Annotated in this window: 37 protein-coding genes (1 of these 37 running past the window's edge); 20 read left to right on the forward strand and 17 right to left on the reverse strand. The window is 73.5% G+C overall.

The genetic code is table 11. The features are described from left to right. Nucleotides 1–329, forward strand: the final stretch of a protein-coding gene (locus ABD352_RS07635; RefSeq protein WP_344611514.1) for a VanZ family protein. It extends 334 nt beyond the left edge of the window; 329 of the gene's 663 nt are visible here — the last part of the coding sequence; the start codon falls outside the window, past its left edge; its stop codon occupies nucleotides 327–329. Here the strand turns inward: ABD352_RS07635 and ABD352_RS07640 are convergent. Then, nucleotides 322–1,569, reverse strand: a complete 1,248-nt coding sequence (locus ABD352_RS07640; RefSeq protein ID WP_344611515.1) for an MFS transporter — start codon at nucleotides 1,567–1,569, stop codon at nucleotides 322–324. The genes ABD352_RS07635 and ABD352_RS07640 overlap by 8 nt on opposite strands. A gap of 215 nt (nucleotides 1,570–1,784) precedes the next feature. On the opposite strand from ABD352_RS07640, the gene ABD352_RS07645 reads away from it, so the two are divergent. The 6 genes from ABD352_RS07645 (at nucleotide 1,785) to ABD352_RS07670 (ending at nucleotide 7,500) form a co-directional block, all read left to right on the forward strand. Further along, complete coding sequence (locus tag ABD352_RS07645; protein WP_344611516.1) at nucleotides 1,785–2,366, forward strand: TetR/AcrR family transcriptional regulator; 582 nt, start codon at nucleotides 1,785–1,787, stop codon at nucleotides 2,364–2,366. An 84-nt stretch (nucleotides 2,367–2,450) separates the two neighbouring features. Then, a complete protein-coding gene (locus tag ABD352_RS07650; protein WP_344611517.1) occupies nucleotides 2,451–3,206 on the forward strand; it encodes a DeoR/GlpR family DNA-binding transcription regulator in 756 nt (251 codons plus the stop codon). A gap of 5 nt (nucleotides 3,207–3,211) precedes the next feature. Then, the gene (locus tag ABD352_RS07655; protein ID WP_344611518.1) at nucleotides 3,212–3,865 is read left to right on the forward strand and encodes an HAD family hydrolase; all 654 of its coding nucleotides are present in this window, start codon (nucleotides 3,212–3,214) and stop codon (nucleotides 3,863–3,865) included. Then, nucleotides 3,847–4,788, forward strand: a complete 942-nt coding sequence (locus ABD352_RS07660; protein WP_344611519.1) for an LLM class flavin-dependent oxidoreductase — start codon at nucleotides 3,847–3,849, stop codon at nucleotides 4,786–4,788. Before ABD352_RS07655 ends, ABD352_RS07660 begins: the two co-directional genes overlap by 19 nt. 200 nt (nucleotides 4,789–4,988) lie before the next feature. After that, nucleotides 4,989–6,398 (forward strand): glycosyl hydrolase, encoded by a 1,410-nt coding sequence (locus ABD352_RS07665; RefSeq protein WP_344611520.1) that lies wholly within the window; start codon nucleotides 4,989–4,991, stop codon nucleotides 6,396–6,398. A 70-nt stretch (nucleotides 6,399–6,468) separates the two neighbouring features. Further along, entirely contained in the window at nucleotides 6,469–7,500 is a 1,032-nt protein-coding gene (locus tag ABD352_RS07670; RefSeq protein WP_344611521.1) for a LacI family DNA-binding transcriptional regulator, read from the forward strand. A gap of 63 nt (nucleotides 7,501–7,563) precedes the next feature. Here ABD352_RS07670 and ABD352_RS07675 read toward each other — a convergent pair whose 3' ends face one another. After that, entirely contained in the window at nucleotides 7,564–10,911 is a 3,348-nt protein-coding gene (locus ABD352_RS07675) for an NACHT domain-containing protein (protein WP_344611522.1), read from the reverse strand. 171 nt (nucleotides 10,912–11,082) lie between these two features. Next, nucleotides 11,083–11,331: a hypothetical protein gene (locus ABD352_RS07680; RefSeq protein WP_344611523.1), complete on the reverse strand. Its 249-nt coding sequence runs from the start codon at nucleotides 11,329–11,331 to the stop codon at nucleotides 11,083–11,085. Nucleotides 11,332–11,338: 7 nt separating this feature from the next. Here ABD352_RS07680 and ABD352_RS07685 point away from each other — a divergent pair, with 7 nt between their 5' ends. Further along, nucleotides 11,339–11,698: an SDR family NAD(P)-dependent oxidoreductase gene (locus ABD352_RS07685; protein ID WP_344611548.1), complete on the forward strand. Its 360-nt coding sequence runs from the start codon at nucleotides 11,339–11,341 to the stop codon at nucleotides 11,696–11,698. Nucleotides 11,699–11,705: 7 nt separating this feature from the next. Here the strand turns inward: ABD352_RS07685 and ABD352_RS07690 are convergent, their stop codons facing one another. Continuing rightward, on the reverse strand, nucleotides 11,706–12,407 hold the full coding sequence (locus tag ABD352_RS07690) for a TetR/AcrR family transcriptional regulator (RefSeq protein WP_344611524.1): 702 nt from the start codon (nucleotides 12,405–12,407) through the stop codon (nucleotides 11,706–11,708). 92 nt (nucleotides 12,408–12,499) lie between these two features. Between ABD352_RS07690 and ABD352_RS07695 the strand changes: the two genes are divergently transcribed. The 3 genes from ABD352_RS07695 (at nucleotide 12,500) to ABD352_RS07705 (ending at nucleotide 16,050) form a co-directional block, all read left to right on the forward strand. Continuing rightward, a complete protein-coding gene (locus ABD352_RS07695) occupies nucleotides 12,500–13,339 on the forward strand; it encodes an SDR family oxidoreductase (RefSeq protein ID WP_344611525.1) in 840 nt (279 codons plus the stop codon). A gap of 58 nt (nucleotides 13,340–13,397) precedes the next feature. After that, complete coding sequence (locus tag ABD352_RS07700) at nucleotides 13,398–14,711, forward strand: ApeA N-terminal domain 1-containing protein (RefSeq protein ID WP_344611526.1); 1,314 nt, start codon at nucleotides 13,398–13,400, stop codon at nucleotides 14,709–14,711. A gap of 133 nt (nucleotides 14,712–14,844) precedes the next feature. Beyond that, nucleotides 14,845–16,050, forward strand: a complete 1,206-nt coding sequence (locus ABD352_RS07705) for an MFS transporter (protein ID WP_344611527.1) — start codon at nucleotides 14,845–14,847, stop codon at nucleotides 16,048–16,050. On the opposite strand, the gene ABD352_RS07710 is transcribed toward ABD352_RS07705, so the two are convergent. The 6 genes from ABD352_RS07710 to ABD352_RS07735 form a co-directional block, all read right to left on the reverse strand. Next, nucleotides 16,027–17,256, reverse strand: a complete 1,230-nt coding sequence (locus tag ABD352_RS07710; RefSeq protein ID WP_344611528.1) for an RNA polymerase sigma factor — start codon at nucleotides 17,254–17,256, stop codon at nucleotides 16,027–16,029. The genes ABD352_RS07705 and ABD352_RS07710 overlap by 24 nt on opposite strands. Then, on the reverse strand, nucleotides 17,253–17,582 hold the full coding sequence (locus ABD352_RS07715) for a YciI family protein (RefSeq protein WP_344611529.1): 330 nt from the start codon (nucleotides 17,580–17,582) through the stop codon (nucleotides 17,253–17,255). Before ABD352_RS07715 ends, ABD352_RS07710 begins: the two co-directional genes overlap by 4 nt. Continuing rightward, the gene (locus ABD352_RS07720; protein ID WP_344611530.1) at nucleotides 17,530–18,909 is read right to left on the reverse strand and encodes an MFS transporter; all 1,380 of its coding nucleotides are present in this window, start codon (nucleotides 18,907–18,909) and stop codon (nucleotides 17,530–17,532) included. The genes ABD352_RS07715 and ABD352_RS07720 overlap by 53 nt, the downstream gene beginning before the upstream one ends. A 50-nt stretch (nucleotides 18,910–18,959) precedes the next feature. Next, entirely contained in the window at nucleotides 18,960–23,351 is a 4,392-nt protein-coding gene (locus tag ABD352_RS07725) for a cation-translocating P-type ATPase (RefSeq protein ID WP_344611531.1), read from the reverse strand. Then, on the reverse strand, nucleotides 23,348–23,689 hold the full coding sequence (locus ABD352_RS07730; protein WP_344611532.1) for a hypothetical protein: 342 nt from the start codon (nucleotides 23,687–23,689) through the stop codon (nucleotides 23,348–23,350). The genes ABD352_RS07725 and ABD352_RS07730 overlap by 4 nt, the downstream gene beginning before the upstream one ends. A 607-nt stretch (nucleotides 23,690–24,296) precedes the next feature. Further along, nucleotides 24,297–24,869, reverse strand: a complete 573-nt coding sequence (locus ABD352_RS07735; RefSeq protein ID WP_344611533.1) for a PadR family transcriptional regulator — start codon at nucleotides 24,867–24,869, stop codon at nucleotides 24,297–24,299. A gap of 91 nt (nucleotides 24,870–24,960) precedes the next feature. On the opposite strand from ABD352_RS07735, the gene ABD352_RS07740 reads away from it, so the two are divergent. After that, nucleotides 24,961–25,710, forward strand: coding sequence for a DUF5995 family protein (locus ABD352_RS07740; RefSeq protein ID WP_344611534.1), 750 nt, complete (start codon nucleotides 24,961–24,963; stop codon nucleotides 25,708–25,710). A gap of 102 nt (nucleotides 25,711–25,812) precedes the next feature. Next, nucleotides 25,813–26,685: an RNA polymerase sigma-70 factor gene (locus ABD352_RS07745; RefSeq protein ID WP_344611535.1), complete on the forward strand. Its 873-nt coding sequence runs from the start codon at nucleotides 25,813–25,815 to the stop codon at nucleotides 26,683–26,685. Nucleotides 26,686–26,703: 18 nt separating this feature from the next. Here the strand turns inward: ABD352_RS07745 and ABD352_RS07750 are convergent, their stop codons facing one another. The 4 genes from ABD352_RS07750 to ABD352_RS07765 form a co-directional block, all read right to left on the reverse strand. Next, entirely contained in the window at nucleotides 26,704–27,438 is a 735-nt protein-coding gene (locus ABD352_RS07750) for an SDR family oxidoreductase (RefSeq protein WP_344611536.1), read from the reverse strand. Between the two features lie 110 nt (nucleotides 27,439–27,548). Then, complete coding sequence (locus ABD352_RS07755; protein WP_344611537.1) at nucleotides 27,549–29,756, reverse strand: xanthine dehydrogenase family protein molybdopterin-binding subunit; 2,208 nt, start codon at nucleotides 29,754–29,756, stop codon at nucleotides 27,549–27,551. Then, nucleotides 29,753–30,754 carry an FAD binding domain-containing protein gene (locus ABD352_RS07760; protein WP_344611538.1) on the reverse strand — a complete coding sequence of 334 codons (1,002 nt, stop codon included), beginning with the start codon at nucleotides 30,752–30,754 and terminating at the stop codon, nucleotides 29,753–29,755. Before ABD352_RS07760 ends, ABD352_RS07755 begins: the two co-directional genes overlap by 4 nt. Then, a complete protein-coding gene (locus ABD352_RS07765; protein WP_344611539.1) occupies nucleotides 30,751–31,206 on the reverse strand; it encodes a (2Fe-2S)-binding protein in 456 nt (151 codons plus the stop codon). The genes ABD352_RS07760 and ABD352_RS07765 overlap by 4 nt, the downstream gene beginning before the upstream one ends. A gap of 263 nt (nucleotides 31,207–31,469) precedes the next feature. Here ABD352_RS07765 and ABD352_RS07770 point away from each other — a divergent pair, with 263 nt between their 5' ends. The 4 genes from ABD352_RS07770 to ABD352_RS07785 all read left to right on the forward strand — a co-directional run bounded on the left by ABD352_RS07770 (nucleotide 31,470) and on the right by ABD352_RS07785 (nucleotide 38,501). Continuing rightward, nucleotides 31,470–33,413 carry a hypothetical protein gene (locus ABD352_RS07770; protein ID WP_344611540.1) on the forward strand — a complete coding sequence of 648 codons (1,944 nt, stop codon included), beginning with the start codon at nucleotides 31,470–31,472 and terminating at the stop codon, nucleotides 33,411–33,413. Between the two features lie 77 nt (nucleotides 33,414–33,490). After that, entirely contained in the window at nucleotides 33,491–33,934 is a 444-nt protein-coding gene (locus ABD352_RS07775) for a CBS domain-containing protein (protein WP_344611541.1), read from the forward strand. A gap of 49 nt (nucleotides 33,935–33,983) precedes the next feature. Beyond that, nucleotides 33,984–37,688: an FHA domain-containing protein gene (locus ABD352_RS07780; RefSeq protein WP_344611542.1), complete on the forward strand. Its 3,705-nt coding sequence runs from the start codon at nucleotides 33,984–33,986 to the stop codon at nucleotides 37,686–37,688. A 108-nt stretch (nucleotides 37,689–37,796) separates the two neighbouring features. Next, nucleotides 37,797–38,501 (forward strand): hypothetical protein, encoded by a 705-nt coding sequence (locus ABD352_RS07785; RefSeq protein ID WP_344611543.1) that lies wholly within the window; start codon nucleotides 37,797–37,799, stop codon nucleotides 38,499–38,501. A 48-nt stretch (nucleotides 38,502–38,549) separates the two neighbouring features. Here the strand turns inward: ABD352_RS07785 and ABD352_RS07790 are convergent, their stop codons facing one another. After that, nucleotides 38,550–39,773: an NAD(P)-binding domain-containing protein gene (locus ABD352_RS07790; protein WP_344611549.1), complete on the reverse strand. Its 1,224-nt coding sequence runs from the start codon at nucleotides 39,771–39,773 to the stop codon at nucleotides 38,550–38,552. Between the two features lie 27 nt (nucleotides 39,774–39,800). Continuing rightward, a complete protein-coding gene (locus tag ABD352_RS07795; RefSeq protein ID WP_344611544.1) occupies nucleotides 39,801–40,346 on the reverse strand; it encodes an OsmC family protein in 546 nt (181 codons plus the stop codon). An 88-nt stretch (nucleotides 40,347–40,434) separates the two neighbouring features. Between ABD352_RS07795 and metX the strand changes: the two genes are divergently transcribed. The 3 genes from metX to ABD352_RS07810 all read left to right on the forward strand — a co-directional run bounded on the left by metX (nucleotide 40,435) and on the right by ABD352_RS07810 (nucleotide 43,483). After that, entirely contained in the window at nucleotides 40,435–41,628 is a 1,194-nt protein-coding gene (gene metX / locus ABD352_RS07800) for a homoserine O-acetyltransferase MetX (protein ID WP_344611545.1), read from the forward strand. A 12-nt stretch (nucleotides 41,629–41,640) separates the two neighbouring features. Beyond that, entirely contained in the window at nucleotides 41,641–42,939 is a 1,299-nt protein-coding gene (locus ABD352_RS07805) for an O-acetylhomoserine aminocarboxypropyltransferase/cysteine synthase family protein (protein WP_344611546.1), read from the forward strand. 70 nt (nucleotides 42,940–43,009) lie between these two features. Further along, entirely contained in the window at nucleotides 43,010–43,483 is a 474-nt protein-coding gene (locus tag ABD352_RS07810; protein WP_344611547.1) for a CoA-binding protein, read from the forward strand. A gap of 6 nt (nucleotides 43,484–43,489) precedes the next feature. On the opposite strand, the gene ABD352_RS07815 is transcribed toward ABD352_RS07810, so the two are convergent. Beyond that, on the reverse strand, nucleotides 43,490–44,655 hold a 1,166-nt coding region (locus tag ABD352_RS07815; RefSeq protein ID WP_486303851.1), incomplete at its 5' end, for a tetratricopeptide repeat protein.

Raw genomic sequence — 44,655 nt, forward strand, 5'->3', positions numbered from 1 at the left:
TGATGCCGGGTCCCGGGGCCGGCATCGTTCCCGGCCGGGTGAGCCTGGTACCGCTGCGCGACCTGGTCACGATGGGGCCGCTCGGGATCTTCGGCAACCTGCTGATCTTCGCGGCGCTGGGCTTCTTCGCCCCGATGCGGTTCGCGGCGCTGGCGTCGGTGCCGCGGATCCTGGCGCTCGGGGCGGGCTGCTCGATCCTGGTCGAGACCGCGCAGTACGTCCTGCGGCTGGACCGGGTGTCCTCCGTGGACGACGTGCTGGTCAACGCCGTCGGCGCCGCGCTGGCCGCACTGGCGTCCCGCCCCTGGTGGCGGCGGTCGGCTACGTAGTGCGGTCGGCCGCCGGCTTGCCGCCCTCCGCGGGTGCCGGGTGTGTCGCGGGGAGCGGGCGGACGCTGGTGGCGATGAGCGCCGCCACGGCGAGCAGCACCGCGACGACGGCCAGGGCCCGCAGCACGGTGACGTGGTGGCCGAGGAAGCCGATGGCGGGCGGGCCGCCGAGGAACGCGCAGTAGCCGATCGAGGCGATGACGCTCACGCGCGCGGCGGCCCGGCGCGGTTCGTCGCCGCCGGCGCTCATGCCGACCGGGAAGCCCAGGGAGGCGCCGAGGCCCCACAGCAGCGTGCCGGCGAAGGCGTAGGCCGGTGCGGGCCCGAACACGAACAGGGCCACCCCGGCGATGCCGATCAGGGCGAGGATGCGCACGACCGCGGTGCGGCCGTAGCGGTCCAGCAGCCGGGGGCCGAACCAGCGACCGATGGTCATGGCGGTCAGGAACATCGCGTAGGCGATCGTGCCGAGCGCGGCCGGGACGTGGTGGCCGTCGATCGCGGCGACGTTGATCCAGTCGTTGCCAACACCTTCGGCGAAGGCGAAGGCGAGGACGAACAGGCCGATGAGCAGGGTGCGGGGCTCGCGCCAGGCGGCCAGCGCCCCGCCGCGCGGCGACGGCTCGCCGGCCGCCGGTTCGTCCGCGTCGTGGTCGACGACGAACCGCCGGGCGTACCGGACGACGGCGAGGACCACGAGCACGGCCACGACGGTGAGGTGCACCGCGACGGACACGTGCAGCGCCACCATCACCGCGCCGACCAGCGCGCCGGCCACCGTGCCGAGGCTGAACCCGGCGTGGAAGCGGGACATGATCGACCGGCCGAGGTGCCGCTCCACGACCGTGCCCTGCACGTTCATCGCCACGTCCCAGGCGCCGTTGGCGAAGCCGAGCAGCACCAACCCCGCCACCACCGGTGCGACGCCGACCAGCGAGCCGAGCGCGGCGACGACCAGGCCGACGCCGAGCAGGACCGCCATGATGCCGACCGTGCGGGCCGAGCCGATCCGGGTGACCAGCGGGCCGGACAGCGGGAGCGCCACCAGCGAACCGGCCGCGATCGCGAGCAGGACCAGGCCGAGCGAGGCCGAGTCGAGGCCGAGCCGGTCGCGCACCTGCGGAATGCGGCAGGCCCAGCTGGCGAACGCGAAGCCCGAGCCGATGAAGGCCACGTAGGTCGCGGTGGTGGCATCGCGGACCGTTGCCCGGGTGAGCGGCGCGACGGTGGTCGAGGTCATGCGGGGTCCTCCAAGCCGAACGGGGCGGACCGACCGGAAGACACCCAGGTCCCGCCTGTGTACGACCGTACATACGCTGTGTACGACTGTACATAGCGGCTAGCGGGGGATTCCAGCGCGAACGCGGGCAGGATGCGTACGATCGTACACACGACCATTGGCGCGGACGGCCGCTCGATGCGGGAGCGGGCGCCGGAGCTTGCGGAGGTGACGGCATGAGCGCGACCAGCACAACGCAACCGGCCGCGGCACGGCGACCGCGGCGGCTGGACCCCGGGCGGCGGGACCGGATCATCGACGCCGCCCTCACCGTCATCGCCGAGCGGGGCGTGGCCGGGGCGTCCCACCGCGTGATCGCCCGCGCGGCCGACGTTCCGCTGGGATCGATGACCTACCACTTCGCCTCGTTCGACGAGGTGCTGGTCGAGGCGTTCACCCGGCACGCGGACGCCGTGGCCGACCTCTTCGACGAGCGCCTGGGCGCCGCCCGCGACCACGACGAGGCCGTCGAGGCCGTCGTGAGCCTGATCTGGGACCACCTGATCAGCGGAGGCTCGGACCGCGACCTCATCCTCACCGTCGAGCTGTACGGCGCGGCCGCGCGCAACCACGCCCTGAAGGCCGTCACCCAGGCGTGGATGGCCCGCAGCCGACGTGCCCTGGAGCAGCACTTCGACGCCACGACCGCCCGCGAGCTCGACGCGTTCATCGAGGGCCTGGCCCTGCACAGCACCCTGTCCACCGATCCGATGACCAAGGAGCAGGTCCGCGCGGCCATCCACCGGCACCTGCACTGAAATCTGAACACACTTCCAGACACTCCGAACAGAATTTGTGTTCGGAGTGTTGCCTTAGTCGGTCCTGCCGTGTTCAATAGCGGCATGACGATCAGCGACCGCCACCGGCGGATCCTCGACGCCGTCCAGCAGGCCGGCCAGGTCGGCGTCACGCGGCTGGCGGAGCTGACCGGCACGTCCGAGATGACCGTGCGCCGGGACCTGGAGCAGCTGGCCGACCAGGGGATGCTGGAGCGCTACCGCGGCGGCGCCCGCAGCCTCGTCTTGCGTGGCGAGGAGCCGCCCTTCGCCGTGCGCTCCCACGAGGGCCAGGACGCCAAGCGCCGCATCGCCGAGGCGGTCGCCGGCCTGATCGCCGACGGCGAGGCCGTCGTCCTCGACAGCGGCACCACCTGCCTGGAGGTGGCCCGCCTGCTCGCGCCGCGCCGGCTCACGGTTATGCCGCTGTCCATGCACGCGGCCAACGCCCTGGCCGGCGCCCCGCAGCTGCGGCTGCTGCTGCCCGGCGGCGAGCCCCGCCCCGACGAGCTCGCGCTGACCGGCCCCCTCGCCGAGGCGTCCCTGGCGGCGCTGCGTTTCGACACCGCGATCCTCGGCTGCTGCGGGCTGACCGCGGGCGGGATGACCGCCTACGACCTCGCCGACGCCGCGATCAAACGCGCGATCATCGCCGCCGCCCACCGCGTCATCGTGGCCGCGGAACCGGCCAAGTTCTCCCGCACGGCGCTGGCGTTCGTGGCGCCCGTCTCCGCGTTCAGCATGGTGGTCACCACCGACGACGCGGACGACGAGCACACCAACGCCCTCACCGCCGCCGGCACCATCGTCCACAAGGTCTGACCGACATGCCCGACGCCGTCCTGTTCGATCTGTTCGGGGTCATCGCCCGGCACCAGTCCCCGTCGGGCCAGCGCGCGCTGGCCGCGATCGCCGAGGCCCCCGGCGATGCGTTGTGGGACGCCTACTGGCGGCTGCGCCCCCCGTACGACCTGGGCCAGGTCGCCGGCGCCGAGTACTGGCGAAGGGTCGCGGCCGCATTGGGCACCGCGTTCGACGAGGACCGCGTCGCCGCCCTCATCGCCGCGGACATCGCCAGCTGGAGCGCCGTCGACGACGACATGGTCGCCCTGGTCGAACGGACCGCCGCGGCGGGCGTGCGCCTGGCGCTGCTGTCGAACATCCCCGAGGAGCTCGCCGCGCACTACGAGCAGCACCACGGCCGGTGGCTGCGGCACTTCGGCCTCGTCGCCTTCTCCTGCCGCATCGGCCGGGCCAAGCCGGACGCCGGCGCGTACCTCTGGTGCTGCCGCGAGCTGGGCCTGTCCCCCGACCGCGTGCTGTTCATCGACGACCGCGCCGAGAACGTGCACGCCGCCGAACGCCTCGGCCTGCACACCCACCTGTTCACCGGCGCCGCCGCGGCCGACCAGGCGATCGGCGCCGCCGACATCCGTCCCGACCGATCTGGGAGACTCTCGTCATGGCCCGTATCGGGGTGATGCTGCCGCGGGACCTTCCCGCGGACCAGGTGCTGACCTATGCGCGCAGCGCCGAGCGGCTCGGCTTCGACGAGCTGTGGGTCGTGGAGGACCTGGGCTTCCGGGGCGGCGTGGCCCAGGCCGGCGCCGTCCTGGCGGCCACGTCGCGCGTCGTGGTGGGGATCGGGATCATGCCGGCCGGGGCGCGCAACGCCGCGTTCGCCGCGATGGAGCTCGCGACGCTCGCCCAGCTGTTCCCCGGCCGGCTGATCGCGGGCATCGGGCACGGGATGCCGGACTGGATGCGGCAGGTCGGCGCGCGGCCGGCCAGCCCGCTCACGTTGCTGCGCGAGCACGCGGTCGCCGTCCGCACGCTGCTGCGCGGCGAGCCGGGACCGGCCGCGGGGCGGTATGTCGACGTCGAGGGCGTGGTCATCGGCGAACGGCCGCACGTGGTGCCGCCGGTCGTGCTCGGCGTGCGCGGCCCGAAGTCGATCGCGATCGCCGGGCAGGTTGCGGACGGGGTGCTGCTGGCCGAGCCCGCCGCGCCGCCCTACATCGCGGACTCGGTCGAGCGCCTCGCGTCGGCGTCGCCGGAGGTCATCACCTACGACGCCGCGGTCGTCGGCGACGACGGGCGGGCGGCCCGCGACCTGGTGCGGCCCGGCCTGGCCTGGATCGGCGAGCCGGACTGGGCGCCGCACCTGGCCGCGCTGCCCTTCGCGGCCGACCTGGCGCGGCATCGCCAGGCGTCGCCGAGCCGCGAGGAGTTCGCCGCGACGATGCCCGACGAGTGGGTGCGGGAGCTGTCGCTGGCCGGGACGCCCGACGAGACGCGGGCCCGGATCGCGGCCCGGCACGCCGCGGGCGCGACGAGCGTCGTGATGGTCCCGGCGGAACCCGACCCCCTCGGCGCGCTGCCGCGGCTGGCACAGGTGGTGTAGCCCGGCTTCCAGGGACGTACCACTGGCGAGGGCAGAGATCGGGCGGCTGCCGCGTCGATCGTCGCATGTCTCTTTCCGAGGGTTGACAAGGGTCGTACCGAACCGAGTAAGTTGCACAAAAGCCAGGACCGATCGCGGTCGATGGCTGCGCTTACTGGCACGTTGCAGTACCACCCCGCCCAGCCCAGGAAGGGGCACCCGTGAGAAGTTGGACCCGGGCGACGATCGCCGCCACGGCGTCGCTCGCCGCCGTCGCCGGCGGACTGGCCGCCACCGCCACCGAGGCCGCCGCGTTCGGCGCCGCCACCCCCGCCGCCGTCGTCAACTACCTGCACACGATCAGCGGCAACCACATCGTCAGCGGCGTGCACAACAAGGAGCCGCTGAGCAACCCCTCCGCCTACACCGCCCAGGCACACACCATCACCGGCAAGTGGCCGGGCCTGTGGGGCGGCGAGCTCGGCTTCCGCGCCGACGACATCGCCAACCGCCAGACGATGACCAACCAGGCCAAGACCGAGTGGACCAACGGCTCGCTGGTCGCGCTGACCTGGCACATGTGCCGCCCCGACGTCTCCACCTGCGAGTTCGACGGCGGCGTCAACGGCAGCAAGCTCTCCGACGCCGAGTGGAGCTCGCTCATCACCAGCGGCGGCTCGCTCAACAACGCGTACAAGGCCAAGCTCGACACCGCGGTGCCGTACCTGCAGCAGCTCAAGGACGCCGGCGTGCCGGTGCTGTTCCGCCCGCTGCACGAGATGAGCGACGGCTGGGCGTGGTGGGGCGGGCGCTCCGGCGGCAACGGCAGCGCGAAGCTGTTCCAGATCACCCACGACTACCTGCTGTCGAAGGGCCTGACCAACCTCATCTGGGTCTGGAACGTCAAGGACAACGGCAGCTCGAGCTCGGTCGCGGGCTTCTACCCCGGCGACGCGTACGTCGACGTCGTCACCCTCGACCCCTGGAACCACGGCTACCCGCCGTCGGACTGGTACTCCGCCATCGTCAGCGTCTCGCACGGCAAGCCGATCGCGCTGGCCGAGGTCGGCAACATCCCGTCCGCCGCCCAGCTGTCGGGTCAGCCGCTCTGGTCCTACTTCATGATCTGGTCCGAGTACCTGACCTCGTGCAACTGCAACTCCGCCATCCAGGCGACGTTCAACAACTCCCGCACCCTGAGCCAGGGCCAGTTCACCATCGCCGGCGGCGGGGGCGGCGGCGGCTCCCGCACGGGCGCCATCACGGGCATCGGCGGCAAGTGCGTCGACGTCGCCGGATCCAACACCGCCAACGGTACGGCGGTGCAGCTGTACGACTGCAACGGCAGCAGCGCCCAGCAGTGGACCGTCGGCACCGACGGCACGATCCGGGCCCTCGGCAAGTGCCTCGACGTGACCGGCCAGGGCACCGCGAACGGCACGGTGCTGCAGGTCTGGGACTGCAACGGGTCCGGCGCCCAGCAGTGGACCGCCCTGCCGGACGGCCGCCTGCGCAACCCCCAGTCCGGCCGCGTGATGGACGACCCCGCCGGCTCCACCGCCAACGGCACCCGCCTGCAGATCTGGGACGCCAACGGCAACGCCTGGCAGGTCTGGCACCTGCCCGCCTGATACCGGGCCGGGCCCGTTGTTGTGCCAGGATCGCAGGACTGGCACAACAACGGTCTCGGGTTGGACGGGGATGGCGGCCGCAGGCAACGCACGAAAGGCCACGATCAAGGACGTCGCCAAGCGGGCCGGCGTCTCGACCGCGGCGGTCACCATCGCCGTGCACGACCGGCCCGGCGTCTCCCCCGCCACCCGCTCGAAGATCCTGCAGGCCGCCGCGGACCTGGGCTGGAGCCCCAACCAGGCCGCGAGGTCCCTGTCGAGCCAGGCCCTGCACACGGTGGGTCTGGCCATCGCCCGCCCCGCCCGGATGCTGGGCCTGGAGCCGTTCTACATGGAGTTCATCTCCGGCATCGAGAGCGTGCTGAGCCAGGAGTCCTGCTCCCTGCTGCTGCGCCTGGTCGAGCCCGACCACGAGGTCGCGGTGCACCGCGAGTGGTGGCAGGGCAACCGCGTCAACGGCAGCATCCTGGTCGACCTGCGCCTCGACGACCCGCGGATCCCGGCGCTGTCCGCCATCGGCCTGCCCGCCGTGGTGGTCGGCCACCCGTCGCTGGCCGGCCCGTTCACCGCGGTGTGGACCGACGACGCCGCCGCGGTCGACGAGGCCGTGCGCTACCTGGCCGCCCTGGGCCACCGCCGCATCGCGCGCGTGAGCGGCCCCGCCGACCTGGGCCACAGCGCCATCCGCACGGCCGCCTTCGCCGACATCACCGCGCAGCTGGGCGTGCGCTCCCGCACGGTGGTCGCCGACTTCTCCGCCGACCAGGGCGCAAGGGCCTGCCGCCAGCTGCTCTCCGCGGTCGACCGCCCGACCGCCATCATCTTCGACAACGACCTGATGGCCGTGACCGCGCTGGGCGTCGCGGCCGAGTTCGGCCTGTCGGTCCCGGCCGACCTGTCCCTACTGGCCTGGGACGACTCCCAGCTGTGCCAGCTGACCCGCCCGACCCTCTCCGCCATGCGCCACGACATCCACTCCTTCGGCGCCGACGTGACCCGCACCCTGTTCGACGTCATGCGCCGCAACGCCGCCCGGTCCCACGCCGCCGAACCCCCGACCCTGGTCCCCCGCGCCTCCACCGCACCCCCGCCGGCCGGATGACCGGAATTCTTGACATCCGCGATCCGGCAATTCCTGCCACCAGATGCAGGGCAAACATCCGCCTTACTTGAAACGCCTTGGGGCCCGAAGGTTCTTGCCTGTCGCAATCCGCGCGCCGTCGACACTGTGCCGGTCATCCCTGATGGCGAAGACCAGGCGGCCGATCAGTTGCGTCACGTCATTCGGTAGGTCGTCCACCAGCGCTGCACTCCGGGGGTCAGCACGCCGAAGTGATATGAGCAGGGACCTCCAGCCGGCACCGCCCTGACGTTTGACGACACCATCGGCAGGCGGCACACACCTTGCAATGAGTAGCGCCAGAGCAGGATCCTTGTAGAAGCTCGGGTCTTCGAGCCGCGGAACACGCTCAATGACCTCCGGGAAACGACACGCATTGAGAAACACAATCGTCGAGTCGAGTTCGTCGATTAATCCCAGATCGACGACGATGCGGAACAGCACCGACAGAAGGTCCGTGTTGGGCTGCCGGTCAGCAACCAGACGCTCGATAGTGCCACCGATCTTCCGGCCGGTAGGCTCGTCAATTCCGGCCCCGAAGTTGTCGATCCCCGGAAGACCGTTGTAAGTTCCTAAAATAATCGAGTAAAGGGCCGCAAGGAGGGTGCTGACATTGTCACGCCCGTCATCTATCAACATCTCGTCGTTCAGCACAATGCCCAGCTTCAGCCTGGCCTGCCCATCAGCATCACCGGCCAGCCGGGCGTGCAAGTAGTCCGCCGTGATTGTCGTCGCCTCGATCGCCTTCCTCGCCCGCCCGCGAACCATAGATCCTTTGTCGGCGTTCAGGGACACCAAAGCGTCACCATCTCGGTGCAACAAGCTGATCATCGTATGCCATCCATCGGCATCGAGTCCGGCTTTCCACAGCGCCAGGAGCGCCTCCCACTCGGCGTCGAATTCCGCCGGATCACGGGAAAGCTCACGAAGGTGCAACGAACCGTTCAACTCGATCAAGGCCACGCGAACCGCGATGAGATTCGCCGAATAGACCGCAAGTTGACGGAGATGGTCGATACGCGTCGGTTGGTACGTCTGATACTTCCCCGCACCCGGGTGCCTCCGGTAGTTCTGTATGAGGAAATCGAGAGCGCGGACAACGTCCGAGCGCTCAGTTTCGTCCAGATCGGAGAAGAGCCCGGCCAGGAAGGACAGCGTCGAGCGCCGGACGGCCAATGGATGATGCGAGAGCAGTGCATACAACAGGTGGCCCTCGGGATCCCGGGGTCGCCTTCCCGAGAAGGCCTGGTCGGCGACGTCGCGAAGCTCCTCCAGCACGCGCTGCGCCACGAGGTACTCGCCGAACGTCGCATGCAGGAACTCGTAGGATCGCCGCGACCGCTTCCGGCTCCGCGACCCGCGACCGGGCTCGCCCGGACCCTCGCCGGCGCCGATCACGGTGGCTTCGGCGGTGTACACGAAGAAGAACTCGCCCAGCAGTCGCCTGCCCGGCTCCTCGACCCGCGGGTCCGTGCCGTCATACAGGGCGGAGAGATCTGCACTGAGCTCGTCCTCGGCCACGCTCTGCGACCCGCGGTTGAACATCGCGAGTGCCGCCACGCACAGTCTCTCGATCTTCTCCTCGATCAGCCCGTCCACCTCGGAGACCGGAACGTTCCCGCTCTTGAGCACTTCACGGCGGGCGAAGCTGTCGAAAATTCGTTGATACAGCTCCGTGCTGGAAACGCCGGCGTCAAGGGGAGCCGCGTCCGGGTCCGCGGAATAGATGGCAAGGATCAGCAGCAGCAGCGGCTGGCAGGCCAGTTCCGGTTGCGTCAGCGCCACGTCGGTCGAGAGCGGCCGGACGGCGCCGGACGCGATGGGCGCGGCGTTGGTTTCGTTCCAGATGCCGAGCCAGCGACCGATCTGCTCGTCGTCGAAATCATCGAGCTTCAGCACCAGCGAGCCGCTCGGGATGTCGACACGATCGGCCACCACAGTCCTGGACGTCACGATCACCATGACCGGGCGGTCCTGCTCGGCCTCGATCCGCTGGAACGCCATCACCTCCTGCATGAAGCCGCTGCGATCGGTGTTCGACGCCTGGAGCAGCTCATCGAGACCATCCAGGATGACAACCCTGGTGGTCCCGAGGCTGCTGTCGGCGAGCTGTGACCACTCCACCCGCCTGTTCGTCGACTGATCGAGGGCCTGCTGGATCTGTTCGAGGATCGGCGCGTTCGCGCTGACCGTCCGCAACGGCACCAGCACGACGGTGTAGTCCGCCGCCGGCAGCCGGGCCGCCAGCACCTTCATCAACATCGACTTGCCCGCGCCAGGGTGCCCCAGCAACATCAGCGGAACTCGCGTCGAGTCGTCGGAGAGGGCGTAGGACGAAAACCACAGGTCCAGATCGTCCCTCCTGGGCCGCGAGCGCCACCAGGTTTCATCGGCCACGCGGGACGCAGCCGTCACGCATGTCGCCCGATATGACGGGGCGACGAACGCGGCGCCGACGGTCGGCCAGCAGACGGCACTCAGGGGATCGGTCTCCTCCCGCCTGACGATCTCCCGCTCCAGCCTGGCGTGGTTCGACCGCATCACGGCGCCCTGCGGCTCCGACTGCGGCTCGCCCCGGCCGGAGGCGAGCGACAGGATTGCCTCGATACGCCGAAGGTCGTCGCGTTGCAGGCTCAGGATCCGCTCGAGCTGTTCGCCGACCTCGTGCACCTCGTGCCTGGTGGCCGCCTGTTCGTCGAGCACTGTCCATACGGAGAACTCCGGCACGGAGGCGGCCAGGGCGACGTACTGCTCGCGGTAGCGCGCCACCGCGAGCGCAACGACGGTGTCGGGCAGCGAAGCACCTTGCCGCCAGGCCGACAATCCCTGGAGGAACACCTCGGTTCTGGCAGCGAGTTGCTCGATCCATGCTTCGACGTTGGCGATATTGCCTTCGAACCCGGTGACAGCGGATGGCGCAGGAATCCTGGCCTCGTACAGGTGCCGGACGAGACCGGCATGGGCGTCGCCCCACCCGCCCAGGGCCAGCGCGAGCCTCTCGTCCTCACGCAGGTCCAGTTGCTCGACCAGTTCCGCGCCGAGCAACTCCGCCAGAGCGTCGAAGAAGGCCGAAACGACCAAGGTGGTGTGGGCGGCCGTCACGAGCTCGCGCCGGCGGCGCGTCGGCACCGTGGCAATCCTGGTCCGCAACGCGTCCATCAGCTCGCGGAGCAGCGGCATCGCTTCGTTCTTCCGGTCGATCCAACCCCAGATCGGAGCCAGAGCGGCCAACGGCGCGACGGCGGCGGGGCCGACGGTGGCGATGCCGGCCGCCACACCGGAGGCAAGAATCGCTCCACCGAGCGCTCGCCCCAAGCGCGAGAAGATGTCTGGCTCCATCGCGCCCATGATCCGAAGGGCGCCTTCGAACGTCAGCGTCTGCTTCCGGCTCACGTTGCCGACCTTCCAAGGACCGTAGGGAGATGGCGCGGAAAGGATTTGCCCGGACGGTATTCGGCCGGGCAGCCAAGGACACCTCTAGCAGGTAGGCAGGACCGCCCACAAGTTCCAGATCGAGTCCCGCCGATCACCGACCGACAACGCGCGGCCGCAGCGCGCAAACGTTCAGACCAGGCGCTCGAGCCGGTCCAGCTGGTCCCGGATGGCGTGGATGACCGCCGGGGCGTCGCTCGCCGGCTCGGCGCCGCCGGGCGCGGCCGCCAGCATGGCCACCGCCGCCTCGGACATCTGGGCCGCGATGGGCTCGACGGGCCGGAACCGGGCGCGGTCGTGGGCGCGCTCCGTCACCAGCCGGTAGGCCAGCCGCCGCAGCGTCTCCGGCGGGTTCGCGCCGCCGTCGACGATCTCGCGCATCTCCCGGATCGAGTCGAGCTACGTCGTCAAGGTGAGCTCGCTGGCCGCGCGGATCAGCCCGCCGAACGGCTCGGTGTACGCGGCCACGAAGTCGGCCCTGGTGTCGCTGAGCAACGCCGCCCACGCCGAGCTGAGCCGCCACGGCGTGCACGTCACCGCCCTGCTGCCCGGTTTCGTGGACACCCCGGGCACCGCGTGGGCCGACCCGGCCGTGCGCGGCGCGATGCTGCCGGCCTCCGACCTCGCCGAGGCGGTCCGCTTCCTGATCCGCACGTCCGCGAGGTGCTACGTCCCGGAGCTCATGATGACCACCGCGGGCCCGAACGTGCTGCACTCGCTGATCGACTGGGACACCGCCGCGACCTGACGCCGCCTCATCGCGCCGCGCCGGCCCGGGACAGCCACTCCGACATCAGGCGGCGCTCGGCCTCGGACAGGGTCTCGAGGCGGGGCACGACGGTCTGGAAGGCGATCACGGCGGCGGTGGTGTCATCGGCCGGGAGCGGGGCGGCGTCGGTCAGGATCTCCCGCAGGACCGCGTCGAACATGGTGTCGGCCAAGGTGCGGTCGCGGTCGGCCGGGGGCATCGACACCAGGATCAGGACCGCGCCCGTGCCCGCGGCGCGGATCAGGTCGACGGCGCGCGGCACCGGCACGCGCAGCCGGCCGGCCGCGGCGACGCGGTGGACCCGGGAGCGCAGCACCTCCGCGCCGGCCGCCGTCGCCGGGAGCCGGGAGGCGCGGGCCGGGTCGGCGATCAGCGCGAACAGCGGACCGTTGGCCAGGCCGAAGTCGATGTGGAGGTCCCAGGCGGCCCGCAGGTCCTCGACCGGGTCGCCGCTGTCGTCGGCCCGCGCCTTGCCCGTCACGTATGCGCTGAACACGTGGGCGGCCACGGCGTCCAGTAGGGCGTCCTTGTCCTCGAAGAGCCGGTAGATGACCGGGGTCTGCAGGCCCGCGGCCTGGGCGACCGCCCGCGTGGTGACCGCGGCCGGACCCTCCTCGCGCAGCAGGCGCGCCGCCACCTCCACCACGTGCGCCCTGGTCACGTCCCGGGCCGCCCTAGCCTCCGCCATGTTGTCAACGATAACAGAACCTTGACATCCCTGTCGTTGACGGTGATACGGTCGAAAGCGAATCAGCGACAACAGATCAGCTGGGGGAAGTCATGATCATCATCACCGGTGCGACCGGGCAGCTCGGGTCGCGGGTCGTCGAGCAGCTCCTGCGGCGAGTCCCGGCCGAGCGGGTCGGCGTCAGCGTGCGGGACCCCGGGAAGGCCGGCGACCTCGGCGGCGCGCGGGTGCGGCGCGGCGACTTCGCCGACCCCGGGTCCCTCGCGGAGGCGTTCGAGGGCGCCTCGCAGGTGCTCGTCGTCTCCGCGGCGGTCACCGGGGAGGAGGCTCTCGCGCTGCACAGGACCGCGATCGAGGCGGCCACGAAGGCCGGGGCCCGGCGGGTGCTCTACACCAGCCACCAGGGCGCGGCCGACGACTCGGTGTTCGCCCCGATGCCGGACCACGCGGCCACCGAGCGCATCCTGTCGAAGACCGCGCCGTCGTACACCTCCTTGCGCAACGGCTTCTATGCCACCACGGTCCCGTGGCTGCTCGGCCGGGCCCTCGAGACCGGGGAGCTGCTCGCCCCGCAGGACGGCCCGGTCTCGTGGACGTCGCACGACGACCTGGCCGAGGCGACCGCGATCATCCTCGCCGACGAGGGCCGCTTCGACGGCCCGACGCCGCCGCTGACCGGGCCGGCCGCCCTGGACTTCGCCGACGTGGCGCGGGAGCTGAGCGAGATGACCGGGCGCAGCATCCGGCGGGTGGTGGTGGACGACGAGGAGTACGGCGCCGCCCTCAACCTGCCGGCCGAGCGCACGGCCATGATGCTCGGCATGTTCAGGGCCTCGCGGCGGGGCGAGTTCGCCACCGTGACCCCCGACCTGGCCCAGATCCTCGGCCGCCCGGCCACGCCGCTGCGGGACCTCCTCGCAAAACTCCTCTGAAAGCCGAGCGTGGTAGGCACTTGAGGAGAAGTTCGTTGCGGCACACAGGGCGGCAGGCGTGGGCACTGAGGCACGGCTCGATCTGGCACACGAATGGGCGGGCCACTGGTGGCTGCCGGAGGAGCCGGATCGCACGCTGGAAGGCACGCTGCGCTACGACCCGGACGACGGCCTGCGGCTGTCCCTGACCGGCGGGTTCGACGATCGCGTGCGGGTCCCGCTCGGCAACGGCTGGGTCGGCGTGATGAACGAGTCGAAGTCGTGGCCTGCGGTCCTGGGCCTCGCGGAGGGCACCGCGATCACACTGCTCGACTGCCACGCGACCAACACGGAGTGGCGCGGGATCGGCTTCGGCGAACCACACGAGCAGACGATCCGCTCGCCGGCCGCGTTCGTGGGCGTGCACCTGCACGACGACGGGCAGGAGGTCTTCACCGAGAGCCTCGTGTCGGTGGAGCACCTGGCGCTGTGGGCGGACGCGTCGGCCCGCCCCGACGACGAGCCGTCCGTGGTCGTGGACGGCACGTCGGTCACGCTGTCGCGCGACCACCCGGACGCCGTCGCCGTGCGGTTCCGGCCCGGCGGTCCCTTCCCGCTCGGCACCGCGCTCGAGCACGCCAAGGCGGTCCAGGACCTCGTGTCCCTGGCCACGCACAGGGCGTGCGCGCTGCTGTCCGTACGGCTCCGAACGACCCCGGAGCAGCCCGAGGCCGCCGCCTATTTCCAGCGCACCGTCAGGGGCGGCGCCGGGGCGGCCGACCTGCGCTCAGCCCTGTTCACGTGCCGCGACATCCCGTTCGAGGAGATCGTGGTCAAGTGGTGGCAGGTCCGGCAGCGGTTCACCGCCGCCGCCAACATGGTGCTCGGCCTGCGCTACGCCCCGGCGCACTACGTCGAGACCAGGCTGCTGACCGCGGTCGGCGCGGCCGAGGTCATGCACCGGGCGCTCGACCTCGACGAGAAGCACATGCCCAAGCATGAGTTCAACGAATTGCGGGACATGCTGCTGGAGCACGCGCCGCAGGAGCATCGCGCGTGGCTGAAGGAGAAGATCCGCAACGACGTGACGCTGCAGGAACGCCTCCTGGCCCTGGCGGACCTGCCGGACGCCGCCGCGATACAGCGCCTGGTGCCGGACGCCGAACTGTGGGCCAGGACGACCACCCGGGCCCGCAACGACCTGACCCACACCGGCCAGACGCCCCAGCAGTCCCTGGACGAGCTGATCGCCGTCGTGAGCGTGACGAGCGCCGTGGTGGTGCTGAACCTGCTCCAGCAGCTCGGCGTGCCCGGCGAGCGGCAGCGGAAGCTCGTCGAGGACCACCCCGAGTTCCAGCGGACGGCCGGCGAGGCCAAGGCCCACCTCACCTGAACCAGCGGACGGCCGACGGGGCCAGCGCCCACCTCACCTGAACTAGCGATCGAGCGCCGGCATTGAGGTCCGCCCGGCGGCCCGCTAAGGTCGCGAACAACTTTCACGTAAGCGCGTAAGGGACGTGGCGGCGATGTCGGAGCGGGCGTTTGCCGAACCCGTGCAGCGGGTCGGGGCGGGCTGGGTCGCGCTGCTCGTGCTGGCGCAGCTCGCCGTGTGGATGGGGTTCTTCACGCCGATCCAGGTGCTGCTGCCCAACCAGATCCAGGAGATCAGCCCGGCGGACAAGGAGAGCCTGCTCGGCGTCGTCACCGCGCTCGGCGCCGCCGCGGCCGTGATCGTCAACCCGCTCGCCGGGGCGCTGTCCGACCGCACGGCGGGCCGCTTCGGCCGGCGGCACGTCTGGACCTTCGGCGGCGCGATCCTGGCCGGGGCCTCCCTCGTGGCGCTGGCCGGCCGGCACACGATCCTGGGCGTCGCGATCGGCTGGGTGCTCGCGCAGGCCTGCCTCAACACCATGCTGGCCACGCTGACCGCGGCCGTGCCGGACCGGGTGCCGGTCGACCAGCGCGGCGCCGTGTCGGCCTGGGTCGGCATCCCGCAGGTGCTCGGCGTGGTCCTCGGCGTCGTGCTGGTCACGGCCATTGTCACCGGGACCGCGCCCGGCTACATCGCGCTGGCCGTGCTCGTGGTGCTGCTGCCGCTGCCGTTCGTGTTCGCCACGCCCGACGATCGCATCCGCGCCGAGGACCGGCCGCCCTTCAAGCTCACGAAGTTCAGCCCCGACTTCGCGTGGGCGTGGATCACGCGGTTCCTGGTGCAGCTCGGCAACGCGCTGGGCACGCTGTACCTGCTGTACTTCCTGCAGGACCGGGTCCGCGTGGCCGATCCGGACACCGGCGTGCTGGTGCTCATCCTGGTGTACACCCTGGCGCTCATGGCCACGACCGTCTTCGCCGGGCGGCGCTCGGATCGCACCGGCCGGCGGCGGGTGTTCGTGATCTGGTCCGGGGTCGTGATGGCGGTCGCGGCGCTGCTGCTCGCGTTCTGGCCGACGTGGCCGGTGGCCGTGGTGGCGGCGGCGGTGCTCGGCGCCGGGTACGGGGTGTACCAGGCGGTCGACGCCGCGCTCATCACGCAGGTGCTGCCGCGGGCCGCGGACCGGGCCAAGGACCTCGGCGTCATCAACATCGCCAACTCGGCCCCGCAGGTGCTCGGCCCGGCCCTCGCCGCCCCGATCGTCGTGTACCTCGGCGGGTACCCGGTGCTCTACGTCGCGACCGCGGTGGCGACGCTGCTCGGCAGCGTGTTCGTGCTACGCATCCGGTCGGTGCCGTGACAGCCGTCCGCGCAGGTACTCCCGCTCGGCCTCGTTCGCGGTGAGCGCCAGGGCGGCCCGGAACGCCTCGTCCGCCGCGGCGGCGCGGCCCAGGCGGTCGAGCAGGTCGGCCTTGACCGCCGGCAGGTAGTGGTACCCGGCCAGGCGCGGGTCGCCCTCGAGCCGCTCGACCTCGCGCAGGGCGGTCTCGGGCCCGTCGGCCATGGACAGGGCGACGGCGCGGTTGAGGTCGACGACCGGCGAGGGCCAGGCCGCGCGCAGCCCGTCGTAGAGCTCGACGATCTGCCGCCAGTCGGTCTCCGCGAACGACGGGGCCTCGGCGTGCAGGGCCGCGATCGCCGCCTGCAGCAGGTACCGCCCGGCCGGGCGGGCGCCGCGGTAGCGCAGGGCGCGCAGCACGAGGTCCCGGCCCTCCTCGATGAGCGCGCGGTCCCAGCGGGTGCGGTCCTGCTCGTCCAGGCGCAGCAGCCGCCCGTCGGGGCCGGTGCGCGTCTCCTTGCGCGCGTCGAGGAGCAGGACCAGCGCCAGCAGCCCGGCCGCCTCCGGCTCGTCGGGCATCAGCCGGTGCAGCATCCGGGCCAGGTGCACCGCCCGGCCGGTGAGGTCGGCGCGCAGCAGCCCGGGGCCGGACGCCGCCGTGTGGCCGCTCGCGTACAGCAGGTGCACGACCGACAGGACGGCGTCGAGCCGCTCGGGCAGTTCGCTCGCGCGCGGGACCCGGAACGGGATGCGCGCGGCCGCGATCTTCTTCTTGGCGCGGGTCACCCGGGCCGCCATGGTGGCCTCGGAGACGAGGAACGCCTTGGCGACGTCCGGGGTGGCCACCCCGCACACGAGCCGGAGCGTCAGGGCGACCTGCGCGTCCCGGGCCAGCGCCGGATGGCAGCACGTGAAGACGAGCCGCAGCCGGTCGTCCGGCAGATCGGAGACGTCCGGGTCATCCGGAGCGTCCGGCACGACCAGCAGCGGCAGCTTGGCCCGCAGCGTCTGCTCGCGACGCAGCGTGTCGAGGGCGCGCCGCTTGGCCACGGTGACCAGCCAGGCCGCGGGCTGGCTGGGCGGCCCGTCCCGGGGCCAGCCGGCCAGGGCCTGCGCGAAGGCCTCCTGCGCGCACTCCTCGGCCAGGTCCAGGTCCCGCGTGACCCGGACCGTGGCCGCGAGGACGTACGCCCAGTGGGCCCGATACGCGTCCTCGACGTCCGTCATGCGAACAGGGGCCGGATCTCGACGCCGCCCCGCCAGGTCGCCGGGTTGCGGCGGGCGATCTCCAGGGCGTGGTCGAGGTCGCGGGCCTCGAGGATGTAGAACCCGGCGACGACCTCCTTGGCCTCGATGAACGGCCCGTCGGTGACGGTGTCGCCGCGCACCGCCGTGGCGGTGGTGCTGGGCTGCAGCCCGTAGCCGGCGACGATCCGGCCGCCGAGCCGCTCGGCCTCCTCGGCGTGGGCGAGGTGTGCCTGCAGCTCCGCGGGCGGCAGGTCAGCCGGGTCCGCCGGGGCCGGCGTGAAGAGCAGGATCGCGTACTGGGTCATGTTCGGTACCTTTCCCCAACCGCGGCAGGCGCCGCAGGACGATGGCGAGCAGGACGGCGAGGCCGGTCAGCAGGGCGGCGCCCACCGCGGCGACGGTGTGCAGGCCGGTGACGGCGGCGAGGCTGCCCAGGAGGGCGACGCCGAGCGCGTACCCGAGGTCGCTGGAGGTCTGGTTCAGCCCCGCGGCGGCCCCGGCCCGCTCCGGCGGCGCCGAGCCGACGACGAGGCCGGTGCCGAGGGTGACGAGCGGCCCGGTGCCCAGGCAGCTGACGACGAAGCCGAGCACCAGCCGGTCGCCGGCGATGAGCAGCAGGCCGGCCGCGCTCAGCAGCACGCCGCCGGCGATGAGCGGGCCGGGCCGGACCCGCCGGGCCAGGCGCGGCGCCACCTGGAAGCCGAGCACGGAGGCGAGCATGCCGGGCGCGAGGGCGAGCCCGGCCCGCAGCGGCGACAGGCCGTCGGCGACCTGCAGGTGCTGGGCCATCTGCACCATGGTGCCGCCGGAGAGCAGGGCGTAGAGCAGCAGGCCGCCGAGCGTGGCCGCGAACGTGCGGTCGGCGAAGAGCGCCGGGTCGACGAGCGGCTCGGCGAGGCGGCGCTGCCGGCGCAGGAACAGCCACCCGCAGCCGAGCCCGGCCGCCAGCAGCAGCAGCGGCGGCAGTGCCCAGCCGTCCCGCGCAAGAGCCTTGATCGCCTGTACGGCGGGCAGCACCCCCGCCAGCGACAGCCCGACGCTGGGAAAGTCGAGCCGGCCGGCGGCCTGGTCGCGGTACTCCGGCAGCAGCCACGGGCCGAGCGCCAGCAGGAGCACCATCGCCGGAACCCCGATGAGGAACACCGCGCCCCACCAGAACCTGGCGAGCAGCAGCCCGCCGGCCACGGGCCCGATGACCGCCCCGACGGTGAAGCAGCCGGCCCACACCCCGATCGCGGCGGCCCGCTCCCGCGGGTCGCGGAACATGTGCGTGATCAGCCCGAGCGTGGAGGGGGCGAGGGCCGCGCCGGCGACGCCGAGCACGGCCCGGGCCGCGATGAGCATCCCCGGCCCGGTCGACCAGGCGGCGGCGAGCGACCCGGCGCCGAAGACGGCCGCCGCGGCGAGCAGCAGCCGGCGGCGCCCGATCCGGTCCCCCAGCCCGCCCATGGTGATCATGAACCCGGCCACCATGAACCCGTACACGTCGATGATCCACAGCTGCTCGACGCCGTCCGCGTGCAGCGCCCGCGCGATGCTCGGCAGCGCCAGGAGCGTGACGAACATGTCGAGCGAGACCAGCAGCGTCGGGAGGGCCAGCACCGCGAGCCCCGCCCACTTCCGTACCTTCACGTGAAGATGTCGAACGGCTTACGCGCGAAATCGACAGGGTGTGACCTGGATCACGCACCAAGCCAGCGGCCGAGCGCCGCGGCCAGTCCGCCCACACCCGTGTCGCGCCCATCCGCCTGGGACTCGTCCGAAAGAGACTCGTCCAAAAGCGGCACCGGCAACCGCAGTGTCCCGAGCGCCGTGCCGGCCGCCGTCGCGGCCAGGACGATTCCCCAGCCGACCGGTCCCAGCGGCCGGCAGCCGAAGAACCCGCTCACCGGCGGGGTCTGCACGGCGCCGACCAGCGCCGCGGCCGACGCGCCGGCGGCGCCCAGGACGATCGGGTCGCCGCCGGACAGCAGCGCGGTCTGGCCCAGCTGCGCCCCGACGAGCGAGGCGAGGGCGACGGTGCTGGCCCGCCGCTGCGACCCGGTCGCCTTGGCCGTGATCCAGGCGCCCGCCGTCGCGGCCGAGGTCGCGACCGCCCGGCGGATCACGTCGCCGGTCAGCGCCCGCCCCAGCGAGGTGTCCGGCCCCTCGCGCACGAGCCGCTCCGGGTCGACATGCCGCGGCGGGCGGGCGGCGACGGTGATGGCGGGCAGCAGATCCGTCATCAGGTTCACGAACAGGATCTGCCGCGCGTTGAGCGCCGGCGTGGCCGAGACGAGGGAGCTGCCGACGGTGAAGAGGATCTCGCCCAGGTTGCCGCCGAGCAGCAGCGCCAGCGACTCGCGGACCGACGCCCACATGGCGCGCCCCTCCACGACCCCGTCGACGATCGTCTCGAGCCGGCCGTCCATCACGATCAGGTCAGCCGCCTGGCGGGCCGCGGCGGTGGCCTGCTCGCCGAGCGCGATGCCGACGTCGGCGAGCCGGATGGCCGGCGCGTCGTTGGCGCCGTCGCCCGTGACCGCGACGCTGCGCCCGGCCCGGTGCAGCGCCTGGACCACCGCGACCTTGTGGCTGGGGCTCACCCGGGCGAAGACCGACGCCTTGGCCACCAGCGCGTCGACGGCGGCGTCGTCCGCCTCGGCACCGTCGAGCTCCGGTCCCGTCACGACGGTCCCGCCGTCGAGCAGGCCGAGCTCGGCCGCGATCGCCTCCGCCGTGCTGGGATGGTCGCCGGTCAGCATCAGCACCTTGATGCCGGCGCGGCGCAGCCGGTGGATCGCCTCGGCCGCGGTGGACCGCGTGGGATCGGCCAGCCCGAGCAGGCCGAGGAACTGCATGCCGTCGACCCGCTCGTCGACGAGTCGGCCCCGGGTCGACGCCGCCCGCTCCGCGATCGCAAGCACCCGCAGCCCCTGCCGGGCCATGCGGTCGACCTCCGCCTCGATCTCCCGGCGATCGGACTCGGTCAGCGGGCGCACCTGCCCGTCGACGCGCCAGCCGGAGCACCGCGGCAGTGTCGTCTCCGGCGCACCCTTGACGCTGATCACCAGGCCCGCGTCCGCCGCACCGAGCACGGCGTGAAACCCGCGCACCGGCTCGAACGGCAGCTCGCGCACCCCGCGCCAGCCGGCGGCGGCCTCACCCGTGGTGACGCCGGCCGCCTCGGCGCCGGCCACGACCGCCTGGTCGGTCGGGTGCGGCAGGGTCTCCTGACCGTTCGGGGCCGGGCTCGCCCGCAGCGCGGCGGCGAGGATCCCCCGCTGCTGCGGCGTGAGCCGGTCGACCGGCGCGCGCTCCCGGCCGTCGGAGACGAGGCGCAGCGCGATGCGCCCCTCGGTCAGCGTGCCGGTCTTGTCGAAACAGATCACGTCCGCCCGGCCGAGCGCCTCCATCGCACGGGGATCGCGGACCAGGATGTTGCGCCGGGAGAGCCGGCGGCTGGCGCTGAGCTCCGCGGCGGTCGCGATGAACGGCAGCCCCTCGGGGATCGCCGAGACCGCCAGCGCGACCGAGTTGCTGACCGACTCGGCCAGCCGGCCCCGCAGCAAACCGGTGGTGAGCAGGGCCGCCGCGGCCGCGCCGGCCGCGGGCAGCGACGCCTTCGTCAGCTCCCGCAGCCGCTGCTGCACGCCGCTCTTCGGCGGCTCCTGCTGCGCGGTCAGCGCGTTGCGGCCCGCCTCCGTCTCGGCACCGATCGCGACCACAACGCAGGTGGCCGATCCGGCGGCGACGGTCGTGCCGGCGTACACCATGCTGGTGCGCTCGCCGATCGCGGCCGCCCGGGTCGCGCCGGGGCTCTTGGCGACCGGCACCGACTCGCCGGTCAGCGGGGACTCGTCCATCTCCAGGCCGGTGGTCTCGATCAACCGGCCGTCCGCCGGGACCGCGTCACCCGGCTCGAGCATCACGACGTCGCCCGGCACCAGATCGTCGACGAGGCCGACCCGCTCGACGCCGTCGCGGCGCAGCCGGACCGGCGGCGCCGCCTCGCTGACCAGCCGGCGCAGCGCGCGACGGGCCGCCGCGCCCTGGACGCCGGAGAGCACCGCGTTGCCGAGGATGACGGCGGCGACCAGCGCCGCGTCGCTCCTCGCCCCGGTGACGGCGGAGACACCGGCCCCGGCGGCCAGGGGCAGCGTCAGCGGGGTGTCGAGCTCGCGGACGACGGTGCCGAGCATCCCCAGCCCAGCCGGCGTGTCGGCCGCGTGGTCCGCGATCAGGTCCCGCCGGCGCCGCTCGGCCTCCGCCTCGCCGATGCCGCGCGCGGCCGTGCCCAGCACCCGCATGACCTCGCCGACGGGCAGGGCGTGCCAGGGCACGTCGGCGGCCGGCACTGGCGGGGTCCGGCGGGACAGCCCCAGCACCGACCACATCCCGCCGGCGACGTTGACCGCGTGCGCGACGGCCGTCGCGGTGGACGTACGGCGGGCACCGGCCTCGGACGGCTCCGCGAGCCCCAGCAGCGCCCCGGCCACCGAGCCCTGCAGCGCCACATGGGTGCTCCGCCGGCTCACGGCGCGGGCCATCGCCGCCGCCTCCAGCAGCAGCCAGGCGGTCTCCAGGCCCGGCCCGCCCATCAGGTGCGCGCCCCACGGCGGCCGGCGGTCCGCCCGCAGCACGCCGAAGCCGCAGTCCGCCGCGGACAGCGCGGTGTCGTTGCGGTCGGCGATCAGCACCACGACGTGCCCGTCGGCCTGCAGCGCGCGGACGGACGCGGCCAGGCGCGAACCACCGGGCACGTGGCCGTCGGCCGGCACCCGGTGGCGGACCCCGGCCGCGGCCCCGGCGAGCAGGACGGTTCCGGCCCGCCGGCCGGCCGCGACCACGGCCGCGGTCAGCGGGTCCAAGGCCTGTTCGACGACGACGACCGCCGCGACGTCCCCGTCGCGGGTCAGGGCGTACAGCTTGCCCCGGTGCCCGTCGTGGGCGCGGGCTTCGTCGAGCACGGCGCCGGGGATCCGGGTGCCGAGGTGGCGCAGGTCGGTGAGCGCCCAGCCATCGGCTCCGGCGTTGTCCTGCGAGGTGGCGCCGGGATCGCCGACGAGCCGCGCCGCGGCCTCCCAGGCGGCCTCGGCCGTCGCGTGCACGGGCACCACGTGGCTGATGACCTGCCGGCCGCCGGTCAGGACGCTCGCGTCGATGACCACCGTGTCGACCCGGTCCAGCCGGCGCAGCGCCGCACGGTCGCGCACGAGCACGTCGCGGCGCGCGAGCAGCCGGCCGAGATCGCCCGCGAACGCCTCCCGCCCGGTGTACGCGGGGACCGGCGAGCCGGCCATGAGCACCCGGGCCGCCCGGCGGACGCCCACCGGCAGCGGCGTCGCCGCCGCGGCGGCGAGCAGCGTGACGATGCTGACCCGGCGGGCGTAGCGCTCGGCCGGGCCGTCGGGCAGCTCGCCCTCCCGCCCGCCGTGCCGGTCGGCCCGGCCGGCGGCCGCGTCGGGCGACAGCTCGCTCGCCCGGCGCCGCCAGGTCTCGCGCTGCGCCGAGATCTCCCGCAGCAGCAGCGCGCGCAGGGCGGCGTCGGAGAGCAGGGACAGCTCGGCCTGGCCCAGGGCGTTGATCGTCGCGGCGACCGCGGAGATCAGCAGATCGGCCTCATGACGGCCCATCAGCCGGTGCAGGCCGGGGCGTACCCCCGGCAGATGGTCGACCAGAGCGACGAGGGCGGCCAGCTCGCGCGCCGCCGCGGGCAGCCGAAGCCACCGCGCGACGACCGCCCCGGCCACACCGACCAGATCGGCGGCCAGCGTGAGCCGGTGCCGGGTCTCGGCATCCAGCTCGTCCTGCCCGGTGGGAACGACGTCGGACTCGACGTCCGCGACGGCGTCGATCAGGTCATCGAGGTCGAGGCCGTCCTCGTCGTAGCTGATGAGCACCCGGCCCAGTGCCGCATTCCATGCGGCCCAGTCCACGCCGTGCAGCGCGCCGACCGCCTTCTCGATCAGCTCGCCGTGCTCGGCGGTGACCAGGCCCTGGCGGGCACCCCGGATCTCGATGTGCGCAAAGCCGCCCCGCGCCCAGGCCTTTCGCCGGCCGCGGGACGGCCGGTGCGCGCTACGTGTCGTCACCCGCCGGCGACGGCGACGGTACGACGTGCGCGGGTCGCCACCCACACCCCCGCCGCGGCCGCGAGCGCCACGGGCCAGTCCAGGACGCCGAACACGGCCAGCGCGCCGACGCCGCCGTAGTACAGCAGGCGGGTTGGCCCGGGCGGGGGAATAGGAATGGCGGACATGACCGTACGGGTCGTCCAGCGAACTCGCTGGACGGCGCCCTGCGCATCGGACGGTCCCATGTGGACGACCGGCACCTTGACGTGCGGCATCTGCACGTCGTGCCAGGTCACTCGCGCGATCTCGGATTCCGCGCCGGGATGCCCCGGCTCGGCGTGCTGCGGCTCGGTCACACGCCGGCTGGCGCGGGCCGTTCGCGCCCGCTGCCGCTCGGCCTGCTGCTGCGGCTGCGGAGCGGGAGCCTTCGCCCCCGCCGCCGTCGCGGCGGGCTCCGGCGCAGTCGTCGTACCCGGAGCGCCCAGCTCGGGCGTCGCCCCGGGTTCCCCCGGCGCGGCCGTCGCCGCCGGTGGCTGCGGCCCGGCCGCCTTTCGCGCCCGGCTCGGCCGCCGGGTCGCTTCCTGTGCCGCATCGGCCGGCTGGGAACGGCCTCGTGTGCGCGGCTGTGCGGTTGTCGTCATGGTAAGCACCTCCCGAAGGGCAGTGCCTACCCGGGCCGCAGGTGGTCAACCACGAATCGGACCCGTGACCGGGCCGACCCGGCCGCGAAGCCGCGCCCGCTCAGGCGGTGGCGGTGCGCGCGCGGCGGCCGCTGACGAAGCGGCGGACGGCGGTGACGATGAGCGAGATCAGCAGCGCGCTGACCACCTCGACGGCGATCGCGGAGAGCAGAGCGGACATGCGATTCCCTTCGGCTTCGGGTGTCGGCGGAAATGTAGGTGCACCATGTGAACGCCGGATGAATCGGCGCACGTCAGCGGGGCGTCCGGCGACGGCCGCTGGTCACGCCGCCCCCTTCCCCGGCCAGGCCAGCGTGCCGTCGCGGATCTCGGCCGCGGTGGTGCGGGTCCACTCGAGCTCGGCCCGCAGGGCGTGCAGCGCGAACTCGACCTCGATCATGAACAGTCGCGGCAGGCCGATGCTCGGGAGGATGTCGGCCGTTTCCGCGATCCGCGCCTCGAGGTGCCCGGCCCGCTCGTCGAGCGCGTCGGCCGCGCCCCGCGGCCCGAGGGCCCCGAGGTATGCGACGGCGGCCAGGAACTTCGGGTACTCCGCCGCCGGCACCCGGACCAGCTCGTCGATCCACCGCACGAACTCGGCCTGCCCGAGCGCGGTCGGCGCGTACACGGTGCGCTCCGGCCGCCGCCCGTCCCGTGTGACCTCGACCGCCTCGATCCAGCCGTGCTTGAGCAGTGCCTCGACGGTGTCGTACAGGGACCCAGAATTGATCTTGAAGCTGCCGTCCTTGTGCCGTTCCCGCAGCGTGGCCGCCATCTCGTAGGGATGCATCTCGCGCTCCTGCAGCAGCCCGAGCACCGCCAGCGCGAGGGTGTTGGAGATCTTCCGCTTCGCCATCGTTGTCCTCACCGGATCCTATTAGCCGGATCCGACTATACGACTCCGGCCATTTTCCGTCACCGGCCGGGCCCGTGGAAGTATCTGGTTCGTGTACGCCAGCATTCCGGCGCTCGTCGCGCGGATGCGCCGCGAGCTCGCGCGGATGGGCGGCGAGGACGCGCGGCGGTACTTCCTCGCGACCTACCTGCGGACCACGCTCGCGGTGGCCGGGGAGATCGAGCGGGGCGGGTTCGCCGACGGAGAGTGGATGCGGCGGTGCGACCTCGTGTTCGCCCAGCTGTACCTCGACGCGCTCGACGCGCTCGACGCGGCCGAGCCGGTGCCGGCGCCGTGGCGGGTCGCCTTCGACGCGGCGCGGGAGCGGCCGGGCCTGCCGCCGCTGCGGCACGTGCTGCTCGGGATGAACGCGCACATCAACTACGACCTGCCGCAGGCGCTCATCGCCGTCATCGCGCCCGGGGAGTTCGACGACCCGGCGAGGATGGCGGCCCGGGAGCACGACCACACGCACGTCGACACCGTGCTGCTCGCGCAGGTCGGGGCCGAGGACGACGAGATGCGGGCGAGCACCCGCGTGAGCGTGCTCGACCGGATGCTCGGCCCGCTCAACCGGGCGGCGACGCGGCGGCTGCTGGCCGAGTCGCGGGCGAAGGTGTGGCACAACACCGCCGTGCTCGACCGGGCGCGGCGGGAGGGGGCACAGCAGTACGGCACCGTGCTGAAGGACCTGGAAGGACGCTGCGCGGCCAGGCTCACCGAGCTCACCGCGCCGGGTCAGGTGCTGCTGCGGCTCGCCCGGCACGGCTTCGGCGTGCGCCTCGAACCCCGCGGCACGTGAGCGACGGGCTCAACCATCCACAGTGGACCAGGGGCCCGGGTCGGCCTTCCCGCCGGGCGCGAGCGGCACCTGGGCGCACAGCGGGTCGGCTAGCCTGACTGCGTGCAGGAAGCGGACGGTCTCGACCACGCGGCCGAGGTCTTCACGGCCGTCCGGCCGCGGCTGTTCGGCATCGCCTACCGGATGCTCGGCAGCGCCGCCGAGGCCGAGGACCTCGTGCAGGACGTCTGGGTGCGCTGGCAGACCACCGACCGCAGCGCGGTGCACAACCCGGCCGCGTTCCTGGCCACGACCGCCACCCGGCTGGCCGTCAACGAGCTGCAGTCGGCCCGGGCCCGCCGCGAGACCTACGTCGGCCCGTGGCTGCCCGAGCCGGTCGACACCTCCGCCGACCCCTACCTGGGCGCCGAGCGCGGCGAGGCCCTGCGGTTCGCGGTCCTCATCCTGCTGGAGAAGCTGTCGCCGCTCGAGCGGGCCGCGTACGTGCTGCGGGAGGCGTTCGACTACCCGTACCACCAGATCGCCGACATCCTGGGGACCAGCGAGGCGGCGGTGCGCCAGCTCGTGAGCCGCGCCCGCAAGCACGTCGCCGGCGGGCGGCGCAACCCGGTCGCGGCGCCGGCCCAGCGGCGGCTGCTCACCACGTTCGTCGAGGCGGCCCGCTCCGGCGACCTCGACGCCCTCGAGCGGCTCTTCGCCGCCGACGTGACCAGCGTGTCCGACGGCGACGGGGCCGCCCGCGTCTCCCGCCGCCCGGTGGCCGGCGCGGTCCGGGTGGCCCGCTACCTCGCCGCGTTCGCGGGCTGGTTCTGGACGGGCGTCGAGGTCGCCTGGGCCGAGACCAACGGTCAGGCGAGCGCGGTGCTGCGCCGCGACGGCAAGGCCTTCGCGGTCCTCACGGTCGACGCCTCGGACGAGGGCATCGACCGGGTGCTGTGGTGGATGGCCCCGGCCAAGCTCACCGGCATCGCCTGACCGCGTGGGCCCGGCGCGCTACCGGGCCAGCCAGTCGCGGTACGCGGTCGGCGCGAGGTCCGCGCCGTCCTTGGCGATGATCGCGTCGCCGGGCACCGCCGCGAACATGCCGGCCGTCGGGTCGGTCACGACCGTGCGCCGGTCGCCGTGGGCGGCCAGGGTGATCCGCCCGAGCTCGTCGAGCGCGAACACCTCGGGCCCCGCGACGTTGCGCACGCCGCGCAGCGGCGCGCCCTCGCTGACGTCGGCCACGGCCCGGGCCACGTCGGCGGCCGCCATCGGCTGGATCGGGGTGGCCGGCAGGCGGACCGTGGTCTCGTCCGACGTCCACGACAGCACCGCGTCGACGAACTCGAAGAACTGGGTGGCCCGCACGATCGAGTACGGCACCGGGCCGGCCTTCAGGATGTCCTCCTGCAGCACCTTGGCCTGGTAGTAGACGAGGTCCGGCACCCGGTCCGCGCCGACGATGGACAGGATGACCGCGTGGCCGACGCCCTCCCGGGCGGCCGCCGCGACCAGGTTGTCCATCGTGGTGCGGAAGAAGGCCGGCGAGGCGTCGTCGAAGGTCGGCGAGTTGGTGAGGTTCACCACGACGTCGACGCCCTTGAGCGCCGCGTCGAGGCCTTGGCCGGTGAGCAGGTCCACCCCGGTCGACGGCGACAGCGGGGTGGCCTCGTGGCCGTCGGCGCGCAGCATCCGGACGACCTGCGAGCCGATGAGCCCGGTCCCGCCGATCACAGCGATGTTCATGTCGGTTGCACCTTCCAGATCAATCGTTGGCGACCGGCGCGGGTGCGGGCCGGTCGCCAGCTATGACCGGACAGCCTCGGCGGTTGTGACACGCCCCGGCGAGATTGCCGTCAGAGCAGCTTGTCGAGGGTCAGGGGCAGGCTGCGGATGCGGCGGCCGGTGGCGTGGAACACCGCGTTGGCGATCGCCGGGGCCACCCCGACCAGGCCGATCTCGCCGACGCCCTTGACCCCGACCGGGTTGAAGCGGTCCGGCTCGCCCACGAACGTGACGTCGAGATCGGGCACGTCGGCGTTGACCGCCACGAGGTAGTCGCCGAGCGTCCCGTTGACGATCCGGCCGGTCGCCGGGTCGGTCACGGTCTCCTCCAGCAGGGCCATGCCGATGCCGCCGACGGTCCCGCCGATGATCTGGCTGCGGGCCGTCTTGACGTTGAGGATCCGCCCGGCGTCGACGACCGACACGAGCCGGGCCACCCGGACGCGGCCGAGGTCGGCGTCGACGTGCACCTCGGCGAACCGGGCGGCGAACGGCCCGGCCGGCGCCAGGCCCAGCTCCTGCGGGTTCGCCGGGGCGGCCGAGCCGTCGGCGGTCAGCTCGGCGAGGTCGTGGCGCTCGAGGATCTCGCGGTAGGACTCCCCGGAGGCCGGATCGGACCGCAGCCGCAGCCCGCCGTCCGCGGCGAGCACCTCCTCGGCCCGGCGCCCGCGCAGCGGCGCGGCGATGTCGCCCGCGACCAGGTCGAGGAAGGCCTGGATGAGGTTGGCCGCGGCGTCGTGCACGGCGCTGCCCATGGAGGCGGTCATCCCGGAGCCGCCCTGCATCGGCGCCCGCGGCAGGTCGGTGTCGCCGAGCCCGACCCGGACCCGGTCGACCGGCAGGCCGAGGCGCTCGGCCGCCAGCTGGGTCATCACGGTGTACGTCCCGGTGCCGATGTCGGTGGCGGCGCTGCGCACGAACGCCCGCCCTTCGCGGTCGACGGTCGCGCGGGCCGCGCACGGCTGCTGGAACCAGAAGAAGCTGACCCCGGCCATGCCGTAGCCCACGAGGATGTCGCCGCGGCGGGTCGCCCGCGGCGTGGGGTGCCGGTCCCACCAGCCGAACCGTTCGGCGCCCACCTCGAGGCACTCGCGCAGCGCCTTGCTCGACCACGGCAGCCCGAGCTCGGGGTGCACGTCGGCGTAGTTGCGCAGCCGCAGCTCGACCGGGTCCACGCCGATCTCGTACGCCAGCTCGTCCAGCGCGCACTCGAGCGCGAAGTGGCCCTGCGCGTCGCCGGGGCCGCGCATCGACGTCGGCACCGGCACGTTGAGCCGCCGCACGCTGTCGCGGGTGGTGACGTTCGGGCAGGCGTACCCGACCGCGGACACCTGGGTCACCGACTCGACGATGTTGTCGTCGTTCACCGCGGACGGCTGCACCGACTCGTGCTCGATCGCGGTGAGCGTGCCGTCGCGCCGGGCGCCGAGCCGGATCCGCTGGACGGTGGCCGGCCGGTGCCCGACCCCGGTGAACATCTGCGGCCGGGTCAGCCCGAGCTTCACCGGCCGGTCCACCACCCGGGCGGCCATCACGGCCAGGATGACGTGCGGCCAGACCCGCAGCCCGGCGCCGAAGCCGCCGCCCACGAAGGGGGCCAGCACGCGCACGCCCTCCTCGGGCACCCCGAACGCGCCGGCCAGCACCGCCCGGGCCCCGGCCGGCCACTGGGTGGCGTCGTGCACGGTGAGCCGCTCGCCGTCCCACGCGGCCACGGTCGTGAAGAGCCCCATCGGGTTGTTGGTCTCGTCGGGCGTGGTGTACTCCGCGTCGACGACCACGTCGGCCGCGGCCAGGGCGGCGGCGCTGTCGCCCCTGGTCTGGTCGCTGCCGAAGGGGTCGCGGACCGTCTCGGCCCGGGGGTCGTCGAGGGCCAGGACCGGGTCGCCCGGCCGGTAGAACACCGCCACGTGCCGGGCCGCCGCGGTCGCCCGCTCGCGCGAGTCGGCGACCACCACGGCCACGTACTGTCCATGGTGGGCGATCTCGAGGCCCTGCAGCGGCGGGGGCGGCTGGCGCCAGAACCCGGATTCGGGCCCGCGGGCCACCCGCGGCGCGTTGTAGGGCGTGATCACGGCGAGCACCCCGGGCTCCCCCTCGGCCGCGGAGGCGTCGATGCCGGCGATGGTCCCGGCCGCGATGGCGCTGCGGACCAGCACCGCGTGGACCATGCCGGGATACGTGACGTCGGACGAGTACGGCGCGCGCCCGGCGACCTTCTGCGCGCCGTCGACCCGGTCGATCCCGGCCCCGAGCACGGTCCGCTCGATGGTGGTCACCGCGAAACCTCCGAACTGTGCTCGGTGGTGACCCGCAGCGCCCGCACCAGCGTGCGCCGGGCCAGCTCCACCTTGAACTCGGTCCCCGGCACCGTGAACGGCCGCCGGACCGCCGCGTCCGCGGCCGCCCAGAAGGTCGCCTCCCCCACCGGCACGTCGCGCAGCACGTCCTCGGCGTCCCAGGCCCGCCACGGCACGGTGCCGACCCCGCCGAGCGCGATGCGGGCCGACACGATGAGCCCGTCCTCGACGATGGTGCACACCGCGGCGGAGACGAGCGCGAACTCGTAGGAGGCCCGGTCGCGCACCTTGAGGTACGTCATCCGGGCGGCCTCCGGCGGCAGCGGGACCTCGACCTCGGTGATGAGCTCCCCGTGCCGCAGCACCGTCTCGCGCTGCGGGTCGTCGCCCGGCTGGTAGTACAGCTCGGTCAGCGGCACCGACCGGGGCCCCCGGTCGGAGCGCAGCCGCACGACGGAGCCCAGGGCCGTCAGCGCCACGGCGAGGTCCGAGGCGTGCAGCGCGATGCAGGCGGGCGACGCACCGAGGATCGCGTGCATGCGCGCCACCCCCTCGAACGCCGCGCAGCCGCTGCCGGGGATCCGCTTGTTGCAGTGGTCCACGGCGGGGTCGCGGAAGTAGCGGCACCGGGTGCGCTGCAGCAGGTTGCCGCCGATCGTGGCCATGTTGCGCAGCTGCGGCGAGGCGCCGGCGAGCAGGGCCTCGCGCACGATCGGCAGCCGCCGGGCCACGTGCGGGTCGGCCGCGGCCTGCTCCATCGTGGTGGTCGCCCCGATGCGCAGCAGCCCCGCCTCGGCGGCGATCCCGGCCAGCGGCAGCCGGCTGATGTCGACCAGCCGCCGCGGCGCCGCCACGCCGTCCTTGAGCATGAGGTCCACCTGCGTGGTCCCACCGGCCAGGTACGCGGCCTCCGGGTCGGCGCTCACCGTCGCGATCGCCGTCGCCGCGTCGGCCGCGCGCGTGTAGGCGAACGTCATCGCCCGGCCACCTCCCGGATCGCGGCCACGATGTTCGGGTAGGCCCCGCACCGGCACAGGTTGCCGCTCATGTACTCCCGGATGTCCTCGTCCGACCCGGCCCGCCCCTCCTCGATGAGGGCGACCGCGGACATCATCTGCCCCGGCGTGCAGAACCCGCACTGGAACGCGTCGTGATGCAGGAACGCCTGCTGCATCGGGTGCCCGCCGCCGAGCCCCTCGACGGTGCGCACCTCCCGCCCGTCGGCCTGCACCGCGAGCGTCAGGCAGGACACCACCCGCCGCCCGTCGACCAGGACCGTGCACGCACCGCACGCCCCCTGGTCGCACCCCTTCTTCGTCCCGGTCAGCCCGAGCCGCTCGCGCAGCAGGTCGAGCAGGGTCACGTCCGCGGACACCCGCACCTGCTCCGGCCGCCCGTTGACGGCGACGTCCACCGTGATCTCGTCCATGATGGCCGCGCTCTACCCGTGGCCCGGACCGGCAAACCGCGGCGTACCTCCGGCCGCGCACGGCCGACAGCCTGAGCCGGCCCATCCACCGGCATCGGGCCGACTAGGGTGCGTATCAAAGTCTGTGTCATCGACGCTTCTGTCCGCAGGGTGTGTCGCGGTTCCGGCTGGGTGGTGGCGTTGGGTAGTGTCGATGTGTGGCGGGGGCAGGACCGCGGCGTCGGGGGCCGAACCGGGTGGTGCCGTGGCGGTGTGAGGGTCCGGTGTCGGTGCTACGCCTGCCGCTGGACGTGCGTGAGCCGCGGGTACGGCAGATGCTGGAGCGGGTGTTCGCGGCCGCGTTCACCGTCCGGCGGGCCGTCCAGCGCGACGCCCGGGCCCGGGTCGACGCCTACTGGGCCGCCTGCCGTGAGCGGGCAGCGGCCGGACCGGACGCGGTCCGGGGCCGCCTCGGGTTGTCGCGTAGCGGCCTGGAACACGCCGCCTACCGGCATGTGGACGGTGCGCCGCATGTGCGGCGGTACCTGACCAAGGCCCTGGCCATGCATCTGGCCGACGGGGTGTGGGAGGCCACCGAGCGGCATCTGTTTCCCGACGCCTCTGGCCGCCGGCATGGCCGTCCCCGCCCTGGGGGCTGGTGGCAGTTCGCGACGATCCCGGGCCGGGCCCGTTCCCATACCCGTGCCCGGAAGTGGGAGACGTTCCGGCTGGTGGGGAGCCTGGCCGGGCATCGTGCCGTGTTCGGGCCTGCTGGCCGGTTGTGGCAGCCGCGGCGGATGCCGGTCGTGACCGCCACCGCCGCCAGTGGGAAGCCGGTGCGGTCGTGGTGGGATCACGACGGTCCGCTCGCCGTCGTGTGTACCGGCCTCGGCGGAGGTGACCTGGTCGTGCCGGTGCGGCTGCCGCAAGGCCCGGGCCGAAGGCCGGTCCTGGAGCACTATCTCGTCGACCCGGACCGCTGGCACAAGATCGACCTGGTCCGGCACCGCGACCCGGGCGCGGCGGGTGGGTGGCGGTACGAGGCGCACCTGATGATCCTCGGCCCCGGCTACACCTCCCCCGCCGTCACCCAGCGCCGCCAGGCGGCTGGGCAGCTGCTGCGGCGGGGCGGCGTCGATGTGAACGTGTCCAACCTGACCGTCGTGTCCGTCCCCACCGGCCCGGACGGCGACCTGGCGGCCAGCCGCATCGCCCGTACTGGCGAGCACGACGCCGTCCTGGCCGCGCAGCGGTTGCGGCAGCGACGCCGGCAGCGGGCCCTGGACCGGTCCCGCCGCGCCGCCAACCCCGGCCAGTACCGGCTCTCGCCACGCCAGCAGCGCCGCGCCGACCGCCGCCACGCCGCCGGGCTGCCACCGGTGCAGGCCACCGTGCCCGGCGGGCCGCGGATCGCCAACACCGCCGGGATACCAGTCCGCGCCTACCGGCGCGACACCCTGACCAACACCTACCAGCGGCTACGAGGCCAGGCCGCCGCCGACGGTGCTGCCCGTACCCGGGCCGGGCACACCCGCGCCCGGATCACCGCCGCGGCCCTGGTCGCGGTCCACGGCGCCGGGCTGGTGGTCGAGGAGGCCGACATCCGCGCGTGGGCGCGGCGGTGGGGCCGGGGGATTCACGCCTTCACCCCGGGCATGCTCCTCACGGCCCTGCGCCGCGAAACCACCGCCGTCACCGCCCAGGCCGGCTGCGGGCCGGGGCTGGTGCGGGCTGGGACCAGGCGCACCGCCTGGACCCAGCACTGCCTCTGCGGCCACCGGGTCCCGAAACGCCTCGCCGATCGCCGCCACCACTGCCCCGGCTGCGGGCTGGCCGGCGACCGCGACCTGGTTGCCGCGCTGGTCGGTGCGCACACCGTGCTCACCGACCCGGCCCAGCCCGGTACGGCGCGGGTCGACTGGGATGCGGCGCGGGCGACCCTCGACCGGTATGGGGTCGAGGCCATCAACGAAGGGCTGCAAGGAGCCCTGACCGAGTCAACCGGAACCCACCACCCCGGCCCCCACTCCGGTGGACGGCCGCGGCGGCCGCAGCCCAGCACCAGCCGGTGCCAGGGCGCTCGGCGAACCACCGGAACGAGCCCTCGACAACCCCGGATGAGCCCCACCACCACACCAGTGGCCAGGACCACACCGGAACGACGAGACGCACACCCCGGACTGTCGACCAAGCCCGGCATTACAACCGGACTTCGACACAGACCTTAGAGCCGATCGTCTGATCATCAAAGGGTGACGGGCCGGGCTACATTCACTCACTGGGGACCGAACACGCGGGAGGTGGCGTGCTGGTCAGCGATGTCATGACGGCTTTTCCGGCCTATGTCCGGCTCGGGGCCACCATCCGGCGGGCGGCCGAGCTGGTCAGCGTGTCGGAGGTCGGCCAGCTCATGGTCCTCGACCACGACGGGCGGTTCGTCGGCTCGCTGGGCGAGGAGGAGCTGGTCCGGGCCATGCTGCCGAGCTTCGACGAGGTCACGGGCGACGGCGGCAGTCTCGCCGACGCGTTCCGGCTGTTCCTGGAGAAGGGCCGGGCGCTGGCCGAGCGGGTCATCGACCCCCTCGTCGTGCGCGACACCGCGACCGTCCGCTCCAGCGACGAGCTGGCCCGGGCGGCCGTGGTCATGATCGACCGCGGGATCCGGCGGCTGCCCGTGGTGGACGACGGGACCCTCGTCGGCACGCTGTCGCGGGCCGACCTGTGCCGTGCGGTGATCTACCATTCCTGACCTCCGGCTGATCCTCGTCGACCGGCACACCCGGGAACGCAGCGAGCGGGTGTGCGCGCTGCCGGCCACGCTCGGGCGCGACGGCGGCGTCGCCGCCGTGGTGCTCGACGACCGGGACGTCTCGCGGCGCCACGCCCGGCTCGACGCGGTCGGGGACGCGCTGCACGTGACCGACCTGGGCAGCACCAACGGCACGTTCGTCAACGACGCGAGGGTGACCCGCCACGCGCTGCGCCCCGGCGACCGGCTGCGCGTCGGGCGGTACGACATCCACTGGGCCTTCATCGACCCCGAGGCGACGGCCTTCATCGACCCGGGCGAGCGGACCTCGCTGCGCCTCGTCGGGCCGCCGACGATCCCGGCCAGGCAGGTCGTCGACAAGGCCGAGGCGCACAACCGGCAGGTGGGGCACGAGCTGGACGGGTTCCTGTCGCTCGCGCACGGGTTCCTGCCGGCCGAGCCGCCGCTGCTGGCCTTCCCGGAGTCGCACCGGGCCTGGGACGACATGACCGACCGGCTGCCGGAGCTGTTCCGGCGCCTCGCCCTGCGCCGGGCGTTCGACGCGCTGCCGGTGCTCGACGCCCGGCCCGAGGCGCTGCCGGACCGGTACCTGCTGCGGGCCTCGACGCTGCTCGGGGTCTTTGCGCACGCCTACCAGTACATGGCCGTCGATCCGCCCAAGGCCCTTCCGGAGTCGTTGCTGCGGCCGTGGACCACGGTGTCGCGGCGGCTGGGCAAGCAGGTCCCGGCGGTGTCGTACATCGACCTGTTCTTCTACAACTGGCGGTTGAAGGACCCCTCGGGCCCGCGGGTGCTGGACAACATGGACCTGCTCGTGCCGACCTGGGACAACGCCGCCGAGCGGGTCTTCTACCTGGTCACCACCGAGTTCGCGATGGGCCTGACCCCCGTGCTCGGTGCCATGCTGGACGCGCAGGAGGCCGTGGTCGCCGACGACCCGCAGCGGCTGGAGCGCGCGCTGCTGGTCATCCTCGACGGTCTGCGGCACGTCACCGAGGCCATCTACCCGCAGATCGACCCCAACCCGCGCGGCCGCCACCCGCTCGACCAGGTGCTGTGGGCCAAGACGGTCGGCACCGCGGGCGTGCCCATCTTCGACGGCGCGCCGAGCCCCAGCGGCACCGCGCAGCCGCACATCCACGCCGTCGACGCGTTCCTGGAGCGGCGTGACTACGGTTCGCTGGTCGGGCAGCAGAGCGTCTACCTCGCCGGCTTCTTCCCGCGGCACTGGCAGGAGCTGATCGCGGCGCTGCGCGAGGTGTCCGTGCGGCAGTACGTCGAGCAGACCCGCAACCAGACGCTGCGCGGCGTCTACAACGCCGTCCTCGACGCCTACGTCGGCGACCGGGGCTGGATGGGCCTGCACCGCATCAAGGCCTACGGCTTCCTCGAGGTGGCGTTCAAGGTCGGCCGCCAGGTGACGACCGGCGCCCGGTTCACGGGGCTGTTCAAGGACCGCACGTGGGACAAGGTGGACGGCGAGCTGGCCATCGTGCGCGACGAGCGCCGCCCGCCGGTCGGGCCGCCCGTGGTGTTCGGCACCGCCCGGCGCGGCCGCGTCGTCACCGGCGAGTCCGGCGCCTGGACCTGCTACCTGGAGCTGGACGTGACCGGCCAGGGCGTGCACCACCTGCCCGGCGACCGGGTCGGCGTGCTGGCCGAGAACGACGACGACCTCGTGCGCCGCACGGTCGCCGCGCTGCAGGCCGGCGGAGACGAGCTGGTCCGGCTCACCCCGGCCTGGCGGGCGGCGGTGTCCTGCCGGGCCGGCTACGACGGCGAGGTCGACGTGCTGCCGCTGCGCACGCTGCTGCGCTTCGCCCGGATCCGCCCGGTCGGCCGGGACGTGGCCAAGCGGCTCGTGCGCCTCAGCGCCGTCGGCTCGTGGGGGCGGATCGTGGACGCCCGCATGGAGGACCAGTGGGAGCTGTGGGACGTGCTGAACCTGCTGCACGCCGGCGGCTACGACGTCACCCGGCTGTGGAAGGCCGACCCGGACGAGCCCGACGCGTTCTGCGCGGTCGTGCCGCCCGAGCCGTTGCGGCTGTACTCCATCGCCTCCGCCCCGCCGCCGGGTGAGCCGGCCACGGCACTGCAGCTCGTCGTCGCCGGGCTCGACTACGCCTCCGCCCGCACCCCGTGGTCGTACCCGCGGGCCCGGCGCGGCACCGCCTCGCACTTCCTGCGCCGGGTGAGCACGGAGGGCCGGGCCCGGCTGTCGCTGCGCATCGTCCCCACGCCCCGGTTCCGGCTGCCGGCCGACCCGGCGCGGCCCGTCGTCATGTTCGCGGCCGGCTCCGGGATCGCCCCGTTCCTCGGGTTCGTCGCCGCCCGGACCGGGCCCGGCGCCAACCGGCTCTACTGGGCCGTGCGCACCCCGGCGGAGTTCGTCGAGCACGACGGCCTCGACGCGGCCGCCGCCGCGGGCCGGCTGACGCTGCGGGTCGCGTTCTCCCGGGCCGACGCCGGCGTCGCGTTCGACGGCCGCCGGCACGCCGTCGCCGACGGGCGGCGGCACCGGGTCGACGACGCGATCCGGGCCGACGCAGAGCAGCTGCGGGAGCTGCTGCGCCCGGCCGAGGAGGGCGGCGGGGGCGCGCACGTCTACGTGTGCGGCAGCGCCCGCTACGCCGCCGCCGTGGTGCGGGCGCTGACCGAGATCGCGCCCGGTGACGGCCGCGAGTTCCTGCGCCGCCTGGTCGCCGAGGGGCGGCTCGGGGAGGACGTCTTCACGACGTACCTCGGCCACGCCCAGCAGGGGCCCCGCTTCGACGTGTCCGACCTGGCCCGCCGCAACACCCCGGAGGCGGGCCACTGGATGGCGATCGGCGGCGCGGTCTTCGACGTCGGCGAGTTCGTGCACCTGCACGTCGGCGGCCCGCACATCATCCGCAACCACGCCGGCCTCGACGCCACGGCCGCCTACCGCAAGGTGCTGCACCACGCGCACGCCGAGATCGACGCGCAGCTCGCGATGTACCACATCGGCCACCTCCGCCGGCTGCGCTTCGGCGCCAAGTGGGGCGTGGTGCTCACCGACGAGGGGCTGCGCTCCGTGAGCCTCGAGGAGCTGTTCCGGGTCTGGGTGCGGTTCGTCTACCTCGTCGTCGGCATGGAGAACGCGCTGGCCGCCGACTACGGGTTCACCGCGGCCGTGGCCACCGCCGGCGAGGACCCGGCCGAGCTGACCCCGTTCAAGGCCCAGTACGTCATCGAGGCCCACCGCCGGTTCCTGGTCAGCTACCTCGACGGCCTGCTGCAGGACGACCTGCGCGACCTGTGGCGGCAGACCGCCGGCTTCTGCGACCCGCACCAGGACATCCGCGCGTTCGACGCCGGCCTCGACGCGCTGGCCGCCGACCCGGACGCCGCCCTGGTCCGCCGCTCGGTGCCGGCGGTGCAGCAGCTGCTGGCGTCCGGCGAGGACCACCGGCGGGTCACCGCGCTGTGCCGCACCTACGCCCACGCCGACGTGCAGCTGCTGCGCGAGGTCAAGGACGCCGTGCTGGAGGGCGTGCGGGCGTTCGAGGCGCACGAGGCCGACGTCGTCGAGCAGGCCGGCGCCACGCTGCTGCGGGCCGCCCGCGCTCCCCTGGACGCGGTCGCGGCCTACTACCGGCGCCTGGCCGGGCAGACCCGCGGCCACGGGATCGCCGCCTCGCCCGCCGAGGACACGATTCCGGCCGACCGCGGCCTGCCCGGCCACGGCGGCCCGCTGCCGATCCCGGACTAACATCCGGCCGTGGCGCGCGAGGGCTCGAAGCGACGAGCATGTATCCTTCGACGCGCACCGGATCCGGCTCCCCCGGGCTCCCGGTCGCGGCCGGACAGGGAGGTCACGGTGAACATCCGATCGATGCTGGCGATGGCACTGACAGCGCTGGTACTGCCGATGACGGCCGCCGCCGCGACACCCACGCCGAGTGCCTCGGTCGTATCGAGCCCGTCACCCAGCCCGTCACGCAGCACGGCAGCGGCTCCGGCACCGGCCGGCGACCTGGCGGCGTCCGGCGCGAGCGTCGAGGCCCGCACCGGGCAGACGGTCACGGTGCACGTGGGCCTGCGCAACGTGGGCAACGGAACGCTCGAGATCATCCAGCACGGCGCCGAGGGCTGGTGGACGCTGTACTTCAACCCGCCGCCCGGCACCGAGGTCACCCGCATGGACTCCAGCTGCAGCGCGGTCGACCCCGCGCAGCCGGCTTCCAGCATCGCCCCGTACGGCTGCTTCGTGGCCGACAAGTCCTTTCCCCCGGGGCAGTCCTACACGTACAGCTTCGACCTGAAGGTCACCGGCCGGGCCGGACGCACCACCGGGAGCGTCCGGGCGGCCCTCGGCACCGTCCGGCCGGACTCCAACCCGGCGAACGACACCGCCCCGGTCGTCGTCAGCGTGACCGGGCCGGGCACCACGAGTTCGCCGGGCTCCGGGCTGCCGGTCACCGGCGCGCCCGTGCTCGCCCTCGTCGCGGCGGGCGCCCTGCTGACCGCCGCGGGCGTGGCGATCGTGCTGCTCACCCGCCGCCGCGCGGGCCGCACGACCTGACCGCCCACCGGCGTGGAGCCGGAGGAACACCCGATGGCACCGCCAGGATTAGGCGAGATGGCCGGCGAGGTGCTCGACCACCGCTCGGGCGTCGTCCTCGATGCCGTGGATGAAGGTCGAGCGCCGCCGGCGCAGCACCGGTAGCCCCAGCGCGTAGAGCCCCGGGCTGGCGGCGACGCCGCCCTCGTGCTGCAGGTGGCCCTTGTCGTCCACGACCGGGACGTCGAGCCAGTGGTACTCCGGGCGGAACCCGGTCGCCCACACCACGCTGCGGATCTCGCCGGAGGTGAGGTCCAGCTGCAGCCGCGGCTTGTCCGGCGCCCGGGTCGGCTCGAACCGCTCGCCGGTGCCGTCGCCCGCCCACGCGTCGAACGTGTCGAGCAGGCGCTCCAGCTTGAGGTCGGCGAGGGCGAACACGTTGCGCAGGCCGCCGGAGAACAGGGCCCGGCCGTCGCGCACCGCCGCCCAGCGCCCGACGAGGGTCACGCCGAGCGCGGTGAGGGCGTTGAGGTCGAGCGTCGACCGTTCCGGGGTGCCGGCCAGCTGCGGCGAGGGCAGCCGCCGGGCCCGGGTCAGGTCGTCGATCTCGTCGTAGCGTTGGTCCCACACCCCGGAGGCGTCCATCCACCACAGGATGTCCTTGCCGCGGTACAGGCGGGGCAGCCGCGTGTGCTCCCCCACCGCGAGGGTCACCGGCCGGCCCGAGCGCTGCAGCTCGGCGGCGAGCTGCACGCCGGTGGCCGAGGCGCCGACGACGAGCACGCCGCCCTCGGGGAGCTTCTCGGGGCCGCGGTAGTCGAACGGCGTGAACTGCTCCACCGACGCCGGGACCGCGGGGGCGAACCCGGGCACGGTCGGGCGGTTGCAGGCGCCGCTGGCGATGACCACGGTCCGGCACTCGATCTCGCCGGAGCCCGTCGTCACGCGATAGCCGTCATCGGTACGGCGGACCGATGTCACCTCGGTGCCGGTGCGCACCGGCGCGGCGGTGACGCGGGCGAAGCGCTCGATGAAGTCGATCACCTCGCCCATCGCCATGTATCCGTCGGGGTCCGGGCCGTCGTAGGCGAGGCCGGGCAGGCGGCTCTGCCAGTTCGGCGTCAGCAGGCGCAGCGAGTCCCAGCGCTCGCGCCGCCACGAGTTGGCCACCTCGCCGCGCTCGAGCACGACGTGGTCGATCGAGCGGTCGGTCAGGAACCGGCTCGCGGCCAGGCCCGCGTGCCCGGCGCCGATGACAACCGTGGTTACGCGCTCGATGGTTCGGCCCTCCAGGACGTTCGTGAACCGGACGTTCGTGAACTAGGCGACAGTGACGGTGACGTCGGTCGGGTTGGTCAGCGCGTCGAACACGGCGGAGCGCTTCTGCGACTGGGCGACCAGGGCCTCGATCTCCTGCTTGGTGGCGTCCGCGTCGATGTGGAAGGTCACCTTGATGTCGTTGTAGCCGTTGCGCACGTCACTGTCGCCCAGGATCCCGCGGATGTCGTGGTTACCCTCGACCGTGGACTCGACCGAGCGCAGCTGGATGCCGCGGTTCTGCGCGACCGAGGCCACGCCGGCGGTGAGGCAGCTGGCCAGGCCGACCAGGAGGAACTCGATAGGGGTGATGCCGTTGTCCTCGGCGGCGAACACGGCGGGGTGGTCGGCGTCGAAGACCGACTCGCTCTTGTGCGTCTGCTCCGCGCCGAGGCCGTGGAACTGCTGGACGCGGATCGTGCTGTGCACCCCCTTCTCCCACTTGGAGGTGGCCCGCCACGTGAACTGCGCGGCCTCGGGCGCATCCTTGAGCGCCGCGCGCGCGTCGAGCAGCGCCTGGACGTTGACCCCGTTCTCAACGGTCGTCATGTTGCTCCCTTTCGTCCAATTCACATATTTGCCCGGTCGGGATAGTTGACAGTACACCGGCTGCAATGATCGGACTATGATCAGCGCCATGGGACCCGCCCCCACCCGCGCGGCCGGCTCGGTGGGCCCGGTCGAGACGCGGTACGCCGACCTGCCGGACCCGATCGACCTCGACTGCGGGCGGCGACTCACCCAGGTTCGCGTGGCCTATGAGACGTACGGCACGCTCTCCCCCGAACGGGACAACGTCATCCTGGTGTGTCATGCGCTCAGCGGCGACGCCCACGCGGCGGGCCGGTCGGCGACGTCGACCGACAGCACCCGCGACGGCTTCGGCGCCGAGGACCGTGACGGCGCCGGCACCCAGGGTCTCGGTTGGTGGGACGGGATGATCGGGCCGGGCAAGGCGTTCGACACCGACCGCTTCTTCGTCGTGTCCACCAACCTGCTGGGCGGCTGCCGCGGTACGACCGGGCCCTCCTCCGTGAACCCGGAGACGGGCCGGCCCTATGGGTCGGACTTCCCGGTCGTCACGGTCGCGGACATGGTGCGCACCGAGCGCGCGTTCCTGGCCACGCTCGGCATCGAGCGCCTGGCCGCGGTGGCCGGCGGCTCGCTGGGCGGCATGCAGGCGCTGCAGTGGGCGGTGCAGTACCCGGACCGGGTCGGCGCCGTGGTCGCCATCGCCAGCACCCACGCCCTGCACGCACAGGGCCTGGCCTGGAACGCCATCGCCCGGGACGCCATCATGCGCGACCCCGACTGGCAGGGCGGGCACTACCACGGCACCGGACGGGCGCCCTCGGCCGGCATGGGCGTGGCCCGCATGGTCGGCCACGTCACATACCTGTCCTCCGACGCGATGACCGACCGGTTCGGGCGCGGGCTGCAGTCGTCCGACGACGTTCGGTACACGATCACCGACGCCGAGTTCCAGGTCGAGAGCTACCTGCGCCACCAGGCCGGCACGTTCGTCAAGCGGTTCGACGCCAACACCTACCTCTACACCTCGCGCGCCCTGACGTACTTCGACCTGGCACGCCAGCACGGCGACGGCTCGCTGGCGAAGGCGCTCGAGGGCGTGACGGCCCGGACGCTGCTCATCGCGTTCAGCTCCGACTGGCTGTACCCGCCGTCGGCCTCCAGGGACGTCGAGGAGGCCCTGCTGGGGCTCGGCAAGCCGGTCGAGTTCCACGTCATCGACGCGCCCTACGGCCACGACTGCTTCCTGCTGGAGGAGGCCCGGCAGACGCCGATCATCCGCCGATTCCTGTCCGCCTGAGAAAGTGAGCACATGAACCATATCGAGGAGGCCCGGGAGTTCGGCTTCGAGACGCGGCAGCTGCACGCCGGGCAGCGCCCCGACCCGAACACGGGCGCCCGCGCCGTGCCGATCTTCCAGACCACCAGCTACGTGTTCGAGGACCCGGAGTCCGCCGCGGCGTACTTCAACCTGCAGGAGTACGGCAACACGTACAGCCGCATCATGAACCCGACCGTCGCGGTCTTCGAGGAGCGCATGGCCAACCTCGAGGGCGGCATGGGCGGGGTGGCCTTCGCCAGCGGGATCGCCGCCCAGGCGGCCGCGCTGTTCACCCTGCTGCAGCCGGGCGACCATGTGGTCTCCTCCACGGCGCTGTACGGCGGCACCGTGAACCAGCTCAAGCACCTGCTGCGCAAGATGAACGTCGAGCTGACCTGGGTCGACCCCGACGACCCGGACGCGTGGCGCTCAGCGGTGCGCCCGGCCACGAAGGCCTTCTTCGCCGAGACCATCGGCAACCCGTCCGGCAACGTGCTGGACATCGAGACGGTCGCGGCGATCGCGCACGAGCACGACCTGCCGCTCATCGTCGACAACACGTTCGCCACGCCGTACCTGTGCCGCCCGATCGAGTGGGGCGCGGACATCGTCATCCACTCGGCGACGAAGTTCATCGGCGGCCACGGCACCAGCATCGGCGGCGTCGTCGTCGAGGCCGGCACCTTCAACTGGTCCAACGGCCGCTTCCCGGTCATCGCCGACCCGTCCCCGGCCTACCACGGGCTGCAGTTCCACGAGACGTTCGGCAGCTACGGGTACCTCATGAAGCTGCGCGCGGAGACGCTGCGCGACCTCGGCGGGGCGATGTCGCCGTTCAACGCCTTCCTGTTCCTGCAGGGACTGGAGACGCTGTCGCTGCGCATGGAGCGCCACGTGACCAACGCGCTCGCGGTCGCCGAGTTCCTCTCCGGGCACCCGCTGGCGGCCAACGTCTCCCACCCGGGCCTGCCCTCGAGCCGCTATCGCCCGCTGGTGGAGAAGTACCTGCCACGCGGCGCCGGGGCGGTCTTCTCCTTCGAGTGCGCGGGCGGCCGGGACGGCGGCCAGGACCTGATCCGCGGCGTGACGCTGTGGTCGCACCTGGCCAACATCGGCGACGCCAAGAGCCTCATCATCCACCCGGCCAGCACCACCCACCGCCAGCTCAGCGACGACGAGCTGCGGGCGGCCGGCGTGGCCCCGGGCACGGTGCGGCTTTCGGTCGGCACCGAGTCGGTCGCCGACCTGATCTGGGATCTCGAGCAGGGATTCGCGAAGGTGGCAGCATGACCGCCGGAGCGAAGCGGAGGCGGGCTTGCTGCGCACTGGTCCTGGTTCCTGCTACTGAAAGTAGGGCGGTATGACGGCGTACCAGGACCCTTCGACGATCCAGCGGGTGCTGCACGGCGCCCGCACGATCGCGATCGTCGGGCTGTCCAACAACGAGCTGCGCGCGAGCAACTTCGTCGGCTACTACCTCAAGCGGCACGGGTACCGCGTGATCCCCGTCAACCCGCGCGAGTCCACGATCCTGGGCGAGACCAGCTACCCGAGCCTGACCGACGTGCCGGTCCCCGTCGACGTGGTCGACGTCTTCCGCGCACCGGACGCCCTGCCGGGCATCGCCCGCGAGGCGGTGGCGATCGGCGCCACCGCGCTGTGGTGCCAGTTCGGCGTCATCAACGACGAGGGCAACCGCATCGCGGAGGAGGCCGGCCTGTCGGTGGTGGTGGACCGCTGCCTGAAGATCGAGCACGCCCGGTACGTGGGGCGCATGCACTGGCTCGGCTTCAACACGCAGCGCATCACCGCCGTGCGCGGCGGCCTGCAGTAGCGCCCGCTACGACCCTTCGTCGCTGAGGCGTTCCATCCCGTTCCAGCTCGCGCCTGCGGAGAAGGGGGCGCGCAGCGGGAGGTTCTGTTCGCGCACGAGGCGGCGCAGGATCACGTCCGACTCGTGGATGGGGCGGACGCCGCCCTGCTCGGCGATGTACGCCGACGCGGTGCGCAGGGCCTCCACCGCGCGGTCGCGGTCGCCCTGGCGGGCCACGCCCGCGGCGAGCAGGAGCCAGGCGTCGACCAGGGCGGCGGGCGGCAGGTCGGGTTCGCCCAGGACGCGGTCGGCGCACTCGACGGCGCTCGCCGGGGCGCCGTCGGCCAGGTCGGCCAGGCCGCGCAGCAGGGTGGCGTCCGGGTGCCGCGGGTCCAGCGTGGACAGGGCCGCCTCGGCCTCCTGGTCGCGGCCCATCGCGATGAGGACGCGCACCTCGGCCGCGGCCAGGTCGTGGCGCAGCCAGACGCCGCCGGGCGGGCGGCGAAGGACCGTCAGCGCGGCCGGCAGCTCGCCGCGGGCGCGCAGCAGGCGGGCGCGGACCAGGGCCAGGGTGCCGGCGTAGACGTCGCGCTGCGGGCGGCCGGCGACGGCGGTCAGGCCGGCCTCGGCGGCGAGCAGGTGCCGCCAGGCGGTGTCCAGGTCGTACCACTCGGCGGCCGTCCAGGCCAGGGCCGCGTCGGCGACGTGGTGGGCCGGCCTGTCCTCGATGGTCGCGATGCGGCCGGCCACGGCCAGGGCCCGCTGGGCGGCGTCGTGGGCGGTGCGCAGCCGGCCCCGGTGGGCCTCGGTGAAGGCGAGGTGCTGCACGCAGTACAACAGCAGGGGTTCGCACCCGCGCTGCCCGGCCGCGGCCAGCACGCCGTCGGCGAACGCCTCGGCCGCCTCCTCGAGCCGGCCCGTGCAGAGGTGGCCGGTGGCCTTGCCGGCGAGCACGATGACGCGCAGGACCGGGCGGGCGGCCAGCCGCTCCCGGTCGAGCCGGTCCAGCAGCCGGGCGTCGGCGACGGCGGTGGCGGCCAGGCGCTCGGTGTCGCCGGCGAGGTAGGCGAGGGACTGGTGGACGAGCCCGGCGCCCAGGAGGAGCTCCACGGTGGCCGGCGGGTCGGCGGCGCTGCCCGGGCCGGCCAGGCGGCGCACGGCCCGGGCCGGGTCGGCGGCGCCGAGGGCGACGA

The sequence above is a fragment of the Dactylosporangium salmoneum genome, from assembly GCF_039532525.1.
Lineage (GTDB): Bacteria > Actinomycetota > Actinomycetes > Mycobacteriales > Micromonosporaceae > Dactylosporangium > Dactylosporangium salmoneum.

Bases quoted from the DNA above. Each gene is read 5' to 3' on its own strand.
- ABD352_RS07640 (WP_344611515.1), bottom strand. From the start codon at position 1,569: ATGACCTCGACCACCGTCGCGCCGCTCACCCGGGCAACGGTCCGCGAT.
- ABD352_RS07645 (WP_344611516.1), top strand. From the start codon at position 1,785: ATGAGCGCGACCAGCACAACGCAACCGGCCGCGGCACGGCGACCGCGG.
- ABD352_RS07650 (WP_344611517.1), top strand. From the start codon at position 2,451: ATGACGATCAGCGACCGCCACCGGCGGATCCTCGACGCCGTCCAGCAG.
- ABD352_RS07655 (WP_344611518.1), top strand. From the start codon at position 3,212: ATGCCCGACGCCGTCCTGTTCGATCTGTTCGGGGTCATCGCCCGGCAC.
- ABD352_RS07660 (WP_344611519.1), top strand. From the start codon at position 3,847: ATGGCCCGTATCGGGGTGATGCTGCCGCGGGACCTTCCCGCGGACCAG.
- ABD352_RS07670 (WP_344611521.1), top strand. From the start codon at position 6,469: ATGGCGGCCGCAGGCAACGCACGAAAGGCCACGATCAAGGACGTCGCC.
- ABD352_RS07680 (WP_344611523.1), bottom strand. From the start codon at position 11,331: ATGCGCGAGATCGTCGACGGCGGCGCGAACCCGCCGGAGACGCTGCGG.
- ABD352_RS07690 (WP_344611524.1), bottom strand. From the start codon at position 12,407: ATGGCGGAGGCTAGGGCGGCCCGGGACGTGACCAGGGCGCACGTGGTG.
- ABD352_RS07695 (WP_344611525.1), top strand. From the start codon at position 12,500: ATGATCATCATCACCGGTGCGACCGGGCAGCTCGGGTCGCGGGTCGTC.
- ABD352_RS07705 (WP_344611527.1), top strand. From the start codon at position 14,845: ATGTCGGAGCGGGCGTTTGCCGAACCCGTGCAGCGGGTCGGGGCGGGC.
- ABD352_RS07710 (WP_344611528.1), bottom strand. From the start codon at position 17,256: ATGACGGACGTCGAGGACGCGTATCGGGCCCACTGGGCGTACGTCCTC.
- ABD352_RS07715 (WP_344611529.1), bottom strand. From the start codon at position 17,582: ATGACCCAGTACGCGATCCTGCTCTTCACGCCGGCCCCGGCGGACCCG.
- ABD352_RS07735 (WP_344611533.1), bottom strand. From the start codon at position 24,869: ATGGCGAAGCGGAAGATCTCCAACACCCTCGCGCTGGCGGTGCTCGGG.
- ABD352_RS07750 (WP_344611536.1), bottom strand. From the start codon at position 27,438: ATGAACATCGCTGTGATCGGCGGGACCGGGCTCATCGGCTCGCAGGTC.
- ABD352_RS07760 (WP_344611538.1), bottom strand. From the start codon at position 30,754: ATGACGTTCGCCTACACGCGCGCGGCCGACGCGGCGACGGCGATCGCG.
- ABD352_RS07765 (WP_344611539.1), bottom strand. From the start codon at position 31,206: ATGGACGAGATCACGGTGGACGTCGCCGTCAACGGGCGGCCGGAGCAG.
- ABD352_RS07795 (WP_344611544.1), bottom strand. From the start codon at position 40,346: ATGACGACCGTTGAGAACGGGGTCAACGTCCAGGCGCTGCTCGACGCG.
- metX (WP_344611545.1), top strand. From the start codon at position 40,435: ATGGGACCCGCCCCCACCCGCGCGGCCGGCTCGGTGGGCCCGGTCGAG.
- ABD352_RS07805 (WP_344611546.1), top strand. From the start codon at position 41,641: ATGAACCATATCGAGGAGGCCCGGGAGTTCGGCTTCGAGACGCGGCAG.
- ABD352_RS07810 (WP_344611547.1), top strand. From the start codon at position 43,010: ATGACGGCGTACCAGGACCCTTCGACGATCCAGCGGGTGCTGCACGGC.